Annotated in this window: 59 protein-coding genes, 2 tRNA genes and 1 riboswitch (2 of these 62 running past the window's edge); of the genes, 26 read left to right on the forward strand and 35 right to left on the reverse strand. The window is 68.6% G+C overall.

The features are described 5' to 3' along the window. Positions 1-703: the 3' portion of a YafY family transcriptional regulator gene (locus tag KF889_17370; protein ID MBX3501213.1), read on the forward strand. It extends 35 nt beyond the left edge of the window; only the last 703 of its 738 coding nucleotides appear in the window; its start codon lies beyond the left edge, outside the window; it ends in the stop codon at positions 701-703. Here the strand turns inward: KF889_17370 and KF889_17375 are convergent. The 3 genes from KF889_17375 to KF889_17385 all read right to left on the reverse strand — a co-directional run bounded on the left by KF889_17375 (position 665) and on the right by KF889_17385 (position 2,746). After that, a complete protein-coding gene (locus KF889_17375) occupies positions 665-1,363 on the reverse strand; it encodes a DUF2461 domain-containing protein (protein ID MBX3501214.1) in 699 nt (232 codons plus the stop codon). The two genes, KF889_17370 and KF889_17375, sit on opposite strands and share 39 nt — an antisense overlap. After that, positions 1,360-1,686, reverse strand: coding sequence for a TfoX/Sxy family protein (locus KF889_17380; protein MBX3501215.1), 327 nt, complete (start codon positions 1,684-1,686; stop codon positions 1,360-1,362). The genes KF889_17375 and KF889_17380 overlap by 4 nt, the downstream gene beginning before the upstream one ends. Positions 1,687-1,846: 160 nt before the next feature. Then, positions 1,847-2,746: a pirin family protein gene (locus KF889_17385; protein ID MBX3501216.1), complete on the reverse strand. Its 900-nt coding sequence runs from the start codon at positions 2,744-2,746 to the stop codon at positions 1,847-1,849. 94 nt (positions 2,747-2,840) lie between these two features. Here KF889_17385 and KF889_17390 point away from each other — a divergent pair, with 94 nt between their 5' ends. From KF889_17390 to KF889_17410, 5 genes are all read left to right on the forward strand, one after another. Then, a complete protein-coding gene (locus KF889_17390) occupies positions 2,841-3,770 on the forward strand; it encodes a LysR family transcriptional regulator (protein ID MBX3501217.1) in 930 nt (309 codons plus the stop codon). A gap of 42 nt (positions 3,771-3,812) precedes the next feature. Further along, positions 3,813-4,217 carry a DoxX family protein gene (locus tag KF889_17395; GenBank protein MBX3501218.1) on the forward strand — a complete coding sequence of 135 codons (405 nt, stop codon included), beginning with the start codon at positions 3,813-3,815 and terminating at the stop codon, positions 4,215-4,217. A 61-nt stretch (positions 4,218-4,278) separates the two neighbouring features. Continuing rightward, entirely contained in the window at positions 4,279-4,671 is a 393-nt protein-coding gene (locus tag KF889_17400; GenBank protein MBX3501219.1) for an MAPEG family protein, read from the forward strand. A gap of 10 nt (positions 4,672-4,681) precedes the next feature. Then, positions 4,682-5,152 (forward strand): GFA family protein, encoded by a 471-nt coding sequence (locus KF889_17405; protein ID MBX3501220.1) that lies wholly within the window; start codon positions 4,682-4,684, stop codon positions 5,150-5,152. 107 nt (positions 5,153-5,259) lie between these two features. Continuing rightward, positions 5,260-5,652: a hypothetical protein gene (locus KF889_17410; protein ID MBX3501221.1), complete on the forward strand. Its 393-nt coding sequence runs from the start codon at positions 5,260-5,262 to the stop codon at positions 5,650-5,652. 44 nt (positions 5,653-5,696) lie between these two features. Here the strand turns inward: KF889_17410 and KF889_17415 are convergent, their stop codons facing one another. From KF889_17415 to KF889_17435, 5 genes are all read right to left on the reverse strand, one after another. Then, positions 5,697-6,398 carry a TetR family transcriptional regulator gene (locus KF889_17415; GenBank protein MBX3501222.1) on the reverse strand — a complete coding sequence of 234 codons (702 nt, stop codon included), beginning with the start codon at positions 6,396-6,398 and terminating at the stop codon, positions 5,697-5,699. Positions 6,399-6,411: 13 nt separating this feature from the next. Continuing rightward, positions 6,412-6,897, reverse strand: a complete 486-nt coding sequence (locus tag KF889_17420; protein ID MBX3501223.1) for a DUF1772 domain-containing protein — start codon at positions 6,895-6,897, stop codon at positions 6,412-6,414. Positions 6,898-7,052: 155 nt separating this feature from the next. Continuing rightward, positions 7,053-7,499: an SRPBCC domain-containing protein gene (locus KF889_17425; GenBank protein ID MBX3501224.1), complete on the reverse strand. Its 447-nt coding sequence runs from the start codon at positions 7,497-7,499 to the stop codon at positions 7,053-7,055. A 20-nt stretch (positions 7,500-7,519) separates the two neighbouring features. Next, positions 7,520-7,966, reverse strand: coding sequence for an SRPBCC family protein (locus KF889_17430; protein ID MBX3501225.1), 447 nt, complete (start codon positions 7,964-7,966; stop codon positions 7,520-7,522). 172 nt (positions 7,967-8,138) lie between these two features. Then, positions 8,139-8,669, reverse strand: coding sequence for a dihydrofolate reductase family protein (locus KF889_17435; protein MBX3501226.1), 531 nt, complete (start codon positions 8,667-8,669; stop codon positions 8,139-8,141). 141 nt (positions 8,670-8,810) lie between these two features. Between KF889_17435 and KF889_17440 the strand changes: the two genes are divergently transcribed. The 4 genes from KF889_17440 to KF889_17455 all read left to right on the forward strand — a co-directional run bounded on the left by KF889_17440 (position 8,811) and on the right by KF889_17455 (position 13,306). Then, the gene (locus KF889_17440) at positions 8,811-10,880 is read left to right on the forward strand and encodes a hydantoinase/oxoprolinase family protein (GenBank protein ID MBX3501227.1); all 2,070 of its coding nucleotides are present in this window, start codon (positions 8,811-8,813) and stop codon (positions 10,878-10,880) included. Further along, entirely contained in the window at positions 10,877-12,529 is a 1,653-nt protein-coding gene (locus KF889_17445) for a hydantoinase B/oxoprolinase family protein (GenBank protein MBX3501228.1), read from the forward strand. Before KF889_17440 ends, KF889_17445 begins: the two co-directional genes overlap by 4 nt. Positions 12,530-12,640: 111 nt before the next feature. After that, on the forward strand, positions 12,641-12,913 hold the full coding sequence (locus tag KF889_17450) for a hypothetical protein (GenBank protein ID MBX3501229.1): 273 nt from the start codon (positions 12,641-12,643) through the stop codon (positions 12,911-12,913). 69 nt (positions 12,914-12,982) lie between these two features. Next, on the forward strand, positions 12,983-13,306 hold the full coding sequence (locus tag KF889_17455) for a hypothetical protein (GenBank protein MBX3501230.1): 324 nt from the start codon (positions 12,983-12,985) through the stop codon (positions 13,304-13,306). Between the two features lie 114 nt (positions 13,307-13,420). Here the strand turns inward: KF889_17455 and KF889_17460 are convergent, their stop codons facing one another. Beyond that, a complete protein-coding gene (locus KF889_17460) occupies positions 13,421-13,684 on the reverse strand; it encodes a hypothetical protein (protein ID MBX3501231.1) in 264 nt (87 codons plus the stop codon). Between the two features lie 177 nt (positions 13,685-13,861). Here KF889_17460 and KF889_17465 point away from each other — a divergent pair, with 177 nt between their 5' ends. The 3 genes from KF889_17465 to KF889_17475 are packed head-to-tail and all read left to right on the forward strand — an operon-like array spanning position 13,862 to position 15,203. After that, on the forward strand, positions 13,862-14,281 hold the full coding sequence (locus KF889_17465) for a VOC family protein (GenBank protein MBX3501232.1): 420 nt from the start codon (positions 13,862-13,864) through the stop codon (positions 14,279-14,281). Next, complete coding sequence (locus tag KF889_17470) at positions 14,278-14,592, forward strand: TfoX/Sxy family DNA transformation protein (protein MBX3501233.1); 315 nt, start codon at positions 14,278-14,280, stop codon at positions 14,590-14,592. Before KF889_17465 ends, KF889_17470 begins: the two co-directional genes overlap by 4 nt. Positions 14,593-14,633: 41 nt before the next feature. Beyond that, a complete protein-coding gene (locus tag KF889_17475) occupies positions 14,634-15,203 on the forward strand; it encodes a TetR/AcrR family transcriptional regulator (GenBank protein MBX3501234.1) in 570 nt (189 codons plus the stop codon). A 160-nt stretch (positions 15,204-15,363) separates the two neighbouring features. Here KF889_17475 and KF889_17480 read toward each other — a convergent pair. From KF889_17480 to KF889_17490, 3 genes are all read right to left on the reverse strand, one after another. After that, positions 15,364-15,440: transfer RNA gene (locus tag KF889_17480), tRNA-Arg, on the reverse strand. Position 15,441: 1 nt separating this feature from the next. Next, positions 15,442-15,744, reverse strand: a complete 303-nt coding sequence (locus KF889_17485) for an ETC complex I subunit (protein MBX3501235.1) — start codon at positions 15,742-15,744, stop codon at positions 15,442-15,444. 40 nt (positions 15,745-15,784) lie between these two features. After that, a tRNA-Pro gene (locus tag KF889_17490) sits at positions 15,785-15,861 on the reverse strand. A gap of 108 nt (positions 15,862-15,969) precedes the next feature. Between KF889_17490 and KF889_17495 the strand changes: the two genes are divergently transcribed. Beyond that, a complete protein-coding gene (locus KF889_17495) occupies positions 15,970-16,368 on the forward strand; it encodes a DUF2237 domain-containing protein (protein MBX3501236.1) in 399 nt (132 codons plus the stop codon). Positions 16,369-16,914: 546 nt separating this feature from the next. Here the strand turns inward: KF889_17495 and KF889_17500 are convergent. From KF889_17500 to KF889_17510, 3 genes are all read right to left on the reverse strand, one after another. Beyond that, the gene (locus KF889_17500; protein MBX3501237.1) at positions 16,915-17,841 is read right to left on the reverse strand and encodes a GTP-binding protein; all 927 of its coding nucleotides are present in this window, start codon (positions 17,839-17,841) and stop codon (positions 16,915-16,917) included. Beyond that, positions 17,838-19,478 (reverse strand): amidohydrolase, encoded by a 1,641-nt coding sequence (locus tag KF889_17505; protein ID MBX3501238.1) that lies wholly within the window; start codon positions 19,476-19,478, stop codon positions 17,838-17,840. The genes KF889_17500 and KF889_17505 overlap by 4 nt, the downstream gene beginning before the upstream one ends. A gap of 135 nt (positions 19,479-19,613) precedes the next feature. Further along, on the reverse strand, positions 19,614-21,293 hold the full coding sequence (locus KF889_17510; GenBank protein MBX3501239.1) for a formate--tetrahydrofolate ligase: 1,680 nt from the start codon (positions 21,291-21,293) through the stop codon (positions 19,614-19,616). Positions 21,294-21,447: 154 nt separating this feature from the next. On the opposite strand from KF889_17510, the gene KF889_17515 reads away from it, so the two are divergent. Beyond that, positions 21,448-22,107 (forward strand): class I SAM-dependent methyltransferase, encoded by a 660-nt coding sequence (locus KF889_17515; protein ID MBX3501240.1) that lies wholly within the window; start codon positions 21,448-21,450, stop codon positions 22,105-22,107. 189 nt (positions 22,108-22,296) lie between these two features. Further along, positions 22,297-22,917: a glutathione S-transferase family protein gene (locus tag KF889_17520; GenBank protein ID MBX3501241.1), complete on the forward strand. Its 621-nt coding sequence runs from the start codon at positions 22,297-22,299 to the stop codon at positions 22,915-22,917. A 10-nt stretch (positions 22,918-22,927) separates the two neighbouring features. Here KF889_17520 and KF889_17525 read toward each other — a convergent pair whose 3' ends face one another. Beyond that, positions 22,928-23,341 (reverse strand): hypothetical protein, encoded by a 414-nt coding sequence (locus KF889_17525; GenBank protein MBX3501242.1) that lies wholly within the window; start codon positions 23,339-23,341, stop codon positions 22,928-22,930. A 136-nt stretch (positions 23,342-23,477) separates the two neighbouring features. Between KF889_17525 and KF889_17530 the strand changes: the two genes are divergently transcribed. Then, on the forward strand, positions 23,478-23,741 hold the full coding sequence (locus tag KF889_17530) for a hypothetical protein (GenBank protein MBX3501243.1): 264 nt from the start codon (positions 23,478-23,480) through the stop codon (positions 23,739-23,741). 41 nt (positions 23,742-23,782) lie between these two features. Here the strand turns inward: KF889_17530 and KF889_17535 are convergent, their stop codons facing one another. Continuing rightward, positions 23,783-24,184: a GFA family protein gene (locus KF889_17535; GenBank protein ID MBX3501244.1), complete on the reverse strand. Its 402-nt coding sequence runs from the start codon at positions 24,182-24,184 to the stop codon at positions 23,783-23,785. 7 nt (positions 24,185-24,191) lie between these two features. Continuing rightward, a complete protein-coding gene (locus KF889_17540; GenBank protein ID MBX3501245.1) occupies positions 24,192-25,958 on the reverse strand; it encodes a thiamine pyrophosphate-requiring protein in 1,767 nt (588 codons plus the stop codon). A 202-nt stretch (positions 25,959-26,160) separates the two neighbouring features. On the opposite strand from KF889_17540, the gene KF889_17545 reads away from it, so the two are divergent. Further along, entirely contained in the window at positions 26,161-27,675 is a 1,515-nt protein-coding gene (locus KF889_17545; protein MBX3501246.1) for a DUF1963 domain-containing protein, read from the forward strand. A gap of 235 nt (positions 27,676-27,910) precedes the next feature. On the opposite strand, the gene KF889_17550 is transcribed toward KF889_17545, so the two are convergent. The 4 genes from KF889_17550 to KF889_17565 all read right to left on the reverse strand — a co-directional run bounded on the left by KF889_17550 (position 27,911) and on the right by KF889_17565 (position 32,055). Continuing rightward, complete coding sequence (locus KF889_17550) at positions 27,911-29,467, reverse strand: fused MFS/spermidine synthase (protein MBX3501247.1); 1,557 nt, start codon at positions 29,465-29,467, stop codon at positions 27,911-27,913. A gap of 140 nt (positions 29,468-29,607) precedes the next feature. After that, positions 29,608-30,456, reverse strand: coding sequence for an SMP-30/gluconolactonase/LRE family protein (locus KF889_17555; protein MBX3501248.1), 849 nt, complete (start codon positions 30,454-30,456; stop codon positions 29,608-29,610). Between the two features lie 227 nt (positions 30,457-30,683). Then, positions 30,684-31,655 (reverse strand): DUF2891 family protein, encoded by a 972-nt coding sequence (locus KF889_17560; protein ID MBX3501249.1) that lies wholly within the window; start codon positions 31,653-31,655, stop codon positions 30,684-30,686. After that, positions 31,624-32,055, reverse strand: coding sequence for a hypothetical protein (locus KF889_17565; protein ID MBX3501250.1), 432 nt, complete (start codon positions 32,053-32,055; stop codon positions 31,624-31,626). The genes KF889_17560 and KF889_17565 overlap by 32 nt, the downstream gene beginning before the upstream one ends. Positions 32,056-32,152: 97 nt before the next feature. After that, positions 32,153-32,258: riboswitch (TPP riboswitch) on the forward strand. Here KF889_17565 and KF889_17570 point away from each other — a divergent pair. Next, positions 32,251-33,030 carry an ABC transporter ATP-binding protein gene (locus KF889_17570; GenBank protein ID MBX3501251.1) on the forward strand — a complete coding sequence of 260 codons (780 nt, stop codon included), beginning with the start codon at positions 32,251-32,253 and terminating at the stop codon, positions 33,028-33,030. It overlaps the preceding riboswitch by 8 nt. Positions 33,031-33,175: 145 nt before the next feature. Continuing rightward, complete coding sequence (locus KF889_17575; protein ID MBX3501252.1) at positions 33,176-33,943, forward strand: ABC transporter permease; 768 nt, start codon at positions 33,176-33,178, stop codon at positions 33,941-33,943. 47 nt (positions 33,944-33,990) lie between these two features. Here KF889_17575 and KF889_17580 read toward each other — a convergent pair whose 3' ends face one another. Next, positions 33,991-34,722: a hypothetical protein gene (locus tag KF889_17580; protein MBX3501253.1), complete on the reverse strand. Its 732-nt coding sequence runs from the start codon at positions 34,720-34,722 to the stop codon at positions 33,991-33,993. A gap of 137 nt (positions 34,723-34,859) precedes the next feature. Between KF889_17580 and KF889_17585 the strand changes: the two genes are divergently transcribed. Beyond that, positions 34,860-35,810, forward strand: a complete 951-nt coding sequence (locus KF889_17585; protein ID MBX3501254.1) for an ABC transporter substrate-binding protein — start codon at positions 34,860-34,862, stop codon at positions 35,808-35,810. A 135-nt stretch (positions 35,811-35,945) separates the two neighbouring features. On the opposite strand, the gene KF889_17590 is transcribed toward KF889_17585, so the two are convergent. The 3 genes from KF889_17590 to KF889_17600 all read right to left on the reverse strand — a co-directional run bounded on the left by KF889_17590 (position 35,946) and on the right by KF889_17600 (position 38,880). Next, a complete protein-coding gene (locus KF889_17590; protein ID MBX3501255.1) occupies positions 35,946-36,707 on the reverse strand; it encodes an SDR family oxidoreductase in 762 nt (253 codons plus the stop codon). Further along, positions 36,707-37,684: an NADPH:quinone oxidoreductase family protein gene (locus KF889_17595; protein ID MBX3501256.1), complete on the reverse strand. Its 978-nt coding sequence runs from the start codon at positions 37,682-37,684 to the stop codon at positions 36,707-36,709. Before KF889_17595 ends, KF889_17590 begins: the two co-directional genes overlap by 1 nt. A 215-nt stretch (positions 37,685-37,899) precedes the next feature. Next, positions 37,900-38,880 carry an NADPH:quinone oxidoreductase family protein gene (locus KF889_17600; GenBank protein MBX3501257.1) on the reverse strand — a complete coding sequence of 327 codons (981 nt, stop codon included), beginning with the start codon at positions 38,878-38,880 and terminating at the stop codon, positions 37,900-37,902. Between the two features lie 106 nt (positions 38,881-38,986). Here KF889_17600 and KF889_17605 point away from each other — a divergent pair, with 106 nt between their 5' ends. Then, entirely contained in the window at positions 38,987-39,604 is a 618-nt protein-coding gene (locus KF889_17605) for an exopolysaccharide biosynthesis protein (GenBank protein ID MBX3501258.1), read from the forward strand. A gap of 79 nt (positions 39,605-39,683) precedes the next feature. On the opposite strand, the gene KF889_17610 is transcribed toward KF889_17605, so the two are convergent. From KF889_17610 to KF889_17625, 4 genes are all read right to left on the reverse strand, one after another. Continuing rightward, positions 39,684-40,868: an acyl-CoA/acyl-ACP dehydrogenase gene (locus tag KF889_17610; protein MBX3501259.1), complete on the reverse strand. Its 1,185-nt coding sequence runs from the start codon at positions 40,866-40,868 to the stop codon at positions 39,684-39,686. A gap of 59 nt (positions 40,869-40,927) precedes the next feature. After that, the gene (locus KF889_17615; protein ID MBX3501260.1) at positions 40,928-41,395 is read right to left on the reverse strand and encodes a GNAT family N-acetyltransferase; all 468 of its coding nucleotides are present in this window, start codon (positions 41,393-41,395) and stop codon (positions 40,928-40,930) included. 336 nt (positions 41,396-41,731) lie between these two features. Beyond that, complete coding sequence (locus tag KF889_17620) at positions 41,732-42,622, reverse strand: DUF4392 domain-containing protein (GenBank protein MBX3501261.1); 891 nt, start codon at positions 42,620-42,622, stop codon at positions 41,732-41,734. After that, the gene (locus tag KF889_17625; protein ID MBX3501262.1) at positions 42,619-44,871 is read right to left on the reverse strand and encodes an adenylate/guanylate cyclase domain-containing protein; all 2,253 of its coding nucleotides are present in this window, start codon (positions 44,869-44,871) and stop codon (positions 42,619-42,621) included. The genes KF889_17620 and KF889_17625 overlap by 4 nt, the downstream gene beginning before the upstream one ends. A 100-nt stretch (positions 44,872-44,971) precedes the next feature. Here KF889_17625 and KF889_17630 point away from each other — a divergent pair, with 100 nt between their 5' ends. Next, positions 44,972-45,889 carry a DMT family transporter gene (locus KF889_17630; protein ID MBX3501263.1) on the forward strand — a complete coding sequence of 306 codons (918 nt, stop codon included), beginning with the start codon at positions 44,972-44,974 and terminating at the stop codon, positions 45,887-45,889. On the opposite strand, the gene KF889_17635 is transcribed toward KF889_17630, so the two are convergent. After that, positions 45,886-46,659, reverse strand: coding sequence for a SapC family protein (locus tag KF889_17635; GenBank protein ID MBX3501264.1), 774 nt, complete (start codon positions 46,657-46,659; stop codon positions 45,886-45,888). The two genes, KF889_17630 and KF889_17635, sit on opposite strands and share 4 nt — an antisense overlap. A gap of 164 nt (positions 46,660-46,823) precedes the next feature. On the opposite strand from KF889_17635, the gene erpA reads away from it, so the two are divergent. Further along, on the forward strand, positions 46,824-47,159 hold the full coding sequence (erpA, locus tag KF889_17640; protein ID MBX3501265.1) for an iron-sulfur cluster insertion protein ErpA: 336 nt from the start codon (positions 46,824-46,826) through the stop codon (positions 47,157-47,159). A 126-nt stretch (positions 47,160-47,285) separates the two neighbouring features. Further along, on the forward strand, positions 47,286-48,086 hold the full coding sequence (gene xth, locus KF889_17645; protein ID MBX3501266.1) for an exodeoxyribonuclease III: 801 nt from the start codon (positions 47,286-47,288) through the stop codon (positions 48,084-48,086). Positions 48,087-48,120: 34 nt separating this feature from the next. Here xth and KF889_17650 read toward each other — a convergent pair whose 3' ends face one another. Next, positions 48,121-49,311, reverse strand: a complete 1,191-nt coding sequence (locus KF889_17650; protein MBX3501267.1) for an aromatic ring-hydroxylating dioxygenase subunit alpha — start codon at positions 49,309-49,311, stop codon at positions 48,121-48,123. A gap of 129 nt (positions 49,312-49,440) precedes the next feature. Here KF889_17650 and KF889_17655 point away from each other — a divergent pair, with 129 nt between their 5' ends. After that, positions 49,441-50,577, forward strand: a complete 1,137-nt coding sequence (locus KF889_17655) for a nitronate monooxygenase (protein ID MBX3501268.1) — start codon at positions 49,441-49,443, stop codon at positions 50,575-50,577. Between the two features lie 29 nt (positions 50,578-50,606). On the opposite strand, the gene argC is transcribed toward KF889_17655, so the two are convergent. The 3 genes from argC to KF889_17670 form a co-directional block, all read right to left on the reverse strand. Then, a complete protein-coding gene (gene argC / locus KF889_17660; protein MBX3501269.1) occupies positions 50,607-51,584 on the reverse strand; it encodes an N-acetyl-gamma-glutamyl-phosphate reductase in 978 nt (325 codons plus the stop codon). Positions 51,585-51,900: 316 nt separating this feature from the next. Then, positions 51,901-53,637 (reverse strand): dihydroxy-acid dehydratase, encoded by a 1,737-nt coding sequence (ilvD, locus tag KF889_17665; GenBank protein MBX3501270.1) that lies wholly within the window; start codon positions 53,635-53,637, stop codon positions 51,901-51,903. 290 nt (positions 53,638-53,927) lie between these two features. Further along, positions 53,928-54,502 carry the 3' portion of an SDR family oxidoreductase gene (locus KF889_17670; protein ID MBX3501271.1) on the reverse strand. The gene runs 187 nt beyond the window's last position, so the window shows 575 of its 762 coding nt (coding positions 188-762); its start codon lies beyond the right edge, outside the window; the stop codon is at positions 53,928-53,930.

Consider the following 54,502-nt stretch of genomic DNA (forward strand, 5'->3'; position numbering starts at 1 on the left):
GATCCTGCGCGGGGCGAGCCAGCCGGTCACCGCCGGCGACCTCGCGCGGGAGATGGAGACCACGCCCCGGACGATCTACCGCGACATCGCCGACCTGATCGGCCAGCGCGTGCCGATCCGCGGCGAGGCCGGCATCGGCTACGTGCTGGAGGCCGGCTACGACATGCCGCCGCTGATGCTCACGCCCGACGAGATCGAGGCGGCGGTGCTGGGCGCGCAATGGGTGGCCGACCGCGGCGATCCGGCGCTGGCGCGCGGCGCGCGCGATCTGATCGCCAAGATCCGCGATGTGGTGCCCGAACGCCTGCGGCCAATGATCCTGCAGGCCGTGGTCAGCGCGCCCAGCATCGTGCCGCCGGAGCCCGACCTGCTCGACCTGGGTCGCATCCGCTCGGCCATCCGCGATCGCGCCAAGCTGCGCCTGCGGTACAGCGACCGCGGCGGCCGCACGTCCGAGCGCACCGTCTGGCCGATCTCCGTCGCCTATTTCCAGACCGTGCGCCTGCTCGTCGCCTGGTGCGAATTGCGCAACGCCTTCCGCCACTTCCGCACCGATCGCATCGAGGACGTGGCGTTCCTCGACGAGCGCCACCCGATGTCGCCCGAGGCGCTCAGGACGGCGTGGCAGCGCGAGGAGCGCGGCGTGCCGCTCGAGGACGTGCCGTCAGCGCGCGCTGCGCCCGAGGCCGAGCGCCGCCTGTAGCCAGCGGTGCAGCGGCACGAGCGACTCGAAGGTGGCCAGGCATTCGGCGACGATGGCGGGGCTGCAGATCAGCCTCGGCTCGGTGATGTCGCGCCACATCGTGAGACCCTTGCGGCGCAGCAGGCCGGCGCGCTTGTGGCTCGCCTCGTAGGGCGCTGGGACCCGCTTGAGCGCCGCGCCCTCGAGCCGCAGCCCGGCCGCCGCGAGGCGCTCGAGAATGGCTTCGAGACGTGCGCCGCTTGCCGCGGCGATCGCGCGGCGCAGGCTGTCGAGGGCTGCGCCCGAGAGCTCGAACACGCCGGCGCCCAGCACCAGCCGCTCGGGCTCGAGCCCCATATAGAAGCCCGACCCACCGGCCGTACCGGCCAGGAACGCCACGTGCAGGTGCGCGTTGTAGGGCGACTTGTCCCGGGAGAAGCGCACGTCGCGGTGGACGCGGAAGATCTTGCCGGTCAGCGGCGCGCCGAGCCGCGCCGTCAGAAGCGGCCCGAGCGCCGCGACGAAGGCCTCGCCCGGCGCCTTGATCGCCGTTTCGTAGCGCGCGCGGCTGGCGGTGAACCACTCGCGCGTGTTGTTGTCGCGCAGCGCGCCGAGGAAAACCTGGGCATCGCGCGGGAAGCCCGCGAAGGCCTCCTCCACCTTGTTCTTGCCGGCGCTCATTTCGGCGGCAGGCCGCGAGCGAATGTCGCCGCCAGCTCGATCCATTCGGCCAGGCGTCCGCCGCCGCAGGCATCGGCGTCGACCCAGACCAGGCCGCCCATGCGCCGCCCGCTGAAGATGATCGGTGCCGCGCCGGGCCGCGCCAGCGCCTCGGCCTCCTGCGCCTTGCCGACGCGGAACATGTAGCGGCCGACCTCCACGCCGGCGATCATGTGGCCGTTCAGCAGCCAGCAATAGCCGCCGAACATCTTCTTCTCGGTCACGCCGCGCCGCCTGCACAGCGCCTTGCGCATCGTCTCGGCCAGATGCGGATCATGCGGCATGCAGGCAAACCCTCCCCTCGCCCTTTTCGCGCGATGCTGGCGCAAGCCTGCTGACAGCATGGCGTCAGCATCATGCCACCGGCGGCGGCCGCCGGGCCATGCCATGTCCGCGACGCAGACGCTCGGCCGTGATCCTGCCGCCGGCTTATCGGCGCCGGACCTATCGAAACACGGGTATCGAGCCTGACCGGGTCCGGCGATCGCCCGCCGCCTCGAGCTTCCTGCCGAGTTCGGCGATGCGCTGCTCACCCAGGGCCAGCGCCTCGGCGGAGCTGTGCACCGAGTAGTAGCCGAGATGCAGCGCGTGCGGATGGGGCACGGCGGAACCCAGCACGAAGATGGTCGCCGTCTCGCCGGTCGCGCTCAGCCGTATCGCGGCCTCGCCGCGCTCGAACACCGCCATGTCGCCGGCCGACAGGCGCTCGCCGGTGTCGAGCGCGCCTTGCGCGACCGCCAGCCAGGCGATGCTGTGTCCCTCGGGCGGCTGATAGGTCCACGTCGTGCCGGGCTTCAGCGTGACCAGCAGATAGTTGAAGCCCTCGGGCGCGCGTACCGGGCTGCTCACGCCCTGGTAGTTGCCGACGATGACGTGCGCCGGCCCCGCCCGCCTCATCGCGGCGGCTTCGATATACTGGCTTTCCGACGGTCCGTTCTCGAGCTCGGGCGGCAATGCCACCCAGAGCTGGAAGCCCTGCGCGCGCGACGAAGTGCCGGGCGAGAGTTCCTTGCCGTGCCACACGCCGCCGCCGGCGCGCATCCATTCGACGCCGCCATAGGCGATGCTTCCCTCGCCCGCCTCGGGATCCTCGAACCGCACGTCCCCGGCGGTGAACACGGTGATGGTGGCGATGCCGGAGTGTGGATGCAGCCCCATGCGCATCCCGCCCATGTCGGCTTCGAAGAGATCGAGAAACACGAAGGGCTTGAGGATCTCGCCGAGATCCGACGGGCTCATCAGCCGCACGATCGGCCCGTGGCCGCGGCCGCGCGTGCGGTGGACGATGGGGCGCGGCGCGGTGCGCGGCGGCATGGCAGGGGCAAGGGCGGTAGCGATGGTCATGGCGATCTCCTTCATGCCGGCCATGATGGCGTTCCACCTGGCGCACCCGTAGACTGCGAAATGGCGATGCACCGTTGCCGAGAATGGAACGCCGATGGAGATCGAAGACCTCAGGACCTTCCTCGAGATCGCCCATGGCGGCGGCATCTCGACGGCGGCGCGGCGGCTGGGCGTGTCGAAATCGGTCGTGAGCCGACAGCTGGCGCGGCTTGAGGAGGCACTGGGCAGTCAGTTGCTGTCGCGCACCACGCGGGGTGCGGCGCTGACGGAAGCTGGCGCGACGTTTCGCGATCATGCCCAGCGCATCATGAGCGAGCTCGAGGCGGCGCAGCAGGCCATGGCACCGCAGGGCGCGCTGCGCGGGCTTCTGCGCGTCGCGGCACCGCTGTCCGGCGGGCCGGCGCTGGTCGCGCCGGTGCTGGCCGAGCTCGCCCGTCGCCATCCACGGCTGCAGGTCCATGCGGCCTATGGCGACCGGTTCGCCGATCTCGTCGCGGAGGGCTTCGACGCGGCGATCCGTATCGGCTATCTGCCCGACTCGAGCCTGGTGGCGAAGCGCATCCGCGCGATATCCGGCCGACTGGTCGCAAGCCCGGCCTATATCGCCGCGCACGGCGCGCCGCGTACGCCCGACGAGCTGATGAATCACGAATGCCTGCTGCAGGGCACGGAATCCTGGCGGCTCACCATCCGCGGCAAGGCGACCACCGTGCATCCACGCGGCCGCTTCAAGGCGGACAACGGCGAGGCCCTGCTGTCGGCGGCACTGGCGGGTCTCGGCGTCGCCGCCCTGCCCGAATTCCTGATCGCGACGCATCTCGCATCGGGGGCGCTTGCACCGCTGCTGACCGAATACTCGACGCCGGAGGCAGGGATCTACGTCGTGCGCCCAGCCGGCGACTTTCCGCCGCGCAAGGTGCGCGTGCTGATCGACATCATGCTCGAGCACTACGGCGAGCGTTCCGGCTTCGGCCACACCGCGTCCGGGACGGCGAGCCTAGTGGACCGACCAAAGAGATCGTAGTTCCCGACAGCCTGCTCAACCCAGCAACTGTCGAGGTCTTTCATGCTCGTTGCCGGCCGCGTCCTGCTCGCCGCCCTGTTCCTCGTCAGCGGCCTGTCCAAGCTCGGCGCCTATGATGCGACCACCGCCTACATCGCGTCGGCGGGCTTGCCGTTTGCCGATGTCGTGTATGCCGCCACGCTCGCCCTCGAGATCGGCGGCGGCCTGCTGCTCATCGTCGGCTTCCAGACCCGTCCGGTCGCGGCGGCGCTTGCGCTCTTCACCGTCGCGGCCGCGCTGCTGTTCCACCGCGATTTCTCCGACCAGAACCACGCGATCCATTTCATCAAGAACCTCGCCATCGCCGGCGGCCTGCTCCAGGTCGTGGCGGCGGGCGCCGGACGCTTCAGTCTCGACGCCCGTCGTCTGGCGCGGCGCTCGCCCGGAGCGGCCGCACAGACCGCCTGATCGGACTTGAGCCCTCCCGCGCGCCAGCGGCTAGAATGGCTCTGCCGCAAAGGGAGGCCTCATGCCGTACTGGACCGCCATCGTCACGCTGCTCGCCATGGCGTTGTACTTCTTCCTGGCGACGCGGGTCGCCGTCGCGCGCGGCAAGTTCGGCGTCAAGCATCCGGCGATGACCGGCAACGCCGACTTCGAACGCGTCGTGCGCGCGCATCTCAACACGCTGGAGTGGCTGCCGCTGTTCCTGGTGCCGCTGTGGCTCAGCGCGGTCTACCTCAGCGACCTCGCGGCCGCGACGGTCGGGCTCGCCTGGATCGTCGGGCGGCTATGGTACTACGCCGGCTACAGCAAGGCGGTGGAAGGGCGCGTGCCGGGCTTCCTCATCCAGGCGCTCGCCTGCCTGGTGCTGTTCATCGGCGCCATCGCCGGCATCGTGATACACATGACGCGTGGCTGAGGAGACGGCGATGACGGAAGGCCTGACGGGCGGCTGCAGCTGCGGGGCGATGCGCTATCGCCTGACCGCGCCGCCGATGTTCGTGAATTGCTGCCACTGCACGCAGTGCCAGCGCCTGACCGGCAGCGCCTTCGTGGTCAACGCGCTGATCGAGACCGACCGCATCGAGATCCTCGCCGGGACGCCGCAGCGCACCGACGGTCCGTCCGAGAGCGGCCGGCCGCACGACATCTATCGCTGCCCCGCCTGCCATACGGCGGTGTGGAGCGACTACGGCCGGCGCGGATATCTGAGCTTCGTACGCGTCGGCACGCTGGACGATGCCTCGTCGGTCGCGCCGCACGCGCACATCTTCACGCGGTCGAAGCAGCCCTGGGTCAACCTCGAAGGCGGCGCGCCGGCCTTCGAGGTGTTCTACGACATGAACAGCCTGTGGCCGCCCGAAAGCCTGGCGCGACGCAAGGCCGCCGCCGGAGGCTGAGCGGCCAACTCGCGGCGCACCGGGAGTCAGCACGCCGGGCCCTGCGGGTTTCCACCGGGCGACGCCTGTGATAACCCTTCGTTGTCCGTTCACTCGGGACAAGCCAGATGCACGCCGCAGCTCTGAAGCGCGACATTGAAGTGGCATTGGGTCTGGCCGGCGCTCAGGCCGCGAGTTTCTGGCGGCTCGCGGCCGCCGCAAGCTCGAGGCAGAGTACGCCGACGCGACCGCCGGCTGGCCCGGTACCGGTGCCCTATCCGAATTATGCGGATTCCCGGCACCGTGTGGCCGGCCACAAGTCTGCCCTCGATCCACATACGGACGCAGACGTGATCCGCTGTGTGCTCGCCGCCGCCAGCGGCGACGCTGCCACGGCCAAAGTCGGGGTGATATGGACCAGGGTCAAGCCGAAGATCCAGCAGGTACCGCCGGCCGCCCGCCAACATATGTCGCAACTGTTCTCCTATCAGCTTGACCTGATAGTCGAACACGGCCGGTGACGAATTGCGCCACAACGGATTGGCACCGCCTTGGCTCGATGTGTTCAGCGGCCTCGCCTTGCAGCGGCCTTGCCGCGGCGAGCGGCAACGGTTGCCTCGACGCCGTTGAGGATCAGCGACATGCCGAAGGCGAAGCTCGCGTCGAAATCCCATGTCGCGGGCAGCTCAAGGCGCTCGGTGGCCGTGTAGCCGCGGCCCGCGATGCGCTCGGTGCGGATCCTCTCGGAAGGTTGGAGGTCCGGGATCGGCCTGGTCTGATAGGCCGCCTGCGCGAGCGTGAAGCCGGTCAGCAGGAAGTAGGTCCGCACGCTGTCCACGTCGTCGAGGCCGGCCTGGCGCAGGGCGCGCAAGGTGACCTCCATCGGTGCGAAGACGCTGGCCGGCGCCGCCCCCTCGAACTCGAGAAGCCGCGGCAGCCCGGGATGCCGCAGGCACAACCCGCGCAGCACGTCGAAGCAGTACCCGATCTGATCGCGCCATTGCGCGTGATGCCCGTCGAACCGGGCGGCGCCGATGACCTTCTCCGCGATGGCGGAAAGAAGGTCGCGCTTGCTGCTGAAATGGTTGTAGAGCGCCATCGGCGTGACGCCGACGGCCTGGGCCACGCCGCGCATGGTGATGGCATCGGCGCCACTCCTGTCGATCAGCGCCAACGCGACGCCCACGACCCTGTCGCGCGTCAGATCGCGGGACTTGCGCCGCGAAGCCCCGGCGCCGCTCTTCCCGGGTTTGTAGAGAGCTGCCACTCGCGCCTGCTCCTCAGCGTATCAGGGCCATCGTCATGAACAGAAAGCCGAGCATGTGCAGGCCCGCGCGCGCCACGTGGGAATACTCCCAGACGCTTCGCATGTGCTTCCAGTCGGCGTCCGGCGCCGAGAACAGTCCAAAGAACATCCTGCTCATGCCGGCGAGTTCCGTGTCCTTCAGCCAGGCCGCGTTGACCGGGTGGGTGACAATCCAGTACGTGGCATGGCCGACGACCAGCAATCCGAGCGCGGCCACAATCCACCAGAATCGCTCGCCGGCCGTGGGCACCAGGATGAGCAGCGCGACGAGCGCCAGCATCCCGCCGAACTCGCCAATGAGGCCGCCGATGGTGAAGCCGGGATAGTAGATCGCCTGAACAGCCCGGTAGGTGGACTCGTCGAGCCGCAGCTTGCCGGGAAACTCCAGCGCGTGGGCCAGCGAGAGCCCCATCGTCACAGCGACCAGGAGCAGCGCTGTGACGGACAGGATTGTGACCATGGTGCGTGAACCACTTCGCGACGGGTTGGTCATATGTACGATGTAGACATACGATGTAGGATTTCAACAATGATCGCGAAGCCGGGCGACGTGGCACGAGTCCGCCAAGCGCGTTCTTGTTCAGTGGCGCATGGGTTTCGCGATGCCGGTCTTCGTCAGCCCGTCAGGCGCTGGTCGAGACCGGCAAGAATCCGCTCCCAGGACCTGCCGTGATGGTCCGCCTGCTCCTGATCGTAGAAGCCACGGTGTGAAAGCGTCAGCGCGCATCCTCCCGCTCGGGGCTCGAGGACGACCGAGAGCACGGTTTCCGCGCCCAGCGTGCCGTCCCTGCCCGTGAGCCAGGTCAGCTCGACCTTGCGGGCAGGCTCCAGCGCAAGAAAGCGCCCATAGTGCGGATGGCGCTTGCCCTCATGCTCGACCACGAAGAACAACTGGCCGTTCACCACAGGATCGGCGATGAGCGCGCCTTCGAGGGCGAACCAGCCCTGCCATCCCGTCGTGAAGCTCTCGTAGAGCGCCTGCGGTGAGGCGCGCATGACGCGCTCGACCCGCGTGTCATGCGGTCGATCGCTCAACCTCGGCGCAACGAGCTTGCCATCCATCACTTCCTCCGCGCTCGGCCTCACTCAAGCTGCTGATCTTCGATTCCCTTCGGATAGCGATCCAGCGTCAGGTTCAACTGGATGCCGTGCTCCAGCCAAGCCTTCAGGCCCGCGAGCATCAGCGTGAAGCCTTGCGTGGAATCGGCGACGTAGCGCAGGAGCGCGTCGGCGTCTCCCGTCCATCCGGCTTCCTGCACACGCACGAAGGTCGCGCCGCCGGGAATGGGTTGGAAGGTCCATTCCACGGTCGTCGGGCCGCTGTAGCCAGGCCATTCGATCACCACGCGCGTGTTGGCCTCCACGACCTTCGGCGTCACCTCGATGGAGACGTCGTGGCTCTCCCATTCCCACCTGACCGGCCTGCCGGCCCCGAGTCGATCACTGCCCTTGCTGAACCAGAACTTCGTCGTGATCTCCGGATTCACGATCGCTTCGAAGACATGCTCGACCGGCTTGCGGATGAGCATTCCGGTCCTGGCGATCGCATCGCGCGTGAGCTGCCGATTGTGCATGACGCTTCCCTGGAAGATCCCAGGCAAACGTCGTTTCATCCGGACAGTTCCGGGGCCGCGACGTCAGTCGTGAATGCAAGCATCGTTGCAAGATCGGCGAGCGCGGTTCATCCGCCACGTCGCGAGATCAGACAGGGATGTAGGTCAACCTGATCACATCCTCGCCGATCCGATCGTGAGTCATCAGTCGCAGCGGCGGCCGCGGTCCGACGAAATACGGTTTGCCGTGACCCAGCACGACGGGGTGCAGGTAGATTCGATACTCGTCGATCAGGCCCAGCTCGCCGAGGCTTCGCGCCAGGCCCGGGCCGGCCACTTCGATCTCCCCGTCATGCGCGGCCTTCAGCCCGCGGATCGCACCCTCGAGATCGTCCCCGACCAGCCTGGCATTGGGGCCGACCGAGTTCAGCGAACGCGAGACGACCCATTTCGGCTGCTTGCGCCACGCCGCGGCGAAGGCCCGCTCGTCCGCATCCCATTCGGGATGATCCTCGTCCCAGTAGCGCATGATCTCGTACATCTGGCGGCCGTAGACGCTGCCCGCCTGCCGCTGCGCCTCCTCGATGAAGTGGCGGAAGAGCGCCGGGCTCGGCCCGAACGCCGTGTGATCGACGTAGCCGTCCAGCGACTGGTTCATGCCGAACACGAGCCTGGCCATGCCCTCTTCCCCTGGTTGCGTTGCGCAATCGGTCGCAGGTAGATCGGCCGCTCTCATATTGCAATCGGTTCGGGAGATTTCACTTGCCGGCCCCATGGAAGCGACACTGAATTCATCGCCGAACCTTCAAGGAGGTCCTGGATGTCGCGATGGCGTGTCGGCGTGGATTCGGGTGGAACCTTCACCGATGTCTGCCTGTTCGACGAGGAACGGGGCCGCGTCGAGGTCTGGAAGGTTCCGTCGACGCCGGATGATCCCTCGCGCGGCATCGCCCAGGGCGTGGAAGAAGCCATGCGCCGCGTGGCGCCCGAAGCCGGCGACAGGCCGGGCGCGCCGGTCGGGTATTTCGGCCATGGCACGACGGTGGCGACCAACGCGCTGATCCAGCATCGCGGCGTGAAGACCGGCCTGGTCACCACCGACGGCTTCCGCGACCTCCTGGAGATCGGCCGCCAGAAGCGGCCCGACCTCTACGACATGCAGGCCGACAAGCCGCCCGTCCTGGTGCCGCGCGACCTGCGGCAGGAAGTGCCCGAGCGCGTGCGCCACACCGGCGAGGTCGACACGCCGCTCGACGAGGCCCGGATGCGCGAAGCCGCCCGGGCGCTGGCGGCCGCCGGCGTGAAGGCCATCGCCGTCTCCTTCCTCTACGGCTTCATCCGGCCCGAACACGAGAAGCGTGCGGTCGAGATCCTGCGCGAGCAGATGCCCGAGGTCTTCATCTCGGCGGGCCACGAGATTGCGCCGGAGTTCCGCGAGTTCGAGCGGCTCTCGACGGTGGTGCTGAACGCCTATCTCGGTCCCGTCATGAGGAGCTACATCGAGCGCCTGACGCCGCGGCTGCAGTCGCTCGGCATGACGGCGACGCCGCACCTGACCCAGTCCAACGGCGGCGTCATCGGCTTCGCCACGGCGGCCGACATGCCGGTGCGCGCGGTGCTCTCTGGCCCCTCGACCGGCGTGGTCGGCGCACAGGCGATCGGCGCGCTCGCCGGCTTCGCGGATGTCATCACCTTCGACATGGGCGGCACCTCGACCGACGTGGCGCTGCTGCAGGGCGGGCACTGCAAGCTCGCCAGCGAAGCCAGCGTGCACGGCTATCCGATCAAGGCACCGATGCTCGACATCCACACCGTGGGCGCCGGCGGCGGCTCGATCGCCCATATCGACGCCGGCGGCCTGCTGAAGGTGGGGCCGCGCTCCTGCGGCGCCGATCCGGGCCCGGTCTGCTACGACCGCGGCAATTCGGAACCGGCCACGACCGACGCCAACGTCGTCCTGCAGACGCTGAACCCCGAGCATCTCCTGGGCGGGCGCATGAAGATCCGCCAGGATCTCGCCCGGGCCGCCATCGGCCGGCTGGCCGACAGGCTCGGTCTCGGCCTGATGGAAACGGCGCAGGGCGTGCTCTCGGTCGTCACCGCCAACATGGCGCGCGCCATCCGCGTCATCTCGATCCAGCGCGGCCACGATCCGCGCGACTACACCCTGATGGCCTTCGGCGGCGCCGGTCCGCTGCACGCCGCGCGGCTGGCCCGGGAGCTCGACATGAAGCGCGTGCTGGTGCCGCGCAATCCGGGCATCCTCTGCGCCATGGGCCTGCTGCTCACCGACCTGCGCGCCGACTTCGCCGCCACACGACTGATGCCGGCGACCGAGAGCTCGACCGCGGACGTGGCCGGCGCCTTCGAGGGGCTGCGCGCGCGGGCCGAGCAATGGTTCGCGCATGAGGGCATCCCCGCGCAGGAACGGCGGCTGAAGCGCACCGCCGATATGCGCTATCACGGCCAGAACTACGAACTCGCCGTGCCGCTGCCCGAGGGCCCGGTCACCGCCGCGACCCTCGCGGCACTGGCCCGGGACTTCGCCGAGACGCATCGCCAGCGCTACGGCTTCGTGGCCGAGGACGAGACGGTGCAGATCGTCACCCTGCGACTCGAGGCGACCGGCCTGGTGCGCAAGGCCGATCTGCGCGCTCATCCCGAGTCCGGTCCCGACGCATCGGGCGCCATCATTGGTCAACGGCCGGTGTGGCTGCCCGAGGCCCGCGACTTCGTGACCACGCCGATCTACGCGCGCGACGCGCTCGAGCCCGGCAACCGCTTCACCGGCCCCGCCATCATCGAGCAGATGGACGCCACCACCCTCGTGCCGCCCGGCATGACGGCGCGCGTCGATGCCTACCTCAACCTGATCCTGGAGGCCCCATGAGCCAGGCGCCACAGGTCGCCGCCGCGTCCAACCTCGATCCGATCACGATCGAGGTCATCGGCGCCGCCATGGGCTCGATCGTCGAGGAGACCGGCGAGGCGCTGATCCGCGCCTCCTACTCCACCAACATCAAGGAGCGCCGCGACTGCTCGACGGCGCTGTTCAACGCCGCGGGCGAGACACTCTGCCAGGCCGAGCACATCCCGATCCATCTCGGCAGCTTCATCGGGCTGGTGCCGCACATCATGAAGCGCTTCCGCGTCGAGGACATGCGGCCGGGCGACGCCTTCATCGGCAACGACGCCTACGAGGGCGGCGGCACGCACCTGCCCGACATCGTCCTGGCCGAGCCGATCTTCATCGACGGCCGCATCGTCGCCTGGACGGTGAACCTGGCGCACCACGCCGACTTCGCCGACCGCGGCCACGCCCATATCTACCAGGAGGGGCTGCGCATCCCGCCGGTGCGCCTCTACCGCGCCGGCGAGCTGCAGCGCGACGTGCTCGACCTGATCCTGCTCAACTGCCAGGTGCCGCGCGAGCGCCTCTCCGATCTGCGTGCGCAGATGGCGGCCAATCGCGTGGGCGTGCAGCGCTTCCAGGCGCTGTGCGCGCGCTACGGCGTCGCCACGGTGCTGGGCGCCGGCGAGGCGCTGATGGACTACGCCGAGCGCAAGATGCGCGCCGGCATCGCCGCCATGCCGGACGGCACGTGGCGCTTCGAGGACGTGTTCGACAACGAGGAAGTCGCCTCGACCCTGCCGCTGTCGGTCGAGGTGACGGTCGAGGGCGACAGCATGAGCCTCTCCTTCGACGCGCCCGACCAGGTGCGCGCCGGCATCAACATGACGTACACGGCGCTGCTGGCGACCACCTACTACATCGTGAAGTCGGTGCTCGATCCCAGCATCCCGCCCAACGCCGGGCTGGCACGACCGCTGAGCGTCGCCGCGCGCGAGGGCAGCATCCTCAACTGCACCCATCCCGCCGCCGTGAACGGCCGCGTGCAGACCTGCCAGCGCGTCGCCGACCTCATCCTCGGCGCCCTGGCGCAGGCCGTGCCCGAGCGCGTGACGGCCTGCTCGAACTCAGCCTGCTCGGTGGCCTACTTCATCGGCCAGCGCAAGGACGGCGGCTCGCTCTGGGTCTATCTCGAGACCATGGGCGGCGGCAGCGGCGCGCGCGCGCAGAAGGACGGCCTCGACGGCGTGCATGTGCACACCACCAACACCTCCAACCTGCCGGTCGAGGCGCTGGAGATCGAGTATCCCCTGACCCTGCTGCGCTACGAGCTGGTCGCCGATTCGGGCGGCGTCGGCCAGTACCGCGGCGGCATGGGGCTGCGCCGCGTCTACCGCGCCGACGAGGATTGCCGCGTGCGCGTCGACGTCTCGCGCCAGCGCTCCCGCAGCTGGGGCCTGTTCGGCGGCGGCCCGGGCGCGCATGGCGGCATCGAGGCCGGCCCCGGCGTCACCTTCGAGCGCGACAGCGCGGTGCTCAAGGCCGGCCAGTGGTTCGCCGTCGTCACGCCGGGCGCCGGCGGCTTCGGCCAGCCCGACCGACGCGCGCCGGACGCCATCGCGCGCGATCTCGACCAGGGCGTGATCACGCCGGAGACGGCGCGCACGGCCTATGGCCGTTCCGGGTAAGACAGCCGCGGCGGCCCGAAACGCTTTCATCCGCCCAAGGTTCCACCGCGCCGGTGGATAAAGCGGAGTGTTTCGGGGACAACTTCGCCTCTCCCATCGCGTTTGATCGAAATGCCGCGCCGCCGCACCCAAGCGCATTTCGACGAAGCCGACCACCTGGTGCGCGCCTTCATGGCAGCGGCCTGCGAGGTCACCGGAGACTCCCCGACGCAGGGTACCAGCATTCAGGCCGTGGCCGACCGCCTCGGCGTGGAAGATCGCGATGTGATCGACCGGGTCGTGAGTGTCGCCGCCGATCTCGGCTGGATCAGGACAAGCGGCGGCGACAGGCCGCATTCGATCACCGTGACGGAGGCGTATCAGGCGCAGCGGGATGGCCGATAGCACCGCGCGCGGTGGACACCGCCCGGGACGTATGACTTGATAGCCAAAATGGATCGGGGGGAGAAGGCCATGCGGATGCTGGTCGGATTCTTGATCGCGCAACTAACAGTGGCGACGTCTGCTCTTGCGCAGGGCTCGCCGGCGCCGATCGGCCTCTGGCAGGGCATGAACAGCGGCGACTTCATCCTGGTCCAGCCAAACGGCGCATGCTCGGCAAGCGGCACCGTCAATGTCGCGGGCACCTGCACGTGGAACGCGACGTCCACCGGCGGGGTGTTGACCATGACCTACCAGTGGACGATCGGGCCCGCGCGCATCCACTGGAGCATTCGCTGGCTCGGCCGCGACGTCATCCTGGTCAACAACGTCGAGCAGTTCGCACGGCGCGGCTGACAGCGACTGCCCGAACCTTGGTGTGCGATCCTCGTTCGCGTTGCCTTGGCGATGATGTCGATCGCTACGCCGAACAGCAGCCGCCACTGGTCTGCTCGGCGCACCGTCAGTTGCTCACGCGGCGATTGGGAGATGGATGTCCGCAATCAGCGCGAAACGGCACGCGACATCGCGGGCCGAGACCTTGTCCACACCCATTTCCTCGATGAAGGCGGCGTGCGTCGCAGGGCTGACTTCCGAGAAGAACGCGAAGACGGCGGCGTCGCAGGTGGCCGCACTGGAGAGATCGCCAATCTTCGCCGCAAGCTGGCGCGCGGAAAGGCCCGCTCCGTAGGGAGCGTTCACAGTCGTCAGCGCCCCAGCGTGGATGAAACCGATAATTGCGTGTCCGCCGCGACCCTATGATTCTGGAGCATATTCAACGAGATTCGCGCCGAAAACACGATGGCTTGCGAGGCCCCGCTACGATGCCTGTGATGGCGGCTTAGGCTCCGCGGACGGGAGGGCGAGCGTAGGGCCTTGACCTATGTTACATACTTAAAGTGTGAAACATAGATGCGACTTACGGGAATCTTCCAGGTTTTGGCCACAGGCCAGTTGTCGGCGTCGCGATCTTTCTATGAGGATCACTTCGGCCTGCAAGCCGTCTTCGTCGCCGATTGGTATGTACATTTGGCGCATCCTCAGCTGCCTTTGCTCCAACTCGGATTGGTCGCGGCAGGCCATGCAAGTATTCCTTTCCCTCAACAGCAACCGAATGGTGCCGCCATCGTAACGATGCAAGTCGATGACGTCGGCAAAGCGTTCGAAGCACTCTGCAAATCCAACGTGAAGCTGCTGGGTGGTCCGCGCGATGAACCATGGGGGCAACGTCACTTCTTTGCAGTAGATCCCGCCGGATTCCTCGTCGACGTCGTAATGATGATCGAGCCGACCGCCGAATACGCAAACTCGTATGCTGGGACGCCGCCGTGAACGTGAAGTCGGAACCTTTCGCGGGACTGCCCAACCTTGGCATCAAGATCGTGTCACGGCTTCGCGAAAGCGGGATTGTTTCCATCCGCCAGCTTGCGCGCATCGGCCCGGCCAATGCCTACCGCCTTCTCTGTGAACGCGCCGGCAAGCGCCTTCCGCGGTGCTACTATCTGTACTCGCTGGAGGGTGCTCTGCGAGGAATCCACTGGTCTGCCCTGACTTCCGAGGACAAACGGCAACTGCGTATCGCGGCGGACGAGCAGACAGCCAGGAGACCGCGATCCGAGCGCACCCGGGCTCATCCGAAGTGAAATCCACGGCACGCTCAAAGACAAACGCGGAATGGTCGGAATTGACGCAAGCCGCTTTGCTGGGCGCCGCGCGCGAGATGTTTGCCAAATACGGATACGAGCAGGCCTCGTTAGACACGATCGCCGCTGCGGCATCGGTAACCAAGGGTTCGATCTACCACCACTACGGTGACAAGCGGGGGTTATTCCGAGCGGTGGTCGAGGACGTCCAACGGGAGATAGTCGCGCACGTCGACCAGATCGCGAAGGGTTCGCCAACTTACTTCGAAGGAATTCTGAAGGGGTGCGAAGCCTTTCTTGAAATCGTTCTGAAGGAGGGTGTAGCGCGGATCGTACTGACGGACGCGCCGAGCGTCTTGGGCTGGACCGTATGGCGGGCGATCGACAATGAGATTGGCGGCCGATCGTTGCGGACCGGCCTCGAGGCGGCGATGCGCGCTGGAGAAATCGTGCGCATCGACGCCGGCGCGTTGACGACCTTTATCAGCGGTGCACTCAACGAGACGGCGCTCTCAATCGCCGAATCGCGGAATCCGAAGCGGACACGGAGCATTGCGGTCGCGACACTTCGCCGGGTTCTCGAGAACCTGCATCAGACAGCAGCTGGTTGACCGATACCGGCGCTGGTTTGCCGTCGCAGTGCTGCTTGTAGAAGAGCACCCACGGATGCGAACGCTGAATGTCACCGAACACCGCCCCTCTTGCGACAACGATTTTCTTTGACGAGGCCCGGCGTAGCGACTCGCTGGAAATCGCAGATTCGGCGGTATTTGGCGCGCCCGGCTGGATTCGAACCAGCGACCTACCGCTTAGAAGGCGGTTGCTCTCATCCCCTGAGCTACGGGCGCCTCAATGGGTCCAGCGGCCGACGCGGGTGTAGGCGAAATTGTCGGCGTAGGCCTTGGGCCGGACGGCGCGCACCTTGGGCTCGTCGACGGTGTACTGCCAGCCCTGCTTCTCGGCGTGCGCGATCGCCTCTTCCCTGCTGGCGAAGTACAGCCGCACCTGGGCCATGGTATCGCGCGAGCTGGTCCAGCCCATCAGCGGGTCGATCTCCTTGCGGGTGGGCTCGCTCTCGATCACCCACTCCCGGGTGTTGCCGACACCGGACTGCATCGCCGTCTTCGTCGGCCTGAAGATCCTGACCAGCATCGACCCCAATCCCTCGCCGCGTCTTCCAGGTCCGGGGCAGTGGTCGGGGCGGCCGGATTCGAACCGACGGCCTCTTGCGCCCAAGGCAAGCGCTCTACCAGGCTGAGCTACGCCCCGATGCCCCGGACACTCCGGAAACCCTTGATGCGCGGGGGTTTTATCAGCGACGGCGCAACCCCGGAAGGGATAAGTTGGTTTCACCCCCGTGAGCCATCGAGGCCCGCCATGTTCGACCAGGCCCAGGAACCCGGCCGCCGGCCCGCGATCAACGTGCTGGGCGGGCCGCTCAGGCCCTGCTCCACCGAGCCGCTGACCGGCTTCTACCGCGACGCCTGCTGCAACACCGGCGAGGAGGATCGCGGCCTCCATACCGTGTGCGCGATCATGACCGCGGAGTTCCTCACCTTCTCCCGCGCCGCCGGCAACGATCTGTCCACGCCGCTGCCCGACTACGGCTTCCCCGGGCTGAAGCCGGGCGATCGCTGGTGCCTGTGCGCGGCGCGCTGGAAGGAGGCGCTCGATGCCGGCCACGCGCCCTATGTGGTGCTGGAGGCGACGCACGCCGCCACCCTGCAGGTCGTCACCCTTGCCGCCCTGCGCCGCTACGCTTGGCAACCCAACTAGCGCGGTTGACAATCCTTCGCGAAAATAGAAAATTACTACCGTCTCGTCAGCACGGGTGGGATGGCGCCACGGGAGGCGTGCATATACCGGCCGACGACAACCGCCGCCGTGGCCCTGATCGAGAGGGCGCACGGACGCCGAGCCGGGGACCGCCAGCGTCAGTGACGCCGTTCGCGGGGCCGACGAGTCCGGATCACGATCCGTGAAGTCTCAGGATACGCCGTCGCGCGCCGCTCATCGTGGGCGCCGACGGTTTGGGCGCTACAACCATGCCCAGGCCGTTCCCGCACGGGAGCGGTGCGCCGACAGCCCAACCCCGGCGCCGATTTTCTCGCTGGCCACGATGATTGCTGCAACGAGGCCTGACGGGACCCGATGAACAGAGCCGATGGCGGGCCCGTCGCGGCCCCCATTTGCCCTCGGCCACCCCGATGAACAGGCCCTCCTGATTCTCTTCAAGCATCCAAAGCGCCGCGCGCCAGCGCGGCCGACGAAGTCGGAACCTCCCTTCCCCTTCCCTTCGCCTTGCCCCGGCCGCGCGAAAGCTCAGCTTTCCTTCGCTGGGTCCTGTCCGTGACGCGTGCGGCACGCGTCGAGCACGGCTGCGAGGTCCGTGTCCGGCGGCATGTCGGGGGTGCCGAGCATGACGATGTCGCTGCGGCGGAAGACCAGTCCCCACGGCGCGCCGGGCTCGAGGCTGAGCCGCCGGCCGACGCGCTGCACGATGGTCTGCCGCGGTTCGGCGAGGTCGACGATGCCTTTGACGCGGATGACCGAGGCCGGCAGGGCGGCCAGCGCGCCTTCGAGAGCGGCGCGGTCGAGCGGGGTGCGCGATGTGAAGTGCCAGCGACGCAGCGCGATGTCGTGCGAGGGCGGCGCGGGCGAGCCCTGCGGCGCCAGGCCGAACAGCAGGTCGAGCGGCACGTCGGCATGGCAGGCCGGCAGGACGGGACGGCCCGGCGGCAGGAGCGCGCGCACCGGCGCGGGATCGTCGACCAGGTCGAGCTTGTTGAGCACGATCAGGTCGGCGCCCTCGAGCTGGCGGCGGGCGCTGTCGGCGACATAGCGGTCGGCGAGGTGGTCGCGGATCGCCGCGGCGTCGGCCAGCACGATGACGCCGTCGAGCGCGAAACCGGGCTCGATGCGGATGACGTCGGCGACGCGCGCCGGGTCGGCGATGCCGCTGGTCTCGATCGCCATGTGGTCGAATTCGGCGCGGCGCTGGGCGATCTCGATGAGGGCGGTGATGAGGGAATCACCGATCGAGCAGCACAGGCAGCCATTGGCCAGCGTGATGGTGCGCCCGTCGTGCCGCACGATCAGACGCGAATCGATGTCGATCTCGCCGAAATCGTTGACCAGAACGGCAAAGCGCCGCCCCGTGCGCTCGCACAGCAGGCGGTTGAGCAGGGTCGTCTTGCCCGACCCGAGGAAGCCGCCGATCACGCTGACCGGCAGGCGGCCATCGCTCACTGGCGCGGCGCCTCGAAGACCTTGCCGCCCAGCACCGTGCCCCAGACGCCGACGTCCTTCAGCGCCTCCGGCGGCACGGACAGCGGATCGTCGTTCAGCACCGCGAAGTCGGCGCGCTTGCCGGTCTCGATGCTGCCGATCTCCTCGTCGAGCCGCAGCGTCCACGCCGCGCCCAGGGTGACGGCGCGCAGCGCGTCGGTCACCGCGATGCGCTCGCGCGCGCCCAGCACGCGGCCCGACGCGGTGAGCCGGTTGACCGCGCACCAGGCGGTGAACAGCGGCCCGATCGGCGTCACCGGCGCGTCGCAATGGATGGCGAAGGGCACGCCGCTCGACAGCGCGGTGGCGCAGGCATCCATGCGCTCGGCGCGCTCCGGTCCCAACGTCTTGGCGTAGTGGATGTCGCCCCAGTAGTAGATGTGGTTGGCGAACAGGTTGACGCCGACGCCCAGCGCCTTCATGCGGCGGAACTGCGCCGCCGGCGCCATCTGGCAATGCTGCAGCACGTGGCGGTGATCGGGTCTGGGCATCTGCGTCGTGACGCTCTCGATGGCGTTGAGCGCCACCTCCGAGGCCTCGTCGCCATTGGTGTGGATGTGCACCTGGAAGCCGGCGCGATGATAGGCGCCGAGGATGCGCTCGATATCCTGCGGCCCGATGTTCCACACGCCGTTGGGCGTGCCGTCGTAATAGCCCGGCCACAGCATGCGCGCCGACAGGCCCTGGATCGAGCCGTCGGTGACGATCTTGATCAGGCCGAAGCGCAGCCTCTCGTTGTTGCGCGCCATCAGCCCCTTGATGCGCGCCACGCCCTGCTCCGGCGGCACCGAGGCGGCGCCAAACGCCGGCAGCAGGCGGATGGGAAACTCGGCGCTGGCCGAGGCGCGCAGGTAGCCCTCGACCGTGCTGTCGGGCAGCTCGTTGTGCAGGTCGGTCGCGGTGGTCACGCCTGACAGCTGCGCCACACGCGCGAAGCGCCAGACCGCTTCCTCGTCCGACAGCACGGCGGCGATGTTGATGCCGCTGGCGCGGTAGGCCATGTACTTCGCGGTCATCTCCTGCAGCTCGCCGGTGGGCTCGCCGCCCCAATCCTTGACCACGCCGTGCACGTTGCTGCGCCGGTCGATATTGGCCAGCCGCAGCACCGGCGAATTGACGTTGAGCACATGGAAGTTGGAGTGGATCACCAGCACCGGCCGCTCGGTGGTGACCTTGTCGAGGTCGTCGAGCTCCATGCGCCGTCCGCCGAAATAGATCGGATCGAAGCCCCAGGCCATCAGCGGCTTGCCGTCCTTGGGCAGCGTCTTCTCGATCTCGCCCAGCCGCGCCGTGACCTCCTCGATGTTCTTCAGCCCCCTGTGCCGCGTGCCGTCGGGCGCGAGGCGATCGAAATACCCGACATAGGGATACGCCCAGACACCACCCTCATACGCGTGACTGTGCCCCTCGACGAAGCCCGGCATCAGCACCTTGTCGGCGAAGCGCTCATCGAGCGTGTGCTCGCCCCAGCCCGCCAGATCCTCGAGCGGCCCGGCCCCGAGGATGCGCCCGTCGCGCACCGCGACGTGCGTGGCCTCGGGATTGGCCGGGTTCATGGTCAGGATGCGGCGCGCGCGGTAGATGGTGGTGATGGACATTGACTCTCCTCTACCTTCCCCCGGAGGGGGAAGGTGGCGCGCAGCGCCGGATGGGGGATGCCTCAACGAAACCGATGTCCGTCTTCGACATCCCCCTTCCGCCCTTCGGGCACCTTCCCCCTCCGGGGGAAGGACTCAAAATATGCCGTCGATCTCGCCGTCGGCGAGCAGGTGGATCTTCTCCGCCGCCGGCACGCGCGGCAGGCCGGGCATGCTCATGATCTCGCCGGCCATGGCGACGACGAAGCCGGCGCCGGCGCTCAGGCGCAGCTCGCGGATCGGCAGCGCGTGGCCCGCGGGCGCGCCCTTCAGCGCCGGATCGGCCGAGAAGCTGTACTGCGTCTTGGCGATGCACACCGGCAGCTTGCCGTAGCCGGCATCCTCCAGCGCCTTGGCGCGCCGGCGCACGGCTTCGGTCGGCACGATCGAGCCGGCGCGGTAGATCTCCATGGCGATGGTCTCGATCTTCGACAGGATCGACACGCCGTCTTCGTAGAGCGGCTTGAAGCGGGCGCGGCCGGCCTCGATCACCGCCACCGCCTCGCGCGCCAGCGCCTCGGCGCCGGCGCCGCCATGCGCCCAGTGCTCGCACAGGATCGCGCGCGCGCCGGCCTTCGCGCAGGCGCTCTCGACCAGCGCCAGCTCGGCCGGCGTATCCGAGGTGAAACGGTTGATCGCCACCAGCACCGGCAGGCCGAACTTGGCCAGGTTCTCGACATGGCGCAGCAGATTGGCGATGCCGCGCCCGACGGCGCCGACATCCTCGCTGCCCAGCGCCCTGGCGTCGGCACCGCCGTGCAGCTTGAGCGCCCGCACGGTGGCGACGACGACGGCGAGGTCGGGGCTCAGCCCGGCGGCGCGGCACTTGATGTCGAGGAACTTCTCGGCGCCCAGGTCGGCGCCGAAGCCGGCCTCGGTGACGGTGTAGTCGGCCAGGCGCAGCGCCGCCGTCGTGGCGATCGCCGAGTTGCAGCCATGCGCGATGTTGGCGAAGGGCCCGCCATGCACCAGCACCGGATTGCCCTCCAGCGTCTGCACCAGGTTGGGCTTCACCGCCTCCTTGAGGATCGCCGCCATCGCCGGCGCCGCCTTGAGGTCGGCGGCGGTGACCGGCCTGCCCTCGCGCGTCTCGGCCACGACGATGTGCGAGAGCCGCGCCTCGAGGTCCGACAGGTCGCGCGCCATGCACAGGATCGCCATCACCTCCGAGGCCGTGGTGATGTCGAAGCGGCTCTGGCGCGGGAAGCCGTTGGCGACGCCGCCCAGGCTGATCACCATGTCGCGCAGCGCGCGGTCGTTCATGTCCATGACGCGCGGCCAGTAGACGCGGCGCGAGTCGATGCCCAGCGCGTTGCCCCAGTAGATGTGGTTGTCGAGCATCGCGGCGAGCAGGTTGTGCGCCGTGGTGACGGCGTGGAAGTCGCCGGTGAAATGCAGGTTGATCTCGGCCATCGGCACCACCTGGGCATAGCCGCCGCCGGTGGCGCCGCCCTTCTGGCCGAAGCACGGACCCAGCGACGGCTCGCGCAGGGCGATGGCCGTCTTCCTGCCGATGCGGTTGAGCGCATCGCCCAGGCCGATGGTCGTGGTCGTCTTGCCCTCGCCCGCCGCCGTCGGGTTGATCGCGGTGACCAGGATCAGCTTGCCGGGCTTGCGCGCGGCGAGGTCGGGCATGGCGGCGAGGTCGATTTTGGCCTTGGTGCGGCCATAGGGCTCCAGCGCGGTCTCGGGAATGCCGAGCTTCGCGGCGACCTCGCGGATCGGCCGCGGCGAAGCCCGGCGGGCGATCTCGATGTCGGTCAGCGTCTCGGCCATGTGCTCCCCCGGTCCTTGCAGGCGCGCGGATGCTAGCGGCACAGGCGGCGCCCTGTCATGTTCTTTGGGCCGCGCCGCTCCAGCGGCGCGTTTCGTTCATCCGTTGCAAGAGCGCCGCTGGAGCGGCGCGGCCCGAAGACAAGAGAGTCCGCGTATGGCCAAACGTACCCTGCTCACCGGCGCGCTCGACGACTACGCCACCGCCAACTGGCTGCGCGACAGCGAGCTGAAGAAGCGCCTGCGCGAGGAGACCATGCGGCTGCCCTGGGGCCTCATGCAGGTCGCCGCCGACCAGGGGCAGTTCATGGCGCTGATGACGCGCGCCATCGGCGCCAGGCGCGCGCTGGAGATCGGCGTGTTCACCGGCTATTCGGCGCTCTGCGTCGCCGAGGCGCTGCCGGCGGACGGCAGGCTGATCGCCTGCGACGTCAGCGAGGAATGGACCGCGATCGGCCGGCGCTACTGGCGCGAGGCCGGGATCGAGCACAAGATCGACCTGCGCATCGGCCCGGCGATCGACACGCTCGATGCCCTGCTGCGCGATGGCGGGGCCGGCGCCTTCGACATGGCCTTCATCGACGCCGACAAGCCCAATTACGACGGCTACTACGAGCGCTGCCTGGAGCTGCTGCGCACCGGCGGGCTGATGATGTTCGACAACGTGCTGTGGAACGGCCGCGTCGCCGAGGGCGAGAGCAGTTCCGAGGACACGCGCGCTCTGCAGGCCCTGAACGCCAGGCTGCACGGCGATCCGCGCATCGACCTGGCGCTGGTGCCGCTGGGCGACGGAATCACACTGGCGCTCAAGCGCTGAGGTACCTATCTCCCGAGCGATGGCAGTCACTCCCTCTCCCCGCTTGCGGGGAGAGGGTCGGGGTGAGGGGTCGATTGAGGTTGCGCACGATGGTGGTGCGCCACTCCAGGCAGCCCCTCACCCCAACCCTCTCCCCGCACGCGGGGAGAGGGAGCGGAAGGCCAACCCATGCGGCAACGGGAGGATCCGATGGCCAACGACATCGTCTTCTACCATGCGCCCCAGTCGCGCTCGATCATCGTGCAGTGGATGCTGGAGGAGCTCGGCCAGCCCTTCGACATGCATGTGCTGAACCTGAAGAAGAACGAGCACAAGGCGCCGCGCTATCTCGCGGTCAATCCCATGGGCAAGGTGCCGGCGATCACCCACAAGGGCGTGGTGATCACCGAGGCGGCGGCGATCTGCGCCTATCTCGCCGACGCCTATCCCAAGGCGCATCTCGCACCCGCTCTCGGCGATCCGCGCCGCGGCCCCTATCTGCGCTGGATGTTCTTCGGCCCCAGCTGCATGGAGCCGGCGATCATCGATCGCATGACCAAGCGCACCGGGGTCGAACCGGGCCAGCTGGGCTACGGCAGCTTCGAGACGACGATGGACGTGGTCGCCGAGGCGGTCTCCGAGGGTCCGTGGATTCTCGGCGAGACCTTCACCGCCGCCGACGTGATCATCGGCTCCAACATCCAATGGGGCACGATGATCAAGCAGATCCCGCCGCGCAGGGAATTCGAGGAGTACGGCCGGCGCCTGATGGAGCGGCCGGCGTTGAAGCGCGTCTTCGAGAAGGACGCCGAGCTGGCGAAGGCGGCGTAGCCGGCGGCAATCAGACGACGCAGAAGGTCTCGCTGCCGTCGACCAGGATCCGGCCGCGGCCGCTCAGCCGCATGGTCTCCGTCATCGTCTCGATCAGGTGGCGCGTGCCCGAGGCGTCGCCGTCGCCGTGGATCAGCAGCATCTCGACGGCGCGATCGCCGACGACATCGAGGAGCCTCTCGGCATCGTCGATCGACGCCGACTCGAAGGTGAGCGCCGTCACCCGGTTGGCGTTGCGCGTCAGGGTCGAGCCGGCAAGGAAGATGTCGGATGTCGGCCCGGCGATCACCAGGTCGAAGCCGGCATCGGCCAGTCGGCCTGCCTGCTCGAGCGCCAAGCCGCCGGTGGCACCGATCACAACGGCGAGCCGGCTGCCGGGATCGCCGCCGGTGCGGAAGACATGCAGCATCCGGGTCTGGAACATGGGGTCCCCTGCAGGCGCACAGAGCACTGAACGTCCCTTGCCCTACCGGGTTGCCCCTACCGGGTTGCGAAGTCGGATCGGGGCGCGCAGCCCCCCGGTCAACGCAACGGCGCCACGGACGGTGCGTTGCAGGCGCATGAGAGGCGATTTCGGACCCGAGCAGCTGAAGGCGATCGATCGCCAGATCGCGCGCGGCGAACGTGCCATCGAGATGCAGAAGCGCGTGCTGGCCACCCTGCGCCGGCTTGGCAAGCCCACCGAGCAGGCCGAGCGCCTGCTGGCCAACAGCGCGCTGCTGCAGCGCCGCTTCATCCAGGATCGCGCCGCGATCGCCGCCACCATCGCACGTCGCGAAGGCCACGCGCTGCGCGCCGCCGAGCGCGCGCGAAGACGGGGCTGACGGCCACTACCCGAGTTCCGTTCCGGCGCCGATGCGCCGCCTCAGTCGCGCGGTCGCGGATTGGCCGCGGTCGGGTGCGCCGGCAGCTGCGCGCCGATATCGACCCAGGGCAGCCGCCCCTGCACACCGTAGTGGTGCGTGGGAACCAGCGACTGCGGGCGATCGAACAGCCCCACCATCAGCGCGATCTGCCGGCTGCGGTCATAGGCGAGATAGACCGGGCTGCCGCAGCGATCGCAGAAGCCGCGGCGCGCGATCGGCGAGGAACGGTAGCTGGCGGGCTCGGCGGCGCGCCAGCGGATCTGCGACGCGTGGAACCACGCCAGGGTGGCGAAGGCGTTGCCCACGGCCCGCCGGCACATGCCGCAATGGCAGTAATGCACGTCGCGCGCGACGCCCTCGACCTCGAAGGCGATGTGGCCGCACTGGCACCGGCCGCTCATCGCGCGCTCACGCCGTCATCTGGCGATAGAGCTGCCGCAGGATCGCCGGGCGGTCGGGATCGCCCCTGACCAGGGCGGCGAAGAAGTTCTTGGTCTGCTCGAAGGGCACGTGCGGCGGCAGCGCCACGACGTTGGGATCGGCATGGAAGTCGATCAGCACCGGCCTGGCCTCCCTCAGCGCCGCCTCGAGCGCCGGTACGACGTCGTCGGGCGTCTCGATGGTCAGGCCGCGAAAGCCCACCAGCTCGGCGAAGCGCGCATAGTCGACATCGGGTATGTCCTGCGTCTCGGACACCTTGGGTGAGCCGCCCATGCCGCGCAGCTCCCAGGTCACCATGTTGAGGTCGCGGTTGTTGAGCACGATCACGACGAAGCGCGGATCGCGCCATTGCCGCCAGTACTTGCTGACGGTGATCAGCCCGTTCATGCCCAGCATCTGCATCGCCCCGTCGCCGACCAGCGCGAAGGCCGGCCGCTCGGGAAAGGCGAATTTCGCGGCGATGGCGTAGGAGATCGCCGGTCCCATGGTGGCCAGGCTGCCCGACACCGCCATCTTCATGCCCGTCCTCGCCTTGACGGCGCGGGCGAAGAAGGTGGTCGACATGCCGGTGTCGACGGCGAACAGCGCGTCGGATGGCGCGCGGCTCGACAGCTCCCAGTACAGCAGCTCGGGATTCACCGGATCGGCGGGCAGATGGGCGCGCGCGTCGAGCTCCTCCAGCTCCTCCCGCACGTTGCTCTCGACCGTGCCACGCCAGCCATCGGCGCCGCGCGCGTCGATACGCGGCAGCAGCGCGCGCAACGTCAGCGCCGCGTCGCCGACCAGCGCCACATCCATGGGATAGCGCAGGCTGAGCATGCGCGGATCGAGGTCGATCTGCACCGCCTTGGCCTTGCCCTCCTTGGGCAGGTATTCGCTGTACGGGAAGGACGAGCCGATCATCAGCAGCGCATCGCACTCGCTCATCAGCTTGTACGACGCCTTGGTGCCGAGCAGCCCGATCTGGCCGGTGACGAAGGCGAGGCTGTCGGGCAGCACCATCTTGCCCAGCAGCGCCTTGGCGATGCCGGCGTCGAGCTTCGCGGCAATCTCCAGCACCTCCTGCTCGGCATTGGCGGCACCCGCGCCGACGAGGATGGCCACGCGCCTGGCCTCGTTGAGAATGGCGGCGGCGCGGTCGAGATCGGCATCAGCGGGCACGACCTGCGGCCGGGTGAAGTCGATGCCGGTATGCACCGTGCCGTGCGCGTGCTCGGGCGTCTCGACCGCGTCGGCCTCCTGCACGTCGTTGGGGAAGATCACCACGGTGACGCAGCGCAGCGCCTTGGCGGTGCGCATGGCGCGGTCGATCAGGTGACGCGCCTGCGCCGGCGTGCTGCACATCTGGACGAACTCGCCGGCGACGTCCTTGAACAGCGCCGGCAGGTCGACCTCCTGCTGGTAGGAGCCGCCCAGCGCCGCCCGGACCGTCTGGCCGACGATCGCCACCACCGGCTGGCGGTCCATCTTGGCGTCGTACAGGCCGTTGAGCAGGTGGATCGCGCCGGGCCCCGAGGTGGCGAGGCAGACGCCGACCTCGCCGGTGAAGCGCGCATGGCCGGACGCCATGAACGCCGATTCCTCCTCGTGGCGCGATTGCACGAACTCGATGTGCTCATCACGGCCCAGCGCCGCGATGATGCCGTTGATGCCGTCCCCGGGGTAGCCGAAGAGGCGCCGCACGCCCCATTCCTGCAGACGCGAGAGAACGAAGTCGCCGACCGTGCGTGCCATGGCTGTGCGCTCCCGGTGCTGGAGTCCCTCCCGGGTGAACCACATGACGCCCGCGCGGTTCCCTGGATCGCCTGCGCCATGGCGCAAAGAGGTCGAGGTCTACGACACCGACCCGATGGAGCGCCCGGCGCTGCGGGTTACGGCCGGGCGTACACGCTTAGGTTGGTAGATATTCCATGGTGTTCTCGGTATTCAGCTCGACATGGCCTCATCCGAAGAGACGCCGTCTGACGAACAGCCGCGCGTAACCGAGAGCGTCTCTGTTGTCCTGAGGCGACAGGTTCCGCCCCGCTCCGAAGCGCCACGATCGTGGCTCGGCGGCCTGCCGATGATGCCCGCGCATGTCGCGTGGCCACGGTCGATCTCGACCGAGTATCCGGAGAGGGGCGAACGCCCCTTGCATTTCATGGCCCAGATCGCCTGCGCCGACCTGCCGGCAGAGCTCTGGGGCGGGCTGGGGCCGCGTCACGGATGGCTGCTGCTATTCATCGATCCGAATCACTTCGAGCCGCTTGGACCCGATGCCCTGCGCGTGATGCACATCCGAACGCTCGGACCCGAGCGTGCCGCGCCGGATGATCTTGGTCCTATGGACGACGGTCAGCACTCTTCGACCGACTACGACTACTATCGTTCGCCGGCGGACATCCCATCGACCTGGCGGCGCTGGCCAGTGGACCTTGTTGTTGTAGCCAACGATGAGTCCGACGGCCTCGACCGAATGATGTCTGCCCCCTCGGAACTCGAGATGTTCCTGCACAAAGGGCAGATCATCGCCCACGGAGCGCCGCGTGAACCGGAGCCCTTCACTTGGCGAGGCGCGCTCTATGTCTTGAACACCCTGGAAAGCCGCCTCGGCAAGCACCCTCGCCGGCCGAACCTGACCGATAGCATTCTCTCCCGGCTGCGCCGCCCAGGCTATATCGGTACCATCCTGCTTGAGTTCGATGAAAGGTTTGCCGAGTGGTTCGATGCGCATCGCGCGTTGCTCGAAGGCCCTGAACCGCCGGGCGGCGACGCGCGCGAGCACCGCAACAGCCTGCTCGTCGCGGCAGAGGACATCAAAGCGCGACGCGCCGCGTTGGCCGAATTCCTTGAGCGCAATCCCACGCCAGACGCAATTATCGAGCATCTCCGGGAGAACCGCTGGCGCTTTCTTGCTTGGCAAGAATCAGCCCGCGAGCGCGTCGCTCACGAGCGTAGCTCCGTTCTGGCCCATGATCTCGACACCCCAATGCCCGGTGCGGTATGGCAAGCGCTCAAGGACCGCCTCCGACGTGACACCTTCAGTTTCTGGACCACTGACAAGATCAGAAAGGGTAACGACTACGGCTACGTCACCTTGGTCGAGGCCTATGCCGCGGCGTACGACGACACAGGCTTTGGCTTCTCGACGGGAATTTTCCAGCTCATTGCCGACTACTATGTCGACGCCCGCCTCAGAAAGCTGATTCCGCCTTCCGTCCTATCGATGTTCGAACCCTATTGGCGCTGCCTCGTCAACAATCAACCACACCGCATGGGCGGATATCAGGACGGAATTCAGTCACACGCCCCTGTCGGTCCAACCAGACAACTGCTGTTGTTCCAGATCGCATCCGACGGCGCCATGAATTGGTGGTGGGCCGACGTCGGCGCCTACTATGTCTATATCGACGTGAAGGACATGAAGGTCGGTGCCTTCTCGAAGGCATGGCTGGAGATCGAGACCCACTGACGATTGCCGAGCCGGTGAAAGTCGCAGCGCAGTCAACCAACGAACAGCGTCTCGCGACCATCGATCAGGGTACGACCACGGCCGTGGAGGCGCATGGCCTCGGTCGAGTCTCGATCAAATGCCGCGTGCCGGAGTCGTCGCTGACGCCACAGATCGCCAGCAGGCCGTCTGTGCGATCGTCGACGGCGTAGACCAACCGCGCGGCGTCATCGATCGACGCCGGCGGCCCCACAGACTATTCCGGCTTGCGCTGGTTGTGGCGGCCGATGGTCTTGAGCATCTCGACCGGCGCAAAGTCGTCGGTCAGCACCTGGCCCTTGCTGACCTCGACCGTGGTCTGGCGCTTCTCGAGCAGCGTGTTCATGTCGTAGCGGAACTTGTACTTGGACTGCAGCGCCTTGGCGCGCTCGGTGAGCTGCTCCTTGCCGAGTGCCGGCCCGTCGTAGCCGATCAGCACCACGTTGCCGTCGGCCTGGTAGGCGTCGACATGGGCGAAGACCGCCTTCATCGTGACGTAGGCGCTGTCGAAGAACAGCGTCGTCGGCTCGACGTTCTGCGCCACCACGCCGCCCGGCCGCAGGCGGCGCTTGATGGTCTGGTAGAACTCCACCGTCGTCAGGTGGAAGGGCACGAAGGGGCCGCGATAGGCGTCGACCAGCACGACGTCGAACTCCGACTTGCTCTGCGCCAGGAAGACCCGGCCGTCGCGCTCAAAGACCTTGAACCGCTCGCCCTCCTCGATGCGGAAGTACTTGCGCGCCAGGCGGATCACCTCGCCGTCGAGCTCGGCCACCTCGGCGTACATGTCGGGCATCGACTTCACCAGGTAGGAGATCGTGCGCCCGCCGCCCAGCCCGACCAGCGCCACGTTCTTCACGCCCTGCGGCGGATACATCATCGCGGCGCCCATGTAGCGCGTGTAGACCACCGGCAGCGCGTCGGGATCCTTCAGGTCGAGCACCGATTCGATGTAGCGGTTGCGGCGATAGCCGAAGGCCATGTAGAGCTGGTCGCCGCTCTTCTCGATGAAGATCGTGTTGTACTCGGACTCGGCGCGCTCGATCAGGCCTTCCTTGAGCACGCGCATCGGCTGCGCCGTGGCCGGCGACGGCGGATTGAACGCCAGCAGCAGGGTCGAGCCGACCAGCGCCAGCACCAGCGCGCGTCCGGCGGCGCGCGCCGGGCGATCGAAGAACACCACGCCCATCACCACCACCGCCATCGCGACGGCCACGATGCAGAGCCCGAAATAGATCATCTGGGTGCCCATCGACGGGATCAGGAAGAAGCTGGTGCCCAGCGTGCCGGCGATGCTTCCCAGGGTCGCCAGACCCGAGATGCGCCCCGACTCGGTGCCGGACTGCCCGGCCTCGCGCAGCACCAGGCGCAGGCTGAGCGGCGAGACGGCAGCCAGCGCGATCGCCGGCAGGAAGGCGAAGGCCAGGCAGGCCAGCAGGGCCGCGGCGCGCATGTCCTCGACATGGTCGAGGATGGTGTTGATCACGCCCTCGCTGAAGGTCGGCACCAGCAGGATCAGGCCGGCCGCGGTGATGAACAGCGCGCCGACGAAATGCACCGTGCCGGCGCGGTCGGCGTAGCGTCCGCCGGCGAAGTAGCCCAGGGTCATGCCGATCAGGAACACCGAGATCAGCGCGCCCCACGTGTAGATGGTGCCGCCGAGATAGGGCGTGAGCGTGCGGCCGATGGTCATCTCAAGCGCCATCGTCACGGTCCCCGACACCAGGACGCCGAGATAGACAACCACGCGCCGGATCGTGCTGAGTTCGTTCATAGGCCTCTTCTTTCCGTCATCCCGAGCGCAGCGAGGGATCTTGCCGACGTGCAAAGATCCCTCGCTGCGCTCGGGATGACAGTGTAGGTCGATCGCTCTAACGCAGTCACAACAGGATCGTCGCACACTTTGACGTTACCCTACTCCAGCGGCCGCGTGATCTCGTAGACCTTGCCCGGCAGCTGACCGACCGAGTTGGTGTCGGCGGCGGCGACATAGAGCACGTCGGCCGTGTGGCCGAAGCTGGCGGCATTGACGAACGGCGATTGCGGCAAGGGAATGACCTTCCGCAGCCGGTGGTCCCTGTCGAAGATCAGCACCCGGCCGGCGCCGTACTCGCAGACATAGAGGTTGCCCGCCGGATCGAACAGCAGCCCGTCGGGCCCGACATACCACGCCGGCTTCGACGGCGAGGGGCCCAGCGCCGCGTCGAGGTCGAGGAACAGCTCGCGCTCGCCCAGCCTGCCGGGCGCCACCACGGGAAAGCGCCACAGCTTGCGCTCCAGATGGGCGCTTACCACCACGCTCCTGCGGTCCGGTGTCATCGCCAGGCCGTTGGCGTAGTGGATGCGGTCGGCGACCTTGCGGAAGGTGCCGTCGCGCGCGATGTGGAACAGGCGGCCCAGCGCCGGCGCGCCCGGCCCGAATGGACCCGACGAGGTGAAGTAGACGCCGCCCTCGCCGTCGAGCACCGCCTCGTTGGGATTGCCGATCGGCTCGCCGGCCGCATCCGCCTCGATGGTGCGCATCGTGCGGCCCATGGCGCTGACCTCGTGGGCGCGCTGGCCGAGGTGGCAGAAGACGTAGAACGTGCCGCGCTCCGTCTTGACGACGGCCGTCGGCCCGCAGCCGGTGGCGTGCCAGAACGGGCGGTTGGTGGTGCCATCCCAGGTCATGACGCGATCCTGCGTCATCTCGGCGTAGTACAGCGTGCCGTCGGCCCAGTGCGGCCCCTCGGGATAGAAGGAATGCGGATTGATGATGCGCACGCCTTGCGCCTGCGCCGACGTGGCGCCGGCCAGGAGCAGCGCCGTCAGTATTGCCTTCTCCCCGCGCAGGCGGGGAGAAGGTGCCCGCAGGGCGGATGAGGGGCTTCGCGGAGTCTCCACAACTGCAGTGTCGGGTGTCGCGCGAGAAAGCCCCTCATCCGCCTCGCTGACGCTCGGCACCTTCTCCCCGCCTTCGCGGGGAGAAGGAAAGAGGTCCGCTCGCATCATCACTTCCTGTCTTCGACCAGCAGCGGTCGTAACGCGAACATGCCGAACTGCGCAACCCAGTGGCCGACGCGCATATAGTCGCCGTTCCAGTTCGAGTGCGGCTCGAAGCCGGCCGTGAAATGACGCGCATAGGCGGCGCGATAGGCCGGCTCGCCCGACGCCGCGGCCATGTCCCACAGCGACCAGGCGCGGCTGAAGTTCATGCCATAGGCATGCGCGGTGCGCGGGCTCACGGGCGCCGGCACCCGCTCCGGCGGCATGAACGAGGCCAGCCACGCGCGGTAGGCGTCGCGCGGCGCGACCCTGGACACCAGCCGCGCCCAGTTCAGGCAGATCGACATGAAGCCGCGCCCGTCATCGGTGCAGCGCGCATCGGCGGTCTGGAAATGACGTCCGACCATCCCGCTCACCGCCGCCTCGAGGTCGGCGTTCTTGCGCAAGCGCGCGTAGTCGAGCAGATGGGAGAGCGCCCACGACGCGCTGTCGTAGTCGGCCAGACGCGGATCGGGCAGCCATTGCCGGTAATGCGCCAGCAGGCTGGCGGCGGCGAGGTCGCCGAGCGCCAGGGTCGTGCCGTCGCCATAGAGCTCCTCGTGCTCGATGGCCAGCCGCAGGTACCAGGCGCGGCCATAGGGCATCTCGAACGAGGGCTGGCGGACGAGCAGCTTCGCCTCCTCCTCGAGCCTGGCGCGCTGCAGCTTGTCGCGGATCAGCGGCTCGTGCCGCCTATCGCCGGTGAAGCGCGTATAGGCGACGAGCGCCCACACACCGTGCGTCGCCGAGTGCCAGTCGACACAGCCGTGGAAGGCGGCGTGGTCGGTGTCGCGGCGCGCCACGCAATAGGCCGCCTGGCCCGCGAGCAGCCCGGCGATGCGCACCCGATCGGCGCGGATCGCCTCGGTCGGGTCCTGTGCCGCGACCTTCAGCGCCAGCAGCGCGCTAGCGACGCAGATCGAAACGGCCCGTCGCATCGCCAAGCCTCCAGGTCCCGACCAACGTCGTCCAGGTCTCGTTGAAGACGCCGCTGTAGGACACGCTGTGCGACTGCCCGCCCGTGCCGTCATAGGTCTTGATGAAGCGCAGCATGTTGCCTGAGATGTCGCCGCTCACATTGGCGTAGAGGAACGGCACGCCGGCCGTGCCGAAGGTGCTGGGCTCGCTGATGCGGCCGCCGACCTTGCCCGCGACCGGCACCTCGATCGTCATCTCGAACTCGACCGGCGGTTTGTTGGCCTGCTGGCCCGAATAGTAGTAGCGCCCGAGCCAGCGGCCGCCGATGCGCTCGGCCTGCGACTCGCGCTCGTTGAGCAGTTGCGCCTGCGCCGGTGCGATGCACGCGGCCAGGGCCAGGATTGCCAGCAGATACCGCACGATGCTCCCCCCCGATCGCCCGGACTGTAGCAAATCCGGGCGCGCCGCACTGCGCCCTTGCCCGCCCCTCGCCGCGTCACCATAGTGTCATCGTTTTCGAATCACCGGGGGGAGCCGTTCGCGGCTGAGAGGTCCCATCAAGGGACGACCCCTGGAACCTGATCCGGTTCGTACCGGCGTAGGGACGGGTGAACGATGTCTGTGTCCGTGCCGCAGGTGGCGGCACCTTCGATCCATATCGAACGCGCGCGCTTCGCCTTCGCCGGGCGAAGGCTGTTCGACGACCTGTCGCTCGACCTGCCGGCCGGCCGCACCACCTGCCTGCTGGGGCCCAGCGGCGTCGGCAAGACCTCGCTGTTGCGCCTGATCGCCGGCCTGCTGCCGCCGGAGCCGCCCACGCGCATCGCCGCGGACGATGGCATGCCGCTCGCCGGCCGCGTCGCCTGGATGGCGCAGACCGACCTGCTGATGCCGTGGCTCGACGCGCTCGGCAACATCCTGATCGGCTATCGCCTGCGCGGCGATGCGGCTGCCCTCGAAGCGGCCCGCGCGCGCGCGCTCGCGCTGCTGGCGCAGACCGGGCTGGAGGGCCGCCACAACGACCTGCCGGCGACGCTGTCGGGCGGCATGCGCCAGCGCGTGGCGCTTGCGCGCACCCTGGTCGAGGAGCGGCCGGTGGTGCTGATGGACGAGCCCTTCGGCCAGCTTGACGCGATCACGCGCCTGTCGCTGCAGGACCTCGCCGCGCGCATGCTGGCGGGCCGCACCGTGCTGCTGGTGACGCACGACCCGCTCGAGGCGGCGCGGCTGGGCCATCGCATCCACGTCATGGCCGGCGCGCCGGCGATGCTGGGCACACCGCTGGAGCCCGCCGGCGATCCGCCGCGCGACGCCGCATCAGCCGGCACGCTCGCCATCCAGGCCGACCTCATGCGCCGCCTCGCCGACGCGCACGCCTTCGCGGTGCCGGCATGAGGGGGGAACGCGCCCATCCCTTCCCCCGGAGGGGGAAGGTGCCCGAAGGGCGGAAGGGGGATATCAATGCCGGATACCTCCGTTCGTCTTCGACATCCCCCTTCCGTCGCGCTGCGCGCGCCACCTTCCCCCTCCGGGGGAAGGCATGAAAGTGCTGCGCCCCCTGCTCATCGCCGCCGGGCTATTGCTGGCATGGGAGGCATTCGTGCGGATCGACGGGACGCCGCACTTCATCCTGCCGGCACCCTCGCGCGTCGCCCTCGAGTTCGTCGAGCGCGGCGACACGCTGCTGTTGCACGGTCTGCACACCGCGGCGGAGATCGCGCTCGGGCTGCTCGCCGGGCTGACGCTGGGCGCCGCCGTGGCGCTGCTGCTGACGCGCTTCGTGCGCCTGCGGCCCTGGGGCCTGCCGATCATCGTGCTGAGCCAGGCGGTGCCGGTCTTCGCCATCGCGCCGTTGCTGGTGCTGTGGCTGGGCTACGGCATGCTCTCGAAGGTGGCGATGGCCACCCTGGTGATCTTCTTCCCGGTCGCCAGCAGCCTCTATGACGGGCTGCGCCGCGTCGATCCCGGCTGGCTCGACCTGGCACGGGTGATGGACGCGCCGCCGCGCGCCGTGCTGCTGCGCATCCGCCTGCCCGCCGCCTTGCCCGCCTTCGCCAGCGGCGCGCGCGTCGCGGCCTCGGTGGCGCCGATCGGCGCGGTGATCGGCGAATGGGTCGGCGCCAGCGCCGGGCTGGGCTATCTGATGATGCAGCAGCTCGGACGCGGCCAGACCACCCTGGCCTTCGCCGCGCTGATCGTGCTCGGCGTGCTGGGCGTGACGCTGTACTTCGCCGTCGACGCGGTGATGGCGCGCCTCACCCGCTGGCTGCCCGGCGATGAGCCGGCCAACGGCGAGGCCCGCCGATGATGGTCGGGAAGCTCGGACCTTCCCTTCCCCCGGCGGGGGAAGGCAGATCAGCCGCCGAAGATGTCCTTGAACGCGGCGTATTGCGAGCCCCAGACCATCGGCAACACGACCAGCAGGCCCAGGCCGAAGGGCAGCGAGGCGATGAACATCAGCACGGCGTAGATCACGCCGAGCACGATCAGCGGCACCAGATTGCCGAGCGAGGCCTTGAAGCTGCTCTTCAGCGCGGTGATCGCGTCGACGCCGCGGATCGCCACCAGCGGGATGGCGAACCAGGTCGCCATGGCCAGGGGGATGATCAGCACCAGCGACAGGACGAAGCCGAGGAACAGGCCGCCCATGGCCATGCCGCCGGACCCGGTCGCCGCGCCCATCATCGCCGCGCCGCCGACCACGGCCATCAGCAGGCCGATCAGGATGCCGACGCCCAGGGTCACGGCGCCGATGATGATCAGCTGCGCCACCGGGCCCTGGAAGCCGGCCCACAGATGCTCGATCTGCACCTTGCCGCCCGAGGCGCGCGCGCGGCAGCCCAGCATGATGCCGCCGCCGACCACGGGGGTCAGCAGCGCCACGGCCAGGCCGCCGATGAAGGGGATGAGGTTCAGCACGAAGACCGCGACGCCGAAGATCAGCGCGATGGCGACCCAGATGCCGGGATTGGCGATGAACTCCGCCCATCCGCCCTTCAACCACTCGATGCCACGCCCGGAATCCACGGTGTTGAACGGCACATCACCCGGCCCGGGGGCCGTCGGCGGCAGTTGATTCATCGACATCAGCGCTCTCCGGCGTTTGAGGGCGGCCGCGAGTCGGCCGCCCATGCCCGCACCGTACCCGCGAATCACAGCATCTTCAACGCGTTGGCGCGCGCTATCGCCATCGATCCACAATCCGTTTCCCCAGGAGGTTCCCGATGACCGTCTTTCGCATCCTCGGCGCGGCGCTGCTCGCCGCAATGCTCGCCCTGCCCGCTGCGGCACGGGCCCAGGACAAGATCACCATCCTGCTCGACTGGTTCCTCAACCCCGACCACGCCGCGCTGGTGATCGCCAAGACGCAGGGCATCTTCGCAAGGCACGGGCTGGAGGTGGAGCTCGTGGTGCCCTCCGATCCCAGCGCACCGCCGCGCCTGGTCGCCGCCGGCAAGGGCGACTACGCGGTCTCCTACCAGCCGCAATTGCAGATGATGGTGGCCGACAAGGTGCCGCTGGTGCGCGTCGGCGCGCTGGTGCAGCAGCCCCTGAACTCGCTGGTCGTGCTGGCCGATGGGCCGATCAAGAAGATCGCCGACCTCAAGGGCAAGAAGATCGGCTTCTCGGTCGCGGGCTTCGAGGAGGTGACGCTCGCGGCCATGCTCGAGACCCACGGCCTGAAGCTGCAGGACGTCACCCTGATCAACATCAACTTCGCGCTGACCGCTGCGCTGAAGACCAAGCAGGTCGACGCGGTGATCGGCGCCTTCCGCAACTTCGAGCTCAACGACCTCGAGATCGAGGGCATGAAGGGCACCGCCTTCCTGGTCGAGAAGCACGGCGTGCCGGTCTACGACGAGCTGGTGCTGGTGGCGAAGAAGGACACGCTCGACGAGGCGAAGACGAAGCGCCTGCTGGCGGCGCTGCGCGAGGCCACGACCTGGCTGCGCGCCAATCCTGACGCGGCGTGGAAGGAGTTCGAGAAGTACGGCGGCAAGGAGGTCGCCAACGAGCTCAACAAGCGCGCCTGGAAGGACACCCTGCCGCTGCTCGCCGCCGATCCGGCCGCACTCGACCGCATCCGCTACGAACGCTTCGCCGCGTTCCTCAAGGCCCGCGGTCTGATCAAGGAGGTGCCGGATATCAACGGCTACGTGCGGGAGATCAGGTGACCTTACCTTCCCCCGGAGGGGGAAGGTGGCAGCGCGAAGCGCTGACGGATGGGGGATGCCTCAACGACTCCTGCGTTCGTCTTCGACATCCCCCTTTCGCCCTTCGGGCACCTTCCCCCTCCGGGGGAAGGGCATTCAAGTGCGCAACGTCAGCCCGCCATCGACCACGAGGCCGTGCCCGGTGATGAAGTCGGAATCGTCGCAGGCCAGCAGCAGGGCGCCGCGGGCGAGGTCGATGGGTTGGCCGAGCCGGCGCAGCGCCGCCTTCTTGGCCCAGATCGCGGCGATCTCGGGATTGTCGAAATTCGTCTTGGTCAGCCCGCTGTAGACTGCGCCGGGCAGGATGTAGTTGGCGGTGATGCGGAACTTGCCGAGCTCCAGCGCCAGCGTGTGCGTCAGGCCGGCGACGCCGGCCTTCGAGGCGCAGTAGGCCGCAAGACCGTAGTCGGTGTCGAAGGCCATCACCGAGGCGGTGTTGATGATGCGCGCGCGGCCCTTCTCCTCGGCGCGCCTGCGCAGATGCGGGATGGCCTCGCGACACGTCCGGAACATGGCGCGCACGTTGACGTCCATGACCCGATCCCACTGCTCGTCGGTCATCTCCTCGGCGAAGTGACGGCCGCTCACGCCGGCGTTGTTGAACAGGATGTCGATGCCGCCGAAGCGATCCAGCGCGGCGCCGATGATGCGCCTGGGCGCGTCGTCGTCGGTGATGTCGCAGGAAAGCGGCGCGATCGCCTGCTCGCCCGTGTGGACAGTGTCGATGGCGCTGCCCGGCCGGTCGACGGCGAGCACCTGGGCGCCCTCCTCGGCGAACAGCCTGGCGCTGGCGGCGCCGATGCCGGAGGCCGCGCCGGTGATGATCGCGACCTTGCCCTGCAGGCGGTTGAACGACATCAGCGCACCTTGATCACGACCTTGCCCGTCGCCTTGCGCGAGAGCAGCGCGTTCATCGCGTCGGCCGCCTTGTCGAGCGGGAAGGTCATCGAGATATGCGGCTTGAGCTTGCCCTGGCGCACCCAGTCGAACATCTCGGTGAAGTTCTGCCGCGCCGCCTCCGGCTCGCGCGCGCGCCAGGCGCCGTAGAACACGCCGCGCACGTCGCAGCTCTTCAGAAGCGCGAGGTTGGCCGGCAGCGAGGGGATGCGGCCCGAGGCGAATCCGATCACCAGCAGGCGGCCCAACCAGTTGATGCAGCGGATCGCCTCGTCAAAGGCGTCGCCGCCGACGGCGTCATAAATCACGTCGGCGCCCTTGCCGTCGGTGAGCTCCCTGACCTTGTCGCGCATCTTCTCCTTCGAGTAGTTCACGAACATGGTGGCACCGTACTTGCGGCAGACCTCCATCTTCTCGTCGGAGCCGACGGCGGCGATTACCCTGGCACCCATCAGCGCGCCGAGCTCGACGGCGGTGAGCCCGACGCCGCCGGCGGCGCCCAGCACCAGCAGCGTCTCGCCCGGTAACAGATCGCCGCGCTGCTTGAGTGCGTAATAGCTGGTGCCGTAGGTCATGGTGAAGGCGGCACCCTCCTCGAACGTCATGTTCGCGGGCATCGGCAGCAGATTGGCGGTAGGGATGACCGCCTCCTCGGCGTAGCCGCCATGGCCGATCATGCCGATCACGCGGTCGCCCACCGCATAGTCGGCCACGCCCTCGCCGATCTCGCTGACCACGCCGCCGACCTCGTGGCCGGGCGAGAACGGGCGCGGCGGCTTGAACTGGTACTTGTCGGCGATGATCAGCGTGTCGGGAAAGTTCACGCCGGCGGCATGCACGGCGACGCGCACTTCGCCCTTGCCCAGGGGTTTCGACGGCATGTCACGCAGCTCGAGACTTTCCGGTCCGCCCGGCTTGTCGCTGATCATCGCCCGCATGGGTCTCGCTCCCGTTGATCGATCAATGGCCCGATTGATACGCCAGCAAGGCGGCACCGCAAACCCGCCAATTCCGCACCTTGGCTTGCCTTCCCCCGGAGGGTAGGGCAATCGCATATGGGTTGGCCTTCTGCTCCCTCTCCCCGCTTGCGAGGAGAGGGAGCAGAAGGCCATATGCGATCGCCCTACCCTCCGGGGGAAGGCAAAGCGGGGAATCACGCGGCGACGTCGAGCACGACCTTTCCCGTGGCTTGCCGGCCGTCGAGGATCCGCAGGGCTTCGGGCGCTTTCTCCAGCGGCAGCACCGCGGACACATGGGGCTTGAGCTTGCCGGCGCCGTAGAGCGCCAGCACGCCCTGCATCGCCACATCGGCTTCCCGCGGGAACTGCTCGCGCCAGCCGGCGGTGCGGATGCCGCGCAGCTCGGCGCCCTTGAGCAGCAGCAGGTTGGCCGGCGCCAAGGGGATGCGGCCCGAGGCGAAGCCCACGACCAGCAGGCGCCCGCCCCAGGCGATGCAGCGCAGGCACTCGTCGAAGGCGTCGCCGCCCACCGGATCGTAGATCACGTCGGCGCCCCTGCCCGCGGTGAGCTCGTTGACGCTGTCGCGCAGCCGCGCGGGACCGTAGTCGATCTGCCGTCGCGCGCCGTGCCTGGCCGCCAGCTCGCGCTTCTGCGCCGTGCTCGCCACCGCGATCACGTCGGCGCCCATCGCCGCGCCGATCTCGCAGGCGGTCAGGCCCACGCCACCGGCGGCGCCCAGCACCAGCAGCGTCTCGCCCGCCTTGAGCCTGGCCCGGTTGTTGAGGGCGTAGTACGAGGTGAGATAGACCACCGGGAAGGCCGCGCCGTCGATCCACGACATCGCGTCGGGCATCTTCCACACCATGTCGGCGCGCAAGACGATCTCGCTCGCGAAGCCGCCCACGCCACACATGCCGAAGACCCGGTCACCGACCCTCAGATGCGACACGCCGGCGCCGATCTCGATCACCTCGCCGGCCATCTCCAGCCCGGGGATGAAGGGGAATGGCGGCTTGCGCTGGTACTTGCCGGCGATCATCAGCACGTCGGGGAAGTTCACGCCGGCGGCGCGAATGGCCACGCGCACCTCGCCTGTGCCCAGGGGCGGCGACGGCAGCTCCTTCAGGATCAGGGATTCCGCCGGCCCCCAGGCTTCGCAGACGATCGCGCGCATACCCACACCCTTCTGCTTGCCGCTGTAACAGGCTTGCCTCTACCGTAGCCGCGTGACCCCGGATTCGCCCACCAACGCCGCCCCGCGCGAGCCGCTTGCCGAAACCATGGACAGGCTGTTCGCCGGGCCGCCGCAGGAAACGGTGAGCATCCAGTCGCTGCTCGACGGCATGCGCGGGCGCTCCTATCCGCTGGTTGTCGCCGTCTTCGACCTGCCCAACTGCATTCCGACAGGCATTCCCTGGCTGTCGACCATCACCGGCATCCCGATCTGCATCGTGCTCGTCCAGATGCTGATGGCGCGACCTGCTGCGCATCTGCCGCGCTTCATCGGCAGGAAGTGCCTGCCGCGCTCGCGCCTGCAGCGATTCATGATCAAGGCACGGCCCAGGCTCAACTGGCTGGAACGCCGCGTGCGCCCCCGGCTTGGCGGCTGGACGCGCAACACATCGCGTCTGGCGCTGACGATCGCAGCGCTGGCTAACGCCATCGTGCTGGCGCTGCCCATCCCTTTCGACAATTTCTTCCCAGCCTGGGCGGTGATGTTCTTCGCGCTGGCGCTGCTCGAGCGCGATGGCGTGATGGCGATCCTCGGCTGGATCTTCACCGTCTTCACCACGGTGTGGACGATCGTGCTGCTGGCCGTCTACCGCGAGGCGCCGGCGATGGTCAGCGGCTGGATGAGCCAGGCCTGGGCGTGGTTCAAGGCCTCGCTGTCACTCTGAGCGAAGCGAAGGATCCAGCGATATCGCGCTCACGCACCACCGCGAGGTCCTTCGCTGACGCTCAGGACGACGGCGTGCGTCAATACGATCGCGGCAATCCCAGCACGTGCTCGGCGACGAAGTTCAGCACCATGTTGGTCGAGATCGGCGCCACGGTGTAGAGGCGCGCCTCGCGGAACTTGCGCTCGATGTCGTACTCCTCGGCGAAGCCGAAGCCGCCATGCGTCTGCACGCACATCTCGGCGCAGGCCCAGGCCGCTTCCGAGGCCAGCATCTTGGCCATGTTGGCGTCGGCGCCGGCGTTGATGCCGGCCTCGAACAGCGTCGCAGCCTTGCGCACCATCAGGTCTGCGGCCTCGATCTGGGTGTAGGCACGCGCGATGGGATATTGCACGCCCTGGTTCTGGCCGATCGGCCGGCCGAACAGCTTGCGCTCCTTGGCGTAGCTCACCGCTTTCTCGATGAACCAGCGGCCGTCGCCGATGCACTCCGAGGCGATCAGCACGCGCTCGGCGTTCATGCCCGAGAGGATATAGCGGAAGCCCTGCCCCTCCTCGCCGATCAGGTTCTCGGCCGGCACTTCCATGTTGTCGAAGAACACTTCGGTGCTGTTGTGGTTCATCATCGTGCGGATCGGCCGGATGGTGAGGCCCTTGCCGAGCGTCTCGCGCATGTCGACGAGGAACACCGAGAGGCCCTCGGTGCGCTTGGCCTGCTGGTCCTTGGGCGTGGTGCGTGCCAGCAGCAGCATCAGGTCGGAGTGCTCGGCGCGACTGGTCCACACCTTCTGGCCGTTCACGACATAGGTGCTGTTGTTCTTCTTCACTGCCGTGGTGCGCAGGCTGAGCGTGTCGGTGCCGCTGCTGGGCTCGGTGACGCCGAAGGCCTGCAGGCGCATCTCGCCGGTGGCGATCTTCGGCAGGTAACGCTGCTTCTGCTCCTTGCTGCCGTGCCGCAGCACCGTGCCCATGATGTACATCTGCGCGTGGCAGGCCGCGGCGTTGCAGCCGGCGCGGTGGATCTCCTCCAGCACGGCGCTGGCCGCCGAGATGCCCAGCCCGGCGCCGCCATATTCCTCGGGGATCAGGATCGACAGCCAGCCGGCCTCGGTCAGCGCCTTGACGAAATCGGTGGGATAGCCGCGCTCGCGATCGAGCTTGCGCCAATAGGCGCCGTCGAACTTAAGGCAGAGCGCGCGCACCGCGTCGCGGATCTCGGGATGGGTCGGCGCATAGGGCGTGTCGGCGAGCGTCGCGGTGGCCATGGGTCGTCCGTCTGTTGGGTGGCGACGGTACTAGCCGCCGTCCGCCGGCAGGGCAACCGTCAGCCGCGCCGTGCCACCCAGACCAAACCGCGCCAGCCCTTCTGGCTTCCATAGTCGGCGGTGAAATCCCGCGCCGGATCGCGCAGCAGGTGTAGCCGCCGCATCACCGCCTGCGAGCGCAAATTGTCGGGCGCCGTGTAGGCCAGGACCTCGGGCAACCCCGCTCGCCCCAGCGCGTCATCCAGCGCCGCCCCTGCCGCTTCGGTGGCGTAGCCCTGTCCCCAGGCCGCGCGCACGAGCCGCCAGCCGATCTCGAAGTGCTCTCCCAGCGGATGGCCGGCCGGCGACGGCATGATCCCGGCGTAGCCGAGAAACGCACCGTAGCGCTCCTCGACCACCCAGCGGCCGAAGCCGTGACGCTCGAAGGCAGCCATGTACCGGTCGAGCTTCGCATCGCTCGCAGCGCGATCAAGCGGCCCGCCCTCGTCGGCCATGACCACGGCGTCGCCGTTCATGGCGGCGAACACGTCACGATCGCTCGTGTGCCACCGGCGCAATCGCAAGCGTGTCGTCTCGATTGGCATTTGCGATCGCTTCTAACCGACTTGCAGGTCAGCGTCCGCGCTGCGATAGAGGCGCCCGCTCTTTACTTCTCCCCGCATGCGCATCGCCGGCCTCACCCTGCTCGCGCCCTTCATCGGCGCATTGGGCGTGGCGCTGGACCAGCCGCCGCATCGCGACGCCGCCGGCCTCGCGTTTTGCCGTCAGCGCCTCGGAGGCGACGTTCGTCGGGCTCGGCTCGGCCTTCCGGGGTCTCGCCGCCGGCATCCTGGTGCCGGCGCTGGATCGCGCCCGCGCGGCGTTCAGCCGATAGCCGCCGCGCGGATCGCGGCGATCACCTCGGCGTGCACCTCGGGCGGCATGCCGTCGACCGTCGCCTCGGCCTTGCGCGTCACGCCATCCACCGTGCCGCCCTCGCGCACAAGGCGTTCGAGCAGGCGCGCGTCGTGCTCCGCGTCCAGCGACTCCAGCAGCACCGGCGCCAGCGCCGGCATCACCGCCGCCAGCGCGCCGACCAGGCCGTAACCGCCCCAGTTGGAGACGCCGGCGACAATCAGGTCGTCGGCCGCGGTGGCGCAGGCGATGCGCTCGCCGTTGGGCACGGTGCGCGCGATCAGCTCGGGCGCCAGGCTGCCCATGCCGATCTCGTTGCCGCCGTCGCCGATGGCGATGCGCCGCCATTTGCCGGCGAGGAACAGATCGTCGAGCGCCGGCGTGAAGGCCGAGACGTCCTCGCCGCGCATGTTGCGCGGCCTGCCGTCGCGCGCGCGGCCGCAGCGCTCGATCGAGATCACATGCGTGATGCCCGCGTCGATCCATCGTCTCGCCACCGTCGCGGCATCGTCGAGATCGACCGGCACGTCGGCGGCGCGCGGCAGCGCGGCCAGCGCCACCCGGCAGGCCGGCGCGCACAGCGCATCGGTCGCCAGCCGCACCGGCCAGCCGGCGGCGCGGAAGGCGGCGGCCATGTGCGCCATGCCGCCGGGCCCGTCGGTCTCGGGGCGCGGCCCCTGCTCCGTCGGCACGGCGAAGCCGGTGATCAGGCCGACGCGCGGCGCGTGCACCTCGGCGATCGACTCGACGGCGCGCAGCAGATTACCCGCAGTGGCCGCCATCAGCGGCGCGGCGCCGCGGCCGACCTCGCGGCAGATCACCGCCTCGATGGCGGCGACGCGATCCTGGGGACGCCTCATTTGTCTTTGGCCACGAAGACGCCATCCCAGATCGGCGGCGGTGCGGCGATCAGCTTCTTGGTCCGCTTGCGCATCACGTCGTGATAGCCGTTGACCCAGCCCGCCGCCTCGGCGGCCACCTTGGCCGCGCGCACGCGCGCGAGCGCCTCCTCGAAATCGCCTGCCCTGTACGCCACCAGAAACGCCTCCTGCTTCTCGAGCAACGCCGCGAACGCCGGCGTGGCCGCCATCGCCCGGTCGCCGGCCAGCGCATAGATGCGCTCTGGCTCGGTCTTTCCCTTGACCTGGATGAGGTCGATCTCGACCAGCGCGAACTCTCCGACCGCCTTCGCCGTGGCCTCGCCGAGGATCGTGCCAACGGCGTAGGTCTTGCACTGGCCCTCCAGGCGCGAGGCGAGATTGACCGAATCGCCCAGCAGGGTATAGGCGAAGCGCTGCGTGCTGCCGAAATTGCCCACCGAGGCCACACCCGTGTTGATGCCGATGCCCATCATCACCGGGATGTGGTTGCGCCCCTGCTCGTGCGCCTCGCGCCGCCACTCGACGTTGAGCTCGGCCAGGCGGCGTGTCATGACCAGCGCCGCCTCGCAGGCATTTCTCGGATGATGCTTCAGCTCGAGCGGCGCGTTCCAGAACGCCATGATGTTGTCGCCCATGTACTTGTCGACCGTGCCGTGCGCCTCGAGGATGATGTCGGTCATCGGCGTCAGGAAGCGGTTCATGAACACCGCCAGGCCCTGCGGGTCGAACTGCTCGGCGATGGTCGTGAAGCCGCGCACGTCGGTGAACATCACGGTGATCTCGCGCTGCTCGCCGCCCAGCTTGAGCTGATCGGGATTGCGCGCCAGCTGGGAAACGAGATCGGGCGAGAGGTACATGCCGAAGGCGCCGCGGATGCGCGCCCGCTCCGCCTCGGCCCGCATGAAGCTGAAGGCCGAGCCCACGGCATAGACCGCCGCGAGCGTCGCGGCCGGATAGATCGGATCGAGCAGCAGGCGGCTCGACCAGAAAACGAGCCACGGCCCGAACACGGCGATGGCGATGGCGAGCAGCGCACCCAGCGCCATCTGCCCGCCGCCCAGCCGCGGCACCAGCACCACGAAGATCGCGCCGACCAGAACGATGAAAACCAGCTCCAGCCCGGTGGCGAAGTCGGGTCGCAGCAGGTACACGCCCGACAGCACCTGCTCGACGATCTGGGCGTGGACCTCGACGCCCGGCACGTTGGCCGCGATCGGCGTGTTGCGCAGGTCCTTCAGGCCCAGCGCACTGGTGCCGATGAAGACGATGTGGCCGTCGATCCTGTCGGCCGGCACGCTGCCGTCGAGCACCGCCCTGGCAGACACGTAGCGCGACCGCCGATGTCCCGAATCATAGAGCGTGATGCGGCCCTGGGCGTCGGTCGGGATCTCGACCTGCCCGACCTTGATCGAAACCATGCCGGTGCGCACGCCGAAGGCGACCTGCCCGCTGGCATTGGAGCTCTTGGCGATGTAGGTGCTGGCGTCCTGCGCCACGCGCAGGGTCTCGATCGCCAGCGCCGGATAGGGCTCGCTCTGCCCGCCCAGCCGGAACAGCATCGGCACGCGGCGCACCACGCCGGCATCGCTCGACGGATCGGGATCGGTGTTGACGCTGCCCAGTCCCTTCGCCGCCTGCTCGAGGATGTCGAGCGGCTTCACCGAGCCCGGCCAGATCGGCAGGAAGCCGCGCGGATCGTCACCGGCGGCGGCGAAGCCGTTCTTGCGCCGGGGCGGGGTGCCGCGCGCCACCGGCTCGAAGCCGAAGCCCAGCACGCTTCTGGAGCCCGCGAGCGCCGCGGCGAAGACCACGTCGTTGTCGGGAAACGTGGTGACGATGCGGTTGAGCGTCTCCGGATCGGTGAAGCTCGCCAGGTCGCGCGCCAGGCGCGGGATCGAGGAGCGGTCGGGCTCGGCGAAGATCACGTCGAAGGCGATGACCAGCGCACCCTTCTCGACCAGTCGCTCGGTCAGGCGCGCCACTATGGTGCGCGGCCAGGGCCACTGGCCATGCGCCGCCAGCGCCTCCTCGTCGATATCGACGATGCGCACCGGCATGTCGGCCGGCACCGCGCGCGGCTGGATACGCTGGAAGGTGTCGAAGGCGAAGTCGCGCAGCCGGGTGACGGCGGCCGGATCGGCGGCGCGCAGCAGCAGCGCTCCGACCAGCACCGCCAGGGACGCCAGCAGCGGCAGGCGCGCGGCCAGGAACCGGCGCAGGCGCTTCACGGAATGGCAACGTCGCACGACATCGGCGTGACATTAGCGCAGAGCAGCATGAGCGAAGCGAAAAAGTGACGTTGCCGAAGCCGCGTGCTAAGTCGCGCGCATGTTCGGTCAAGCCGCATTGGGCGCCACCGACCGGCACGTCGTCTACGGCATCTACGCCAAGTTCGGGGCCATCGTGGTGTTCGCCGGGATGGACACGCTGGTGAAGTGGCTGGGCGGCGGCTATCCGGTGGCGCAGGTCCTGCTCTTCCGCAGCGCCCTCGCCTTCATCCCGATCCTGATCATGATGTCGATGAGCGTCGGCGTTGCCGCCCTGCGCACGCGCCAGCCCGGCACGCAGGCGATTCGCGCGGTTTGCGGCCTGGCGGCGACCTTCGGCTTCTTCTGGGCCTTCCCGCGCGCGCCGCTGGTCGACGTCTACGCCATATCCTTCGCCGCGCCCTTCTTCATGGCGGCGCTGTCGATCCCGCTCCTCGGCGAGCAGGTCGGCTGGCGTCGCTGGAGCGCGATCGGCGTCGGCTTCATCGGCGTCATGGTCATCCTCAATCCCGGCGCCGGAATCGGCATCGTCTCGATGGTCACCCTGGGCGCGACCTTCATCTACGCCTTCAATATCGTCCTGCTGCGCCGCATCGCGCGCACCGACCGCGACGAGTCCTCGATGTTCTACTACGGCACCGCCTGCCTGGTGGTGTTCGGCGGCCTGTGCCTGGTCGACCCTGACACGCATTGGCGCGATCCGGACGGCTGGGACTGGCTGTGGCTGGCGGCGGTCGGGCTGATGGGCGGCGTCGGCCAGATCTTCTCGACCCGCGCGCTCAGGCTGGCGCCGCCCTCGGTGCTGGCGCCCTTCGAGTACACCGCCATCATCTTCGCCTTCGGCTTTGGCTGGATCTTCTTCCACGAGCTGCCGGGCGACAGCGTGTGGTATGGCCTGCCGCTGGTGATCGGCTCCGGGCTGTACATCCTCTACCGCGAGAGCGTGCGGGCCCGCAGCGCCGGCGCTGCCAAAGACTAACCCCGCCTGGCCCCGACCTCGACGGCGGGCGGCTTCTTGCTGGCCAGCGCCGCCAGGCCGTTCCAGCCGCCCAGCGAGAAGAAATGGGCGTAGACCCAGGCGAGCCAGCCCTGGTCGCGCCAGGTCTTCAGCACCAGCGCCGGCAGCGCCTTGAACTTCTCCTCGTCGATCACCTTGAAGCCACCCAGGCTCAGGCGCTCGCCGCCGGCCAGCACGGCATTGGCGCGATTGTCGGCCAGCAGGTCGTGCTCAAGCAGCGAGTCGACGAACTCCAGGGTCTGCCTGAAATTGGCCTGGTAGGCGCCGCAGAACTGCAGGGCGCCGTTGACCAGCGGCGTGGGCTTGCCGGCCTCGTCGAACAGCTTGTGCGGGCCGTCGTCGACCAGCAGGCCGCTGCCCTCGTCGATCGCCAGGATCAGCTTGTCCTCGGGCGCCTCGATGAAGACGAAGGGGTAACGCCGGACATAGGCCGGCACGTAGATGCCCTCGACCCAGCGCCCGTCGGCGCCGACGAACAGGTTCTCGTCGACCCGCAGGCCCAGGACGGCGGCCGGGAACGGCTTGCCGGTGCCGGTGAAGACGATCGGGTAGTGGCGCTGGGCGATGGGAAACTCGACGCCGTTGACCGGCACCGAGTTGGCCGCCCGGGCGAAGGCGAAGCTGGCGTTGTCCTTCAGCCGGCTGGAGCCGTGGGTCTTGGCATCCAGCGGCCGGGGCTGCTTGTAGAACAGCGGCAGGGCGGACTGGGCGGCCGGAGGGGCGTCGACCATGGGATTTCCCTATTCCTTATGGTGCGGCAGACGGCGCGACCTTATCACGGTGCCACCGGCCCACCCAAACCCTTACGCCGCATGAGGTTGACAGGGAGTGCCGAGACCCCACATTTAGGCGGCAGCAACGCCGAGCGCGGCCCCGGGGCCGCCGGAGACAAGAGATGAGCGAACCCCTGGGCGTGGTCCTGACCGACAGCGCCGCCCGCCGCATCGCCTACCTCGCCTCGCGCGAGCAGCAGCCCTCGATGCTGCGCGTCGCCGTGCTGGGCGGCGGCTGCTCGGGCTTCCAGTACAATTTCGACTTCGACACCCGGCGCAACGACGACGACGTGGTGATCGAGAAGAACGGCGCCACGGTGCTGATCGACAGCACCTCGCTGGAGTTCATCAAGGGCAGCGAGATCGACTACGTCGACGAGATGGTCGGCGCCTCGTTCCAGGTGCGCAACCCCAACGCCACGTCGTCCTGCGGCTGCGGCTCCTCGTTCGCGGTCTGAGGCGTATTCAGTCGAATCGCCCGCCTGTCATCCCGAGCGAAGCGAGGGATCCAGGGCGGCTCTGGATTCCTCGCTGCGCTCGGAATGACAGTCAACGCGCGCCGAGGCGTCGGCTAGAATGCCGGCATGAAGATCGCGACCTGGAACATCAACTCGATCCGCCGGCGGGTCGGCAACCTCACCGACTGGCTGCAGCGCGCGCAGCCCGACATCGTCGTGCTGCAGGAGATCAAGTGCCAGGAGCCGCAATTCCCGCGGCTCGAGGTCGAGGGCGCCGGCTACAAATGCGAGATCATCGGCCAGAAGACCTTCAACGGCGTCGCCATGCTCTCGCGCGTGCCGCCGATCGAGGTCACGGCGCGCGCCCTGCCGGGTGACGAAGCCGACGTGCAGTCGCGCTATGTCGAGGCGAAGTTCGTGACCACGGCCGGGCCGCTCAGGGTGGCCGGCATCTACCTGCCCAACGGCAATCCCGCCAACACCGAGAAATTCCCCTACAAGCTGGGCTTCATGCGCCGCCTGCGCGAGCGCGCGCGCGCCTTGCTGGGCGAGGAGGAGATGCTGGTGATGGGTGGCGACTACAACGTCTGCCCGACCGACAAGGACGTCTACGACCCGGCGGGCTGGGCCGACGACGCGCTGTGCCGGCCGGAGTCGCGCAGCGCCTTTCGCGCCATGCTCAACCTCGGCATGACCGACGCCTATCGCTGCCTGCATCCCACCGAGCACGCCTACAGCTTCTGGGACTACCAGGCCGGCGCCTGGAACAAGGACAACGGCCTGCGCATCGACCACCTGCTGCTCTCGCCGCAGGCCACCGACCGGCTGCGCGCCTGCGACATCGACAAGGCCGAGCGCGGCCGCGCCGAGCCGTCGGACCATGTGCCGGTGTGGTGCGTGCTCGACGCCGAGCTCTTGAGCGTGTGAACCCAACCTTCCCGGAGGGGGAAGGTTAGATGTGCTACGCCGCGGTGGCGTCCTCGAGGTACTGGCCGGACTCGAAGCGCACATAGGCGTCGGCCTCGTTAAAGGCCGTGCCGGCCGGATTGTCGCCGCGCGCCACGGCGTCGAGCTGGCGGCGCAGCAGCATGCGCAGCATCGACACGCCCTGGTCGCTCGACATCAGGTGCTCCTGCGAGTGGAAGGTGATGGCGCCCTGCCCGACCTGCGCCTCGGTGTCGCCGGGGAATTGCTGGTGCTCGGCTTCGCTCAGCTCGGCCCAGGTCTTGCCGTTGTACTTCGAGCGGAACTTCTTCAGCTCGCCCGCCTCGCGCACGCGGCCGGCGACGTAGATGCGGTAATGCGTGTCGTCGATCGGCAGGGTCCAGCCGATCGACTCGACCATGCCGAAGCGCTCGCCGACCTGCGGGTTGGCGACCACGCGCAGGGTCGGCAGCGCCGCCTCGGTGACGCGCCGGAAGAGGCGGCCGTCGGGCAGGCTCCGCACCGAAATCGCCTTCACGCTGATCGGCCCGTAGGCGAACTTCACCTTGGGGAAGCCCATCATGATCTGCGCGAATTGCGGGCCGCTGAAGCTGCCGTGCAGGATCGGCACGTGGTACGGGTCGACCACGTTCTCGTAGTGCTGCAGCCAGTTGCAGGGCGCGATCTGGATGCCGCCGGAGCCGATGCTCGAATCGTCGGTCTCGACGAACTCGCCCGGCCCCATCACCTCCAGCGGCTCGTAGCGCGGCAGCACCGGCTTGCGCTCGGGTGGCCCCATGTAGGCGAACACCAGGCCGTAGCGCTCCTCGACCGGATACCAGGGCTGGCGCACGCGCTGGCATTGCGCGCCGGTGGGATTGGGCTCGCAGGGCATCTCCAGGCAGTGGCCTTCGACGTCGAACAGCCAGCCGTGATAGCAGCAGCGTATGCCGCGCTCCTCGACCTTGCCGTAGTACAGCGTGGTGCCGCGATGGCAGCAGCGCGGATAGACCAGGCCGGCCCTGCCCTGCCCGTCGCGGAACAGGATCAGGTCCTCGCCCAGCACGCGCAGGGCGCGCGGCACCGACGTGGCGTCCGCGGCCAGCCCGACCGGATGCCAGTAGCGCCGCAGCAGCTCGCCCATCGGCGTGCCGCGCCCGACTTCCGTCAGGCGCGGATCGTAGGTCGGCGCCTTCAGGCCATACGCGGTTCCCTGATCGACACTCATCGCTTCGCTCCACCTTCGCGCCGCAGGCGCCTCGCCCACGTTCCCCCGGGCGGAATGGCGCGTCAACAGGGCGCGCCGGAGCATCGACAGCGATCTATAGTCGGCGGCGGACAGCGCAGGAGCCAAGCGATGAAGTCGGCGCTATGCAAGGATCTCGGGATCGAGTTTCCGCTTTTCGCCTTCAGCCATTGCCGCGACGTGGTGGCGGCGGTCACCAATGCTGGCGGCATGGGCGTGCTGGGCGCCGTCGGCCACACGCCGCAATCCCTCGACATCGAGCTCAACTGGATCGACGAGAAGGTGAAGGGCAAGCCCTACGGCGTCGACCTACTGGTGCCCAACAGGATGGAAGCCAAGGAAGGCGGCGTCACGGCGGCCGAGCTCGAGGCCCGCATCCCGCCGGAGCATCGCCGCCACATCAGCGGCCTGCTCGAACGCCACGGCATCGACACCACGGGCCTGTGGGACGCCGCACCGCCCGGCTCCTACGGCGAGAACCTGCGCGAGTCCGGTGCCGCGGCACTGCTGGACGTCGCCTTCGCGCACCCGATCGGGCTGGTGGTCAATGCGCTGGGCGTGCCGCCGCCGACGATGTTCGAGCATGCGCGCGCCAAGGGCGTACCGGTCGGCGCACTGACCGGCTCGAAGGAGCACGCGCTGCGCCATGCCGCGGCAGGCGTCGATATCCTCGTCGTCGCCGGCACCGAGGCCGGCGGCCATTGCGGCGAAATCTCGACGATGGTGCTGATCCCCGAGGTGCTGCAGGCGATGGAGCCCTACCCGAACATCCGCGTGCTGGCCGCCGGCGGCATCGCCACCGGCCGCCAGATGGCTGCCTGCATGGCGATGGGCGCGCATGGGGCGTGGACCGCGTCGGTCTGGCTGACGACGGCGGAAGCCGAGACCAGCCCGACCGTGAAGCAGAAGATGCTGGCCGCCACGTCACGCGACACCGTGCGCTCGCGCAGCCGCACGGGAAAATACACCCGCCAGCTGCGCTCGCCGTGGACCGATGCCTGGCAGGCCGAAGGCGCGCCCGATCCGCTGCCCATGCCGCTGCAGGGGCTGGCGGTGCGACGCGCCTTCGCGCGCATCGACCAGCTGGCCGAGAGCGGCCATGCCGGCGCCAAGGCGCTCGCCACCTACTACGTCGGCCAGGCCGTCGGCCTGATGAACGCGGAGCAGTCAGCGCGCAGCGTGGTCTACGACTTCATGCGCGACTACGCCGAAGCCGTCGAGCGCCTGTCCGGCACGCTGGCGGATTGACGACGGACAGCATGGAACCGCACAAGGTCTCATGGCCAAACGGGTGCGCCGTCCAGCCCCGCGGTTTCCGGCAGGCCGCAGATCAGGTTCGCGTTCTGCACCGCCTGGCCGGCCGCTCCCTTGCCGAGATTGTCGACCACGCCCATCGCGATCACCAGGTTGCGTTCCGGATCGGCCGCGTAGCTGACGAATGCGAAGTTCGAGCCGGTCGCCCACTTGGTCTGCGGCGGATTGTCGGTCACGCGCACGAACGCGCGGGCGGCGTAGAAGCGCCGCGCCGAGTCCAGGCATTGCTGCGTGGTGGCGCGGCCGCGACAGTAGATGGTGGCGAGCACGCCGCGGGTCATCGGCACCAGATGCGGCGTGAACACCAGCCCGGCCGCGCTGCCGCCGCTCAGCCGCTCGATCGTCCTGGCCATCTCCGGCATGTGGGTGTGCTTGAGCAGACCATAGGGCACCAGGTTCTCGTTGCCCTCGGCGTAGCCGAACCTGCTGTCGGCGCCGCCCCGGCCGGCACCGGAGATGCCCGTCTTGGCGTCGATCACGATGTTGCCAGGCTCGATCAGCTTGTCGGCCAGCAGCGGTGCCAGCGCGTTCAGCACCGCCGCAGGGAAGCAGCCGGGGTTGGCGACGCGGCTCTGTCCCCCGATCTGGGCCGGCCAGACGTCGGCCAGGCCGTACGCCCAACCTTCGACGTAGCGGTGGTCGCCGCCGATGTCGACGATCTTCACGTCCTTGGCGACGCGCGCCAGCGCCTCGGCCGAGGCGCCCGTGGGCAGCGACGCGAACAGCACGTCGAGCTTCGGCAGGCGCGCGGGGTCCCACTTCTCGATCACCAGCTCGGCCAGCCTGGCCGGCGTACCGGGGAAGCGGTCCACCAACCGGCTGCCCGCGCTGCCCTCGCCCGCGGCGTAGACCAGCTCGAAGGACGGGTGGCTCGCGACCAGGCGCATCGCCTCGCCGCCGCCAAAACCGCTGATCCCGACAATGCCGACGCGAATGCTCATGGTGATGTCCTTCTGGTGGAGTTCGGGCAAAACAAAACCCCCGGAGCCGAGGGCTGCGGGGGTTCAGGAACGCGGGTCGAGGCCGCTCCGTCTCGAGGGACCTACGATGAGGCGGTCACCACGTGGACGGACGCTGATCGACGCGCAGCCTGAAGGGCCGCCGCTGGGATGCAGCGACGTCGGCGTCGGTCGCAAAGGGGCCGGTTCCTGATCATGCTTCTTGAAACTGTCGTTACCCACATTCAGCGTCAAGCGGAATGTTAGTTGAACGGCCTCATAGGAGAATGCCCGGTCACCAAGAGAACGAAGAAGCCGATCAGATATCGGCGAAGACGTGGCTTTCCTTCTTCGCGCCCGGATGGGTCAGCGCGCCGTCGACCGCGGGGCCGACCAGTGCGGCGTACTTCCACAGCGCGCCTGAGGTGTAGCCGTTCTTCCTCGGCTTCCACTTCTTCGCGCGCTTGCGCAACTCCTTGCTCGACAGCTCGACATCGAGGCGGCCCTTGACCGCATCGATGACGATCATGTCGCCGTTCTTCAAGAGGCCGATCGGGCCGCCGACCTGTGCTTCGGGGCCGACATGGCCGACGCAGAAGCCGCGCGTGCCGCCGGAGAAGCGCCCGTCGGTGATCAGCGCCACCTTCTCGCCCACGCCCAGGCCGTAGAGCGCCGCCGTGGTCGACAGCATCTCGCGCATGCCCGGCCCGCCCTTGGGGCCTTCGTAGCGGATGACGATGACCTCGCCTTCCTTGAACTTGCCCTTCACGACAGCCTCGAACGCCGCCTCCTCGCTGTCGAAGCAACGCGCGGGACCGCGGAAGACGAGACGCTGCATGCCCGCGACCTTCACGATCGCGCCGTCGGGCGCCAGGGTGCCCTTCAGGCCGACCACGCCGCCGGTCGGCGTGATGCAGTTCTTCACCCGATAGACGACGTCCTGGTCGTCGGGGAACACCACGTCCCTGTGGTTCTCCGCCAGCGTCCTGCCGGTGACGGTGAGGCAGTCGCCGTGCAGCAGGCCGTTGTCGAGCAGCTCCCTGATCACCACGGGGATGCCGCCGATGCGATGCATGTCGAGCGCGACGTACTTGCCGCCGGGCTTGAGGTCGGCGATGTACGGCGTCTTCTTGAAGATCTTGGCCACGTCGTGCAGGTCGAACTTGATGCCGCATTCATGCGCCATCGCCGGCAGGTGCAGCCCCGCATTGGTCGAGCCGCCGGTGGCGGCGACGACGGTGGCGGCGTTCTCGAAGGCCTCGCGGGTGGCGATGTCGCGCGGGCGGATGCCGAGCCTCAGCAGGTTCATCACCGCCTCGCCCGAGGCCCGCGCATATTCGTCGCGCGACTCGTAGGGCGCCGGCGAGCCAGCCGAGCCGGGCAGCGCCAGGCCGATCGCCTCCGAGACGCAGGCCATGGTGTTGGCGGTGAACTGCCCGCCGCAGGAGCCGGCCGAAGGGCACGCCACGCACTCCAGCTCGTGCAGATCGGCGTCGGTGAACTTGCCGGCGGCGTGCATGCCGACGCCCTCGAAGACGTCGACCGCGGTGACATCCTTGCCGCGGAACTTGCCGGGCATGATCGAGCCGCCATACATGAACACCGACGGCACGTTGAGCCTGAGCATCGACATCATCATGCCGGGCAGCGACTTGTCGCAGCCGGCGAGCGTCACCATCGCGTCGTAGCAATGGCCGCGCATGGTGAGCTCGACGGAATCGGCGATGAGGTCGCGGCTGGCCAGCGACGACTTCATACCCTGGTGGCCCATGGCGATGCCGTCGGTCACGGTGATGGTGGTGAACTCGCGCGGCGTGCCGCCGGCGCGATCGACGCCGGTCTTCACTGCCTGCGCCTGGCGATTGAGCGCGATGTTGCAGGGCGCCGCCTCGTTCCAGCAGGTCGCGACACCGACCAGCGGCTGGCCGATCTGCTTCTCGGTCAGCCCCATGGCGTAGAGGTACGAACGGTGCGGCGCGCGCTCCGGCCCGACCGTGGTGTGGCGGCTGGGCAGCTTCGACTTGTCGAGCGTCGGGTTGGGATGCGGCGCGCGCATCCGGCCCGCCTTTCGGGGTTTCTGGGCCTTGGCCGGCTTTTTCATCGGGACGGGCTCCTGGCGGATACGGGCCGAGATTGCCCGCGCACCTTAGCCACGCCACCGCAAGCCCGCTAGCTCATCGCCGTGCTCCCTCTCCCCGCTTGCGGGGAGAGGGTTGGGGTGAGGGGCTGCATCGAGTGGCGCACCGCCGACGTGCGCAACCTCAATCGACCCCTCACCCCGACCCTCTCCCCGCTTGCGGGGAGAGGGAGTGAAGCCGACGGCTGCGGATGGGCCGTGCTACGCGCTCACCACTTTTCCAGCCATGGACGCAGCACCACCTCGAATGCCCAGGTCGAGCGGTGCTGGCGATGCAGCTGCAGATAGGTCTCGGCGATGTGGTCGGGATCGGCCATGTTATCGTCGACGCTGGTGCCGGCGCGACGGTGCGCGCGCCTGCCGTCCTCCTGCGTCCAGCCGATGGCGGCGTCGATCGGCACGTTGGCGACGTGGATGCCCTCGGGCATCAATTCCCGGGCCATGCTCTGCGCCAGGCCGGCCTTCGCGTGGCATGCCATGGCGAAGGCGCCGCTCGCCGGGAAGCCCTTCAGCGCCGCGCTGGCGTTGGTGAAGATGATCGTGCCTCTGGCGCCGTTGGCAGCCGGCTCGTTGCCGCGCAGGGCGCGCGCCGCCTGCTGGCCGACCAGGAAGGCGCTGTAGGCGGCGTTGCGGACCGTGTCGAGCACCATGCCCGGGTCGACCTCCGTGATCTTCTTGCGAAAGATCCCGGCAACGCGGCCGTCGATGTTGTGGACAACGAGCCGAGGAACGCCGAGATCGCGCGCGACGTCCTGGAACAGCGTCTCCACAGCGGCAGGATCGC

It is taken from the genome of Alphaproteobacteria bacterium, assembly GCA_019635875.1.
GTDB lineage: Bacteria > Pseudomonadota > Alphaproteobacteria > Reyranellales > Reyranellaceae > JAFAZJ01.

Coding starts and splice junctions, on each gene's coding strand:
- KF889_17375 (MBX3501214.1), bottom strand. CDS start 1,363: ATGAGCGCCGGCAAGAACAAGGTGGAGGAGGCCTTCGCGGGCTTCCCG.
- KF889_17380 (MBX3501215.1), bottom strand. CDS start 1,686: ATGCCGCATGATCCGCATCTGGCCGAGACGATGCGCAAGGCGCTGTGC.
- KF889_17385 (MBX3501216.1), bottom strand. CDS start 2,746: ATGACCATCGCTACCGCCCTTGCCCCTGCCATGCCGCCGCGCACCGCG.
- KF889_17390 (MBX3501217.1), top strand. CDS start 2,841: ATGGAGATCGAAGACCTCAGGACCTTCCTCGAGATCGCCCATGGCGGC.
- KF889_17395 (MBX3501218.1), top strand. CDS start 3,813: ATGCTCGTTGCCGGCCGCGTCCTGCTCGCCGCCCTGTTCCTCGTCAGC.
- KF889_17400 (MBX3501219.1), top strand. CDS start 4,279: ATGCCGTACTGGACCGCCATCGTCACGCTGCTCGCCATGGCGTTGTAC.
- KF889_17405 (MBX3501220.1), top strand. CDS start 4,682: ATGACGGAAGGCCTGACGGGCGGCTGCAGCTGCGGGGCGATGCGCTAT.
- KF889_17410 (MBX3501221.1), top strand. CDS start 5,260: ATGCACGCCGCAGCTCTGAAGCGCGACATTGAAGTGGCATTGGGTCTG.
- KF889_17420 (MBX3501223.1), bottom strand. CDS start 6,897: ATGGTCACAATCCTGTCCGTCACAGCGCTGCTCCTGGTCGCTGTGACG.
- KF889_17425 (MBX3501224.1), bottom strand. CDS start 7,499: ATGGATGGCAAGCTCGTTGCGCCGAGGTTGAGCGATCGACCGCATGAC.
- KF889_17430 (MBX3501225.1), bottom strand. CDS start 7,966: ATGCTCATCCGCAAGCCGGTCGAGCATGTCTTCGAAGCGATCGTGAAT.
- KF889_17435 (MBX3501226.1), bottom strand. CDS start 8,669: ATGGCCAGGCTCGTGTTCGGCATGAACCAGTCGCTGGACGGCTACGTC.
- KF889_17440 (MBX3501227.1), top strand. CDS start 8,811: ATGTCGCGATGGCGTGTCGGCGTGGATTCGGGTGGAACCTTCACCGAT.
- KF889_17445 (MBX3501228.1), top strand. CDS start 10,877: ATGAGCCAGGCGCCACAGGTCGCCGCCGCGTCCAACCTCGATCCGATC.
- KF889_17450 (MBX3501229.1), top strand. CDS start 12,641: ATGCCGCGCCGCCGCACCCAAGCGCATTTCGACGAAGCCGACCACCTG.
- KF889_17455 (MBX3501230.1), top strand. CDS start 12,983: ATGCGGATGCTGGTCGGATTCTTGATCGCGCAACTAACAGTGGCGACG.
- KF889_17465 (MBX3501232.1), top strand. CDS start 13,862: ATGCGACTTACGGGAATCTTCCAGGTTTTGGCCACAGGCCAGTTGTCG.
- KF889_17485 (MBX3501235.1), bottom strand. CDS start 15,744: ATGCTGGTCAGGATCTTCAGGCCGACGAAGACGGCGATGCAGTCCGGT.
- KF889_17495 (MBX3501236.1), top strand. CDS start 15,970: ATGTTCGACCAGGCCCAGGAACCCGGCCGCCGGCCCGCGATCAACGTG.
- KF889_17505 (MBX3501238.1), bottom strand. CDS start 19,478: ATGTCCATCACCACCATCTACCGCGCGCGCCGCATCCTGACCATGAAC.
- KF889_17510 (MBX3501239.1), bottom strand. CDS start 21,293: ATGGCCGAGACGCTGACCGACATCGAGATCGCCCGCCGGGCTTCGCCG.
- KF889_17515 (MBX3501240.1), top strand. CDS start 21,448: ATGGCCAAACGTACCCTGCTCACCGGCGCGCTCGACGACTACGCCACC.
- KF889_17520 (MBX3501241.1), top strand. CDS start 22,297: ATGGCCAACGACATCGTCTTCTACCATGCGCCCCAGTCGCGCTCGATC.
- KF889_17525 (MBX3501242.1), bottom strand. CDS start 23,341: ATGTTCCAGACCCGGATGCTGCATGTCTTCCGCACCGGCGGCGATCCC.
- KF889_17530 (MBX3501243.1), top strand. CDS start 23,478: ATGAGAGGCGATTTCGGACCCGAGCAGCTGAAGGCGATCGATCGCCAG.
- KF889_17535 (MBX3501244.1), bottom strand. CDS start 24,184: ATGAGCGGCCGGTGCCAGTGCGGCCACATCGCCTTCGAGGTCGAGGGC.
- KF889_17540 (MBX3501245.1), bottom strand. CDS start 25,958: ATGGCACGCACGGTCGGCGACTTCGTTCTCTCGCGTCTGCAGGAATGG.
- KF889_17545 (MBX3501246.1), top strand. CDS start 26,161: ATGGCCTCATCCGAAGAGACGCCGTCTGACGAACAGCCGCGCGTAACC.
- KF889_17550 (MBX3501247.1), bottom strand. CDS start 29,467: ATGAACGAACTCAGCACGATCCGGCGCGTGGTTGTCTATCTCGGCGTC.
- KF889_17560 (MBX3501249.1), bottom strand. CDS start 31,655: ATGCGACGGGCCGTTTCGATCTGCGTCGCTAGCGCGCTGCTGGCGCTG.
- KF889_17570 (MBX3501251.1), top strand. CDS start 32,251: ATGTCTGTGTCCGTGCCGCAGGTGGCGGCACCTTCGATCCATATCGAA.
- KF889_17575 (MBX3501252.1), top strand. CDS start 33,176: ATGAAAGTGCTGCGCCCCCTGCTCATCGCCGCCGGGCTATTGCTGGCA.
- KF889_17580 (MBX3501253.1), bottom strand. CDS start 34,722: ATGTCGATGAATCAACTGCCGCCGACGGCCCCCGGGCCGGGTGATGTG.
- KF889_17585 (MBX3501254.1), top strand. CDS start 34,860: ATGACCGTCTTTCGCATCCTCGGCGCGGCGCTGCTCGCCGCAATGCTC.
- KF889_17590 (MBX3501255.1), bottom strand. CDS start 36,707: ATGTCGTTCAACCGCCTGCAGGGCAAGGTCGCGATCATCACCGGCGCG.
- KF889_17595 (MBX3501256.1), bottom strand. CDS start 37,684: ATGCGGGCGATGATCAGCGACAAGCCGGGCGGACCGGAAAGTCTCGAG.
- KF889_17600 (MBX3501257.1), bottom strand. CDS start 38,880: ATGCGCGCGATCGTCTGCGAAGCCTGGGGGCCGGCGGAATCCCTGATC.
- KF889_17605 (MBX3501258.1), top strand. CDS start 38,987: ATGGACAGGCTGTTCGCCGGGCCGCCGCAGGAAACGGTGAGCATCCAG.
- KF889_17610 (MBX3501259.1), bottom strand. CDS start 40,868: ATGGCCACCGCGACGCTCGCCGACACGCCCTATGCGCCGACCCATCCC.
- KF889_17620 (MBX3501261.1), bottom strand. CDS start 42,622: ATGAGGCGTCCCCAGGATCGCGTCGCCGCCATCGAGGCGGTGATCTGC.
- KF889_17630 (MBX3501263.1), top strand. CDS start 44,972: ATGTTCGGTCAAGCCGCATTGGGCGCCACCGACCGGCACGTCGTCTAC.
- KF889_17635 (MBX3501264.1), bottom strand. CDS start 46,659: ATGGTCGACGCCCCTCCGGCCGCCCAGTCCGCCCTGCCGCTGTTCTAC.
- erpA (MBX3501265.1), top strand. CDS start 46,824: ATGAGCGAACCCCTGGGCGTGGTCCTGACCGACAGCGCCGCCCGCCGC.
- xth (MBX3501266.1), top strand. CDS start 47,286: ATGAAGATCGCGACCTGGAACATCAACTCGATCCGCCGGCGGGTCGGC.
- KF889_17650 (MBX3501267.1), bottom strand. CDS start 49,311: ATGAGTGTCGATCAGGGAACCGCGTATGGCCTGAAGGCGCCGACCTAC.
- KF889_17655 (MBX3501268.1), top strand. CDS start 49,441: ATGAAGTCGGCGCTATGCAAGGATCTCGGGATCGAGTTTCCGCTTTTC.
- argC (MBX3501269.1), bottom strand. CDS start 51,584: ATGAGCATTCGCGTCGGCATTGTCGGGATCAGCGGTTTTGGCGGCGGC.
- ilvD (MBX3501270.1), bottom strand. CDS start 53,637: ATGCGCGCGCCGCATCCCAACCCGACGCTCGACAAGTCGAAGCTGCCC.